Annotated in this window: 49 protein-coding genes and 1 pseudogene (1 of these 50 running past the window's edge); 35 read left to right on the top strand and 15 right to left on the bottom strand. The window is 72.1% G+C overall.

Annotated features, from left to right (window positions below; translation table 11 throughout):
- Positions 1-10: 10 nt before the first annotated feature.
- Positions 11-871: a universal stress protein gene (locus tag ESG85_RS12420; RefSeq protein ID WP_128978470.1), complete on the bottom strand. Its 861-nt coding sequence runs from the start codon at positions 869-871 to the stop codon at positions 11-13.
- A 221-nt stretch (positions 872-1,092) separates the two neighbouring features.
- Between ESG85_RS12420 and ESG85_RS12415 the strand changes: the two genes are divergently transcribed.
- The 8 genes from ESG85_RS12415 to ESG85_RS12380 all read left to right on the top strand — a co-directional run bounded on the left by ESG85_RS12415 (position 1,093) and on the right by ESG85_RS12380 (position 10,731).
- Positions 1,093-1,998, top strand: coding sequence for a universal stress protein (locus ESG85_RS12415; protein ID WP_128978468.1), 906 nt, complete (start codon positions 1,093-1,095; stop codon positions 1,996-1,998).
- Entirely contained in the window at positions 1,995-2,915 is a 921-nt protein-coding gene (locus ESG85_RS12410; protein WP_128978466.1) for a universal stress protein, read from the top strand. Before ESG85_RS12415 ends, ESG85_RS12410 begins: the two co-directional genes overlap by 4 nt.
- 231 nt (positions 2,916-3,146) lie before the next feature.
- A complete protein-coding gene (gene ppsA / locus ESG85_RS12405) occupies positions 3,147-5,537 on the top strand; it encodes a phosphoenolpyruvate synthase (protein ID WP_246094956.1) in 2,391 nt (796 codons plus the stop codon).
- A gap of 240 nt (positions 5,538-5,777) precedes the next feature.
- Positions 5,778-6,191 carry a CBS domain-containing protein gene (locus ESG85_RS12400; protein ID WP_128978462.1) on the top strand — a complete coding sequence of 138 codons (414 nt, stop codon included), beginning with the start codon at positions 5,778-5,780 and terminating at the stop codon, positions 6,189-6,191.
- Positions 6,192-6,395: 204 nt separating this feature from the next.
- The gene (locus ESG85_RS12395; RefSeq protein ID WP_128978460.1) at positions 6,396-6,851 is read left to right on the top strand and encodes an Hsp20/alpha crystallin family protein; all 456 of its coding nucleotides are present in this window, start codon (positions 6,396-6,398) and stop codon (positions 6,849-6,851) included.
- Positions 6,848-7,351, top strand: coding sequence for a flavodoxin domain-containing protein (locus ESG85_RS12390; RefSeq protein ID WP_128978458.1), 504 nt, complete (start codon positions 6,848-6,850; stop codon positions 7,349-7,351). The genes ESG85_RS12395 and ESG85_RS12390 overlap by 4 nt, the downstream gene beginning before the upstream one ends.
- A 49-nt stretch (positions 7,352-7,400) precedes the next feature.
- Positions 7,401-7,991: an Rv1733c family protein gene (locus ESG85_RS12385; protein ID WP_128978456.1), complete on the top strand. Its 591-nt coding sequence runs from the start codon at positions 7,401-7,403 to the stop codon at positions 7,989-7,991.
- Positions 7,984-10,731 (top strand): cation-translocating P-type ATPase, encoded by a 2,748-nt coding sequence (locus tag ESG85_RS12380; RefSeq protein ID WP_128978454.1) that lies wholly within the window; start codon positions 7,984-7,986, stop codon positions 10,729-10,731. The genes ESG85_RS12385 and ESG85_RS12380 overlap by 8 nt, the downstream gene beginning before the upstream one ends.
- Here the strand turns inward: ESG85_RS12380 and ESG85_RS12375 are convergent.
- The 5 genes from ESG85_RS12375 to ESG85_RS12355 all read right to left on the bottom strand — a co-directional run bounded on the left by ESG85_RS12375 (position 10,671) and on the right by ESG85_RS12355 (position 14,744).
- Positions 10,671-11,330 (bottom strand): DUF4389 domain-containing protein, encoded by a 660-nt coding sequence (locus ESG85_RS12375; protein ID WP_128978452.1) that lies wholly within the window; start codon positions 11,328-11,330, stop codon positions 10,671-10,673. The two genes, ESG85_RS12380 and ESG85_RS12375, sit on opposite strands and share 61 nt — an antisense overlap.
- Positions 11,331-11,335: 5 nt before the next feature.
- On the bottom strand, positions 11,336-11,941 hold the full coding sequence (locus ESG85_RS12370; RefSeq protein WP_128978450.1) for a CBS domain-containing protein: 606 nt from the start codon (positions 11,939-11,941) through the stop codon (positions 11,336-11,338).
- A gap of 131 nt (positions 11,942-12,072) precedes the next feature.
- Positions 12,073-12,723 (bottom strand): CBS domain-containing protein, encoded by a 651-nt coding sequence (locus ESG85_RS12365; RefSeq protein ID WP_128978448.1) that lies wholly within the window; start codon positions 12,721-12,723, stop codon positions 12,073-12,075.
- Between the two features lie 10 nt (positions 12,724-12,733).
- On the bottom strand, positions 12,734-13,204 hold the full coding sequence (locus ESG85_RS12360) for a cyclic nucleotide-binding domain-containing protein (RefSeq protein WP_128978446.1): 471 nt from the start codon (positions 13,202-13,204) through the stop codon (positions 12,734-12,736).
- A 94-nt stretch (positions 13,205-13,298) separates the two neighbouring features.
- The gene (locus ESG85_RS12355) at positions 13,299-14,744 is read right to left on the bottom strand and encodes an MBL fold metallo-hydrolase RNA specificity domain-containing protein (protein ID WP_128978444.1); all 1,446 of its coding nucleotides are present in this window, start codon (positions 14,742-14,744) and stop codon (positions 13,299-13,301) included.
- Between the two features lie 175 nt (positions 14,745-14,919).
- Between ESG85_RS12355 and ESG85_RS12350 the strand changes: the two genes are divergently transcribed.
- Genes ESG85_RS12350 through ESG85_RS12340 form a run of 3 tightly spaced genes read left to right on the top strand, consistent with a single transcriptional unit; the run spans position 14,920 to position 19,156 of the window.
- A complete protein-coding gene (locus ESG85_RS12350; RefSeq protein ID WP_128978442.1) occupies positions 14,920-16,002 on the top strand; it encodes an alcohol dehydrogenase catalytic domain-containing protein in 1,083 nt (360 codons plus the stop codon).
- Positions 15,999-16,769 carry an HAD family hydrolase gene (locus ESG85_RS12345; RefSeq protein WP_128978440.1) on the top strand — a complete coding sequence of 257 codons (771 nt, stop codon included), beginning with the start codon at positions 15,999-16,001 and terminating at the stop codon, positions 16,767-16,769. The genes ESG85_RS12350 and ESG85_RS12345 overlap by 4 nt, the downstream gene beginning before the upstream one ends.
- A complete protein-coding gene (locus ESG85_RS12340) occupies positions 16,766-19,156 on the top strand; it encodes a glycoside hydrolase family 65 protein (RefSeq protein ID WP_128978438.1) in 2,391 nt (796 codons plus the stop codon). Before ESG85_RS12345 ends, ESG85_RS12340 begins: the two co-directional genes overlap by 4 nt.
- A gap of 11 nt (positions 19,157-19,167) precedes the next feature.
- Here ESG85_RS12340 and ESG85_RS12335 read toward each other — a convergent pair whose 3' ends face one another.
- Together ESG85_RS12335 and ESG85_RS12330 are read right to left on the bottom strand one after the other, a co-directional pair.
- A complete protein-coding gene (locus ESG85_RS12335) occupies positions 19,168-20,157 on the bottom strand; it encodes an Acg family FMN-binding oxidoreductase (protein WP_246094955.1) in 990 nt (329 codons plus the stop codon).
- 23 nt (positions 20,158-20,180) lie between these two features.
- The gene (locus ESG85_RS12330; protein WP_128978436.1) at positions 20,181-20,804 is read right to left on the bottom strand and encodes a CBS domain-containing protein; all 624 of its coding nucleotides are present in this window, start codon (positions 20,802-20,804) and stop codon (positions 20,181-20,183) included.
- Positions 20,805-21,046: 242 nt separating this feature from the next.
- Here ESG85_RS12330 and ESG85_RS12325 point away from each other — a divergent pair, with 242 nt between their 5' ends.
- The 4 genes from ESG85_RS12325 to ESG85_RS12310 are packed head-to-tail and all read left to right on the top strand — an operon-like array spanning position 21,047 to position 27,216.
- Complete coding sequence (locus tag ESG85_RS12325; RefSeq protein ID WP_128978434.1) at positions 21,047-21,949, top strand: universal stress protein; 903 nt, start codon at positions 21,047-21,049, stop codon at positions 21,947-21,949.
- The gene (locus tag ESG85_RS12320) at positions 21,946-22,806 is read left to right on the top strand and encodes a universal stress protein (RefSeq protein ID WP_128978432.1); all 861 of its coding nucleotides are present in this window, start codon (positions 21,946-21,948) and stop codon (positions 22,804-22,806) included. The genes ESG85_RS12325 and ESG85_RS12320 overlap by 4 nt, the downstream gene beginning before the upstream one ends.
- A gap of 6 nt (positions 22,807-22,812) precedes the next feature.
- Positions 22,813-25,422, top strand: coding sequence for a cation-translocating P-type ATPase (locus ESG85_RS12315; RefSeq protein WP_128978418.1), 2,610 nt, complete (start codon positions 22,813-22,815; stop codon positions 25,420-25,422).
- A 51-nt stretch (positions 25,423-25,473) separates the two neighbouring features.
- Positions 25,474-27,216 (top strand): sensor histidine kinase, encoded by a 1,743-nt coding sequence (locus tag ESG85_RS12310; protein WP_128978416.1) that lies wholly within the window; start codon positions 25,474-25,476, stop codon positions 27,214-27,216.
- 5 nt (positions 27,217-27,221) lie between these two features.
- Here the strand turns inward: ESG85_RS12310 and ESG85_RS12305 are convergent, their stop codons facing one another.
- Both ESG85_RS12305 and ESG85_RS12300 read right to left on the bottom strand, forming a co-directional pair.
- Positions 27,222-27,911 carry a response regulator gene (locus ESG85_RS12305; RefSeq protein ID WP_128978414.1) on the bottom strand — a complete coding sequence of 230 codons (690 nt, stop codon included), beginning with the start codon at positions 27,909-27,911 and terminating at the stop codon, positions 27,222-27,224.
- A 51-nt stretch (positions 27,912-27,962) separates the two neighbouring features.
- Entirely contained in the window at positions 27,963-28,565 is a 603-nt protein-coding gene (locus ESG85_RS12300; protein ID WP_128978412.1) for a CBS domain-containing protein, read from the bottom strand.
- Between the two features lie 220 nt (positions 28,566-28,785).
- Between ESG85_RS12300 and ESG85_RS12295 the strand changes: the two genes are divergently transcribed.
- Together ESG85_RS12295 and ESG85_RS12285 are read left to right on the top strand one after the other, a co-directional pair.
- A complete protein-coding gene (locus ESG85_RS12295) occupies positions 28,786-29,802 on the top strand; it encodes a nucleotidyltransferase (protein ID WP_128978410.1) in 1,017 nt (338 codons plus the stop codon).
- A gap of 468 nt (positions 29,803-30,270) precedes the next feature.
- The gene (locus tag ESG85_RS12285; protein WP_246094954.1) at positions 30,271-30,780 is read left to right on the top strand and encodes a hypothetical protein; all 510 of its coding nucleotides are present in this window, start codon (positions 30,271-30,273) and stop codon (positions 30,778-30,780) included.
- A 283-nt stretch (positions 30,781-31,063) separates the two neighbouring features.
- Here ESG85_RS12285 and ESG85_RS12280 read toward each other — a convergent pair whose 3' ends face one another.
- The gene (locus ESG85_RS12280; RefSeq protein ID WP_246094953.1) at positions 31,064-31,990 is read right to left on the bottom strand and encodes a helix-turn-helix domain-containing protein; all 927 of its coding nucleotides are present in this window, start codon (positions 31,988-31,990) and stop codon (positions 31,064-31,066) included.
- An 87-nt stretch (positions 31,991-32,077) separates the two neighbouring features.
- Complete coding sequence (locus tag ESG85_RS12275; protein WP_128978408.1) at positions 32,078-32,887, bottom strand: alpha/beta fold hydrolase; 810 nt, start codon at positions 32,885-32,887, stop codon at positions 32,078-32,080.
- A 225-nt stretch (positions 32,888-33,112) separates the two neighbouring features.
- Between ESG85_RS12275 and ESG85_RS12270 the strand changes: the two genes are divergently transcribed.
- From ESG85_RS12270 to ESG85_RS12220, 11 genes are all read left to right on the top strand, one after another.
- Positions 33,113-34,384: a phage baseplate protein gene (locus ESG85_RS12270; protein ID WP_128978406.1), complete on the top strand. Its 1,272-nt coding sequence runs from the start codon at positions 33,113-33,115 to the stop codon at positions 34,382-34,384.
- A 132-nt stretch (positions 34,385-34,516) separates the two neighbouring features.
- Entirely contained in the window at positions 34,517-34,972 is a 456-nt protein-coding gene (locus tag ESG85_RS12265; protein ID WP_128978404.1) for a hypothetical protein, read from the top strand.
- Positions 34,973-35,063: 91 nt separating this feature from the next.
- Positions 35,064-35,993, top strand: a complete 930-nt coding sequence (locus ESG85_RS12260; protein WP_128978402.1) for an oxygenase MpaB family protein — start codon at positions 35,064-35,066, stop codon at positions 35,991-35,993.
- The gene (locus tag ESG85_RS12255) at positions 35,969-38,161 is read left to right on the top strand and encodes a serine/threonine-protein kinase (protein WP_128978400.1); all 2,193 of its coding nucleotides are present in this window, start codon (positions 35,969-35,971) and stop codon (positions 38,159-38,161) included. Before ESG85_RS12260 ends, ESG85_RS12255 begins: the two co-directional genes overlap by 25 nt.
- Positions 38,162-38,313: 152 nt before the next feature.
- Positions 38,314-39,966 carry a phytoene desaturase family protein gene (locus tag ESG85_RS12250; RefSeq protein ID WP_128978512.1) on the top strand — a complete coding sequence of 551 codons (1,653 nt, stop codon included), beginning with the start codon at positions 38,314-38,316 and terminating at the stop codon, positions 39,964-39,966.
- 170 nt (positions 39,967-40,136) lie between these two features.
- Positions 40,137-41,165: an L-threonine 3-dehydrogenase gene (tdh, locus tag ESG85_RS12245; protein ID WP_128978510.1), complete on the top strand. Its 1,029-nt coding sequence runs from the start codon at positions 40,137-40,139 to the stop codon at positions 41,163-41,165.
- A 62-nt stretch (positions 41,166-41,227) separates the two neighbouring features.
- On the top strand, positions 41,228-42,439 hold the full coding sequence (locus tag ESG85_RS12240) for a glycine C-acetyltransferase (protein WP_128978398.1): 1,212 nt from the start codon (positions 41,228-41,230) through the stop codon (positions 42,437-42,439).
- Between the two features lie 46 nt (positions 42,440-42,485).
- Positions 42,486-43,406 carry a LysR family transcriptional regulator gene (locus tag ESG85_RS12235; protein ID WP_128978396.1) on the top strand — a complete coding sequence of 307 codons (921 nt, stop codon included), beginning with the start codon at positions 42,486-42,488 and terminating at the stop codon, positions 43,404-43,406.
- Positions 43,407-43,424: 18 nt separating this feature from the next.
- Positions 43,425-43,823: an ASCH domain-containing protein gene (locus ESG85_RS12230; RefSeq protein WP_128978394.1), complete on the top strand. Its 399-nt coding sequence runs from the start codon at positions 43,425-43,427 to the stop codon at positions 43,821-43,823.
- A gap of 63 nt (positions 43,824-43,886) precedes the next feature.
- Positions 43,887-44,471, top strand: coding sequence for a hypothetical protein (locus ESG85_RS12225; RefSeq protein WP_128978392.1), 585 nt, complete (start codon positions 43,887-43,889; stop codon positions 44,469-44,471).
- A 21-nt stretch (positions 44,472-44,492) separates the two neighbouring features.
- Complete coding sequence (locus tag ESG85_RS12220; RefSeq protein WP_128978390.1) at positions 44,493-45,335, top strand: DUF5995 family protein; 843 nt, start codon at positions 44,493-44,495, stop codon at positions 45,333-45,335.
- Positions 45,336-45,396: 61 nt separating this feature from the next.
- Here ESG85_RS12220 and ESG85_RS12215 read toward each other — a convergent pair whose 3' ends face one another.
- Positions 45,397-47,259: a serine hydrolase domain-containing protein gene (locus tag ESG85_RS12215; protein ID WP_128978388.1), complete on the bottom strand. Its 1,863-nt coding sequence runs from the start codon at positions 47,257-47,259 to the stop codon at positions 45,397-45,399.
- A 172-nt stretch (positions 47,260-47,431) separates the two neighbouring features.
- Here ESG85_RS12215 and ESG85_RS12210 point away from each other — a divergent pair, with 172 nt between their 5' ends.
- The 4 genes from ESG85_RS12210 (at position 47,432) to ESG85_RS12195 (ending at position 52,407) form a co-directional block, all read left to right on the top strand.
- Entirely contained in the window at positions 47,432-48,541 is a 1,110-nt protein-coding gene (locus tag ESG85_RS12210) for an NAD(P)H-dependent flavin oxidoreductase (protein WP_128978386.1), read from the top strand.
- Positions 48,538-50,094 (top strand): acyl-CoA synthetase, encoded by a 1,557-nt coding sequence (locus ESG85_RS12205; RefSeq protein WP_128978384.1) that lies wholly within the window; start codon positions 48,538-48,540, stop codon positions 50,092-50,094. Before ESG85_RS12210 ends, ESG85_RS12205 begins: the two co-directional genes overlap by 4 nt.
- A gap of 150 nt (positions 50,095-50,244) precedes the next feature.
- Positions 50,245-51,132, top strand: a complete 888-nt coding sequence (locus ESG85_RS12200; RefSeq protein WP_128978382.1) for a S1 family peptidase — start codon at positions 50,245-50,247, stop codon at positions 51,130-51,132.
- Between the two features lie 165 nt (positions 51,133-51,297).
- Positions 51,298-52,407: a calcium:cation antiporter gene (locus ESG85_RS12195; protein ID WP_128978380.1), complete on the top strand. Its 1,110-nt coding sequence runs from the start codon at positions 51,298-51,300 to the stop codon at positions 52,405-52,407.
- A 25-nt stretch (positions 52,408-52,432) separates the two neighbouring features.
- Here ESG85_RS12195 and ESG85_RS12190 read toward each other — a convergent pair whose 3' ends face one another.
- The gene (locus tag ESG85_RS12190; protein WP_128978378.1) at positions 52,433-52,813 is read right to left on the bottom strand and encodes a VOC family protein; all 381 of its coding nucleotides are present in this window, start codon (positions 52,811-52,813) and stop codon (positions 52,433-52,435) included.
- A 23-nt stretch (positions 52,814-52,836) separates the two neighbouring features.
- On the bottom strand, positions 52,837-54,126 hold the full coding sequence (gene paaK, locus ESG85_RS12185) for a phenylacetate--CoA ligase PaaK (RefSeq protein ID WP_128978376.1): 1,290 nt from the start codon (positions 54,124-54,126) through the stop codon (positions 52,837-52,839).
- Between the two features lie 352 nt (positions 54,127-54,478).
- Between paaK and ESG85_RS12180 the strand changes: the two are divergent.
- From ESG85_RS12180 to ESG85_RS12170, 3 genes and pseudogenes are all read left to right on the top strand, one after another.
- Positions 54,479-54,757: pseudogene (locus ESG85_RS12180) on the top strand (type III polyketide synthase); the annotation flags it as partial.
- 314 nt (positions 54,758-55,071) lie between these two features.
- Complete coding sequence (locus tag ESG85_RS12175; protein ID WP_181019018.1) at positions 55,072-56,295, top strand: cytochrome P450; 1,224 nt, start codon at positions 55,072-55,074, stop codon at positions 56,293-56,295.
- 16 nt (positions 56,296-56,311) lie between these two features.
- On the top strand, positions 56,312-56,649 hold the 5' portion of the coding sequence (locus ESG85_RS12170) for a cupin domain-containing protein (RefSeq protein ID WP_128978374.1). Its footprint extends 220 nt past the window's final position; 338 of the gene's 558 nt are visible here — the first part of the coding sequence; its start codon is at positions 56,312-56,314; the stop codon falls past the right edge of the window.

The following is a 56,649-nucleotide window of genomic DNA, read 5'->3' as shown; positions in this document are numbered from 1 at the left end:
CGTCGACGACCTACGCCAAGGGCACGACGGTTACCGGCGCGGGACTGTGGTGGATGACCGCATGGGCCACGTGGCCGAGGTGCGGGCCCACGGGGACCTTCCGGGTCCGGCGTCCCACGATGACGAGATCGGCGTTCCGAGATGCCTCGACCAACTGGTAGGCGGCAGATCCCATGACTGCCTCGGCCGTCACGTCCACGCCCGCGTAGCGCTTCCGCCACGGCTCCAGCAGATCCTCCAGGCCCCCTTCGAGGCGCTCCCCTAGCTCCTCACCGAGCCCGGGGTCCACCAAGGCCGCGTAGCCGTACGTGGCGGGCAGGGGCCAGCAGTGCAGGAACGAAAGGGGCAGGCCGGTGCGGGCGGCCTCCGTGAACGCGAACCCGAGCAGGGGTTCACACGCGTGGTAGATGTCGACGCCCACCACGATCCCGGTGGGGGAACGCGTCACCTGCTGGCTCTCCGTGCGAACCAGAGCAACCGGCTGTCGGGCCGAGCCGACGACGTGGAGGGACACCGAGCCGACCACGAAGCCCAGAACGCTGCCGAGCCCACGCGAGCCGAGCACCGTCAGATCCGCCTCGTTCGCGGCGGCGGCCAGTACGTCGGCCGCCCGGCCGTGCGCGCGTTCGGTGAACACCTCTAGATCGGGGTGCTCCTTCCGTACCTCTTCCGCCAAGTCCCGGACCAGGCTCTCCGCGCGGTCGGCATGGGTGCGCGCGTACGTGGAGGGGAGTTCCGGTGCGCTCGGCCACTCGTCCACGTGGATGAGCCGGAGCGGCACTTCGCGGAGCACCGCTTCCCTCGCTGCCCAGCGTGCGGCGGCGATGCTCGCTTCCGAGCCGTCGAAACCGACGGTGACCTGGGCTGTCATGACCTGCCTCCTCAGCCGGTCCGGGTCGCGACGTCCGGGCGCCGGGCCGCGTGCGGACTCCAGAGCTCCAGGCTCATGCCCGCACCAAGCTGTGCAGGAGGGGCCGAGCAGGCCTTGATCGGGGCCGAATGGCCCATCCACGGGAGGCCCACCAGGGTGCCACGGTGAGAGATACCGGGTCAGGTCCTCGCCCCAGGCCCGGGTACTCCGCAGGAGGGACCATGACCAGTGAGATCCTCGCCCGGCCGGAGTTCGGCAACGTCGTCGTGGGCGTCGACGGGTCTTCCTCAGCCCGGACCGCCGCGCTCTGGGCCGCTGCCGAGGCGGACCGCAGGGGCCGTTCCCTGCGTCTCGTGCATGCCGCGGACACCGACCGGCGCGCCTACTGGACCGACGCCGAGACGATCCAGGCGGTACGCGAGGCGGGCCGCGACCTGCTGACCGAGACGGCGAGCACTATCCACGAGCTTATTGCGGACCTCGACGTCACCAAAGAGCTCAGTCGTCAGGAGCCGGTCTCCGGACTGAAGGCAGCTGCCGGCAATCACGGAACGATCGTCGTGGGCAGCAGGGGCCTCGGCGGCTTCTCCGCCCTTCTGCTCGGCTCGGTGGGGCTGGGCGTGGCCGCCCGGGCCGAGGTGCCCGTGATCGTCGTACGCGGGGAGGCCGAGCGTCCCGAGACCGGCTCGGTGACCGCCGCCGTACACGACACCACCGACCTGGGCTGTCTGCTCCTCGCCGCCGCCGAGGCCGAGGCCCGCAAGGCATCCCTGCGGATCGTCAGCGTCTGGAACGTACTCACCCACGTCGGCAGCGTCGCCACCATGCTCGACGACCTGGACGGGATCGCCCGGCAGCGGGTGCACGAGGTGAAGGCCCTGGCCGACCGCGTCCGTGGGCTCTACCCCGATCTGGTCGTCGGGCACCACGTGGAGACGGGCACGAGCACTCCCGGAATCCTCATCGAGGCGAGCAGCCGTACGGACCTGATCGTGATGGGCCGCGGCCACAGACCATTGGGCGTCGGACCGGCCCTGGGGCGCGTCGCGCACGCCCTGATCCACCATGCCCACTGCCCGGTGGAGATCGTTCCGTCCGCCGTCGCGACGAGAGGCGAGGAGCCATGAGCGACGTACTGGCCGGCATCGACCCCCGCGAGCTGTCCGTCCCGGCCCTGGTCTGGGCCGCCGACGAGGCCGTACGCAGAGGAGTCCGGCTGCGCCTGGTCGTCGCCGTGCCGCCGGTCCACGACCGGCTCCGGTACGACGTGCTCGCCCACCAGAGCTCCCTGCGCATCCGTGCCGAGTCGGCGCTCGCCAACGCACAGGACCTCGTACGGGCGCTGCACGACGGACTGTGGACCGTGACGGAGCTCGTCGACGGAGTGCCCGCCACCGTGCTGCGCGACAGGACGCAGGGAGTCGCGCTCGCCGTGGTGGGCTCACGCCGCCTCGGAAGGGCCGGCGAGTACCTCAGCGAGGGCTCGGTGGTCGTCCCGCTGGCGGCCCGCGCCGACTGTCCCGTCGTCGTCGTTCGCGAACCGGAGCACACGGCCGTCCACCCGCCGCTGATCGTCGTCGGCGTGGACGGCAGCACGGACTGCCGGGCCGCCGTCGCCTTCGCCGTGGCGGAGGCAAGCCTTCGCGAGGCCCGGCTCATGGCGGTCTGGGTGTGGCCACGCCCCCTGCTGTCTCACGGCGACGAGACCGAGGGCCTGGCAGATCGCCGTCGGCTGCTCGCCGAGTCGGTGGCCGGCTGCGCGGAACGCTACCCGGACGTCGACGTGGAACAGGTGATCCTGCGCGGCCACCCCGTCGAGGAGCTCACCCGCGCTTCTTGGGAGGCCCTCGCGGTGGTCGTCGGCCGGCGCGGCCGTGGCGGCTACTCCGGCATGCGGCTGGGTTCCACGGTCCACGGTCTGTTGCACCACGCGGCCTGCCCTGTGATCACCGTTCCCCTGCCCGAGGCGGGAGGGGCGGACGGTACCTCCGCCGGGGCCGACCGGTCCCGGCCCCGTACGGGCCGACCGGGCCCGACTGGCTGACCCGCTCGGCACTGGGGCACGTCACGCCCCGGGCGGCACCGTGGGAGGACAAGATCGGTCCCGGACCGCCGTCCGGATCCCCGGAGAGGTGAGCACGATGCAGCAGATCCGGATCAGTCGTCGTCCCCAGCAGACTCGCCGCCCCCACCCCCTCGATCTGCGGACGCCCTCCGGCCGCCCGCTCCCGTACTGAGAAACGCGGTGAGAACCGTGGAGGACACCATGGGACCGATGCGACACGTCGTACCGTTCACGGAACTGGGCCGGCGCGATGTCGGACGCGTGGGAGGCAAGAACGCCTCACTCGGCGAGCTGACCAACCGGCTTGGTGTCGCCGGCATCCGGGTCCCGCCGGGGTTCGCCACGACGGCCGGGGCGTACCAGGAACTGCTCGCCGCCGGAGACCTGCGCCGGCAGGTGGAGGCACAGATCGACCAGCTGCACGAAGGGGCCCCGCTCGACGAGGTCGGGGCGGCCATCCGCTCCCTCTTCCTCTCGCAGCCGCTGCCCGCCCCCCTGCGAGACGCCGTGCTCGTCGCATACGAAAAGCTGGCCGAAGAGACCGGACGAGAGACACCCGAAGTGGCCGTGCGTAGCAGCGCGACCGCAGAGGACCTGCCCGAAGCCAGCTTCGCCGGGCAGCAGGAGACGTACCTCAATGTCCGCGGAACCGAGGAACTCTTTCGGGCATGCACGCGCTGCTACGCCTCCCTGTTCACCGACCGGGCCATCGACTACCGCGAACGCATGGGCTACGGCCATCTGGACGTCGCCCTTTCCATCGGGGTCCAGTTGATGGTCCGTTCCGACCTCGCCGGAGCCGGCGTGGCCTTCACCCTCGACCCCGAGTCCGGCTTTCCCGACGTGATCGTGGTCAGCGCCGCCTGGGGGCTGGGGGAGACCGTCGTCAGCGGCCGGGTCGACCCCGACGAGTACACCGTGTTCAAGCCGAGCATGAAAGACCCGGCGCTCGCCCCTGTGATCGACGTACGGACCGGTACGAAGCGACTGAAGACGGTGTACGCGGACACCGGGCTGACCCGTACCGTCGACACCCCCGACAGCGAGCGGAACCAACGGGTGCTCGACGACTCCGAGGTCCGCACGCTCGCCGACTGGGCGGCGGCCGTGGAGGAGCACTACGGCTGCCCCATGGACCTGGAATGGGTCAAGGACGGCCTTACCGGTGAGCTGTGGATCGTCCAGGCCCGCCCCGAGACCGTGCAGTCACGACGGCACACCACGACCCTGAGTCGCTGCAGGCTGACCGTCACACCGGCGGAGCCGATGGTCACGGGCATAGCCGTCGGCGAGGCGATCGGCCGGGGCCCCGTGGTCGCGCTCGACGCTCCCGTCGACCTCGACCGCTTCCCCCGAGGCGGAGTCCTCGTCACAGGCGTCACCGACCCCGACTGGGAGCCGGTCATGAAGCGGGCCGCAGCCATCGTCACCGACCACGGGGGCCGTACCTCGCACGCTGCCATCGTCAGCCGCGAGCTCGGCGTCCCCGCTGTCGTCGGCACCGGTGACGGTACGCGGATCCTGGGCCACGGCCTGGCGGTGACGGTCTCCTGCGCGGAGGGTGAGAACGGACGTGTCTACGAGGGACTGCTCCCGTACGAGGAGACCCTGACCGACCTCGCGGAGCTGCCGGCCACCCGCACCCGGGTGATGCTGAACTTGGCCGACCCTTCGGCCGCCTTCCGCTGGTGGCGGCTGCCCGCCGACGGCGTGGGCCTCGCGCGCCTGGAGTTCATCGTCGCCCACCAGGTGAAGGTCCACCCGATGGCCCTGCTCCACCCGGAGCGGCTCGACGCGCACGACCGGCACGTCATCGAGCGGCTCACGGAGGGCTACCTCGACCGGGGCCGGTACTTCGTCGACCGGCTGGCCCACGGCATCGCCCGGATCGCGGCCTCGCGGTGGCCGGCCCAAGTTGTCGTGAGGACCAGTGACTTCAAGACCAACGAGTACGCCAAACTCCTCGGCGGCCGGCCCTTCGAACCGGAGGAAGCCAACCCGATGATCGGCTGGCGCGGCGCGAGCCGGTACTACAGCGACGGCTACCGCGAGGGCTTCGCCCTCGAATGCCGTGCCCTGAGGCGGGTACGCGACGAGATGGGACTGACGAACGTGGTCGTCATGATCCCCTTCTGTCGCACGCTCGGCGAGGCCGACCAGGTCCTCGCGGTGATGGCGGAAGAAGGGCTGGTGCGCGGTGAGAACGGGCTCCGCGTCTACGCCATGGCCGAGATACCCGCGAACATCATCCTCGCCGAGGAGTTTGCCGCACGCTTCGACGGCTTCTCCATCGGCAGCAACGACCTCACCCAGCTCACTCTCGGCGTCGACCGCGACTCCGAGGCCCTCGCCCATGTCTTCGACGAACGCGACCCCGCCGTCGTCCGCAGCATCGCCCTCCTCGCCGCCCGAGCCCACGCGGCCGGCCGCCCGGTCGGCCTGTGCGGACAACGGCCCAGCGACGACCCCGACTTCACCGCGATCCTGGTCGATGCGGGCCTCGACTCCATCTCGGTGGCACCGGACAGCTTCGCCTCGGTCAAACGGCATGTGGCCCGAGCCGAGGCGAAGCCCGGCAGCAGCCCCGGAGAAGGGGAGTGACCATGCCCCGCAGGACACGACGCCGTCTCGCCCGTGACACCGAGCCGCGATCCCCGTCGCCCGAGCGCCGGCAGTCGGGTGATGTGCTGCCCAAAGGGCCTGGGACCCTCCCAGGAGCCGTGGAGATGAACGCGCGCCCCGGGCGTCCGGTGCGCACCGTCCAGGTGCCCGCTGTCTTTCTCTGACCGCGGCAATCGACCCGACCGCAACCAGGGGGGCTCGAAAAGGAGGAGGTTGGCCATGACGACCGCACGGGAAATCATGCACACCGGAGCAAACTGCGTGCAGGAGAACGAGACCCTGATGGACGCCGCACGGCGCATGAGCGAACTCGACGTCGGCGCGCTGCCCATCTGCGGGCCGGACAACCGGCTGCACGGCATCATCACCGACCGGGACATCGTGGTGAAGTGCCTCGCCAAGGGCAAGGACCCCGCCCACATGACGGCCGGACACCTCGCCCAGGGCAAGCCCATCACGGTCGACGCGGACGCGGACACCGAGCAGGTGCTGCGCACCATGCAGGACCACCGCATCCGCCGCGTGCCCGTGATCGACGACCACCGCCTGATCGGCATGATCAGCGAGGCCGACCTCGCCCGGCACCTGCCGGAGGAACGGGTGGGCCACTTCGTCGAGGAGATCTGCCGCTGACCATGCGAGCAGCGGACACCAAGACCTCATGGGCCGGTCGGTCCCTTCCCGGCACGGCCCACTCGGCCCTCCCGGTCAACCCCCTTGGGCACTGCGCCGCAGGAAGCCCGGGCGGGAGATTGGGACTACAGGAGCCGGACCCGGCTCCCCGACTGATCCGTCGGCCGGGCCCCTTCCCGGGCCCCAAAGACGAGGAGCAGAACGATGACCGCACACCATGTGGAACGCAGGCACAGCCTCTTCCCTGACTTCAACGACTTGTTCAACCGCGAGTTCCCGGGACTGCCCGGATGGCGTCCCGCCACCGCCGCTCACTCCATCCCGGTGGAGGTGTCCAGCGACGCCGACGGGTACGTGCTGCGCGCCGAGCTGCCGGGCATGGACGCGGACGACATCGGCATCACCGTCGACGACAACCTGATCACGGTGAGCGCTGAGCACAGTGAGAGCAAGGAGGGCAAGGAGCACTCGGAGTTCCGCTACGGATCCTTCCGCCGGACCGTACGCCTTCCGGCGACGATCCCCACCGACGATGTCGACGCCTCGTACAAGGACGGCATTCTCACCATCCGTGTCCCGATGCCCGAGGAGAAGGCGGAGACCCGACGGACCATCCCCGTGCGGCGAGCCGGCAGCGGGGGCGAGGGAGCAACGTCATGAATCCCAAGCGAGTCCTGGTCGCCTACGGCAGCAAGCACGGCGCGACCGCAGGCATCGCGGACGAGATCGGCAAGACGCTCCGTGCCGACGGTCTCGATGCGGTCGTCCTGCCCGCCGACACAGTCACCGACGTCAGCGGCTACGACGGAGTCGTCCTAGGTGGGGCCCTCTACGCGGGGCAATGGAACAGCAAGGCGCGCCGGTGTGCCCGGCGCAATGCCGAGCAGCTCCGTCATCGGCCCGTGTGGCTCTTCAGTAGCGGCCCCGTCGACAGCTCCGCCGAGCAGCACGAGATCCCGCCCGTGCCCGGCGTCGCCCGCCGGATGAAGAAGCTCGGCGCACGCGAGCACATCACCTTCGGCGGCGCGGTGACCGCCGAGACGCCGGGCCCGATCGCCCGGTCTCTGGTCAGCCACGGCAAGGGCGGAGACTTCCGCAACCCGGAACGGGTCCAGGCGTGGGCGCACCACATCGGAACCGAACTCGGCGCCATGGGCTGAGCAGCGGCGCCGAGGCTCCCGGAAGGCTGCCACACCCCGGAGGTGCGACATGAGCCACGAGTCGTCGGGGCGCGGGCCCATCGTGGCCGGCAGCGGACCCGCAGGGCGCGCCGCTCTCATCCTGGTCCTGGCGACCGCCCTGATCTGCGGTGCCGTCGCCGCCGGGATTCTGTGGACCGCCGGAGCCAGGGCGGACCGCGAACTCGCCGCCCACCGTCACCAGGTGCAGGCGATCACGACGGGGCGGGCCGAGGATCCGCCCGTCGCGAGCCGACAGGGAGCCAAGCCGCGATCCGTCGCACCGGCGGTCTGGGAGTACCCCGACGACGTCCGCAGGTCCGGGACCGTCGATGTCCCTCCCCGGACGCCGCAGGGGCGCACGCTGACCATCTGGGTGGATGACCGCGGCAGCCCTGCCCGCCCGCCGGGTAGCACCGCTGACCTCGCGCTGACCGCGCTCGTCGGCGGAACGGCTGTCGCAGGAGCGGTCGTGGCGTCGGGCGCGGGCCTCCTCACGCTCGTGCGACGGCGCTGTGAAGGCCGTCGGCTCGCCGCCTGGGAGCGGGAGTGGGAGCAGGTGGAACCCGTCTGGTCCGGCCGGCTCCGGCGGGGCAGCGGCCCTGGGAGCGGCGATGAATGACCGAACGGGTGGCCGTGCGGCCGAGCGACAGGCCAGGGGACGAAATGAGGTGCTGCCCTCCGACCCCAGCGAGCCACTGCCCCGGCTGCGCCGTGAACTGGCGACCGGTCCGGACGGGCTGTCCGCCCGCGAAGCGGCCCGTCGCCTCGCCGTCCATGGGCCGAACGAAGTGCGGCGCAAGGCGCACTCCTCCTTCGCGCGGGAGCTGATCGGTCAACTGGTCCATCCTCTCGCGCTGTTGCTCTGGGCGGCCGCTGCGCTTGCCTTCGTCGCGGACCTGGCCGTCCTCGGCTGGGCGATCCTCGCGGTGATCGCCGTCAACGCGGCCTTCGCCCTGCTCCAGGAACGGCAGGCCGAGCGCGCGGTGGAGACCCTCGCCCGCTATCTGCCCGAGCACGCCCTCGTCGTACGGAACGGCAAGCCACTCACCGTGGAGGCCCGGGACCTGGTGCCGGGCGACGTGATCCTCCTGGAGGAGGGCGACAAGGTCCCGGCCGACGCGCGCGTCACCGAGGGCGGGGTCGAGGTCGACCTGTCGATGCTCACGGGGGAGTCCGTGCCGGCCGAGCGGATGGCCGCCGCCGGGCTCCTCGGCGCCCCGCTCCTGGAGGAACCGAACCTCGTCTTCAGTGGCACGACCTGCGTGGAGGGGCAGGCGCGGGCCGTGGTGTTCGCCACGGGCCACCACACCGAGCTGGGGCGGATCGCCGCGCTCAGCCAGCGCACCCGGCGCGAGGCGAGCCCCTTGGAGCGGCAGGTCAGGAAGGTCGCCTGGCTCATCGCCGGCGTCGCCACCGGCATGGGGGTCGCATTCCTCGTCGTTGGAGTGGCGGTCGGTCTTCCGGTGACCGACTCCCTCATGTTCGCCATTGGCCTGCTCGTCGCCAACGTGCCCGAGGGACTTCTTCCGACCATCACGCTGGCTCTCGCTGTAGGCGTCCGGGTCCTGGCCCGGCGAGGTGCCCTGGTCAAACGCCTGAGCGCCGTGGAGACGCTCGGCTCCACCGGTGTCATCTGCACGGACAAGACCGGCACGCTGACCCGCAACCGGATGCGTCTGCGTGCCCTGTGGACGCCCGAGCATGGCGTGGAACCGGGCCCGTGGGCCCAGGAGTTGGTGCGGACGGCCGCGCTGTGCACCACCGTCACGCAGGATGCCGACGGCGAACCGCACGGCGACCCGACCGAGGCGGCCCTCGTCGCCGGGGCCGACGAATATGGCGCCCCGGTGGACCCCGACCACCGCGATGCGGGACGGCTGGCGCTGTTCCGCTTCGACCCACGGCTTCGGCTGATGTCGGTGGTGCAGCGGGACGAATGGGCACCGGGGCGCGTGCGGATCGTGGTCAAGGGAGCCCCGGAGGCGGTTCTGGCCCGGCTGCGACCGGAAGGAGGCGCGGACCGCGCCCGTGCGGCGGCACAGGAGCTGGCCGAGGGAGGCATGCGCGTCCTCGCCGTGGCCGTACGCGACCTGCCAACGCTCACCGAGCGGCCCTCGCGCCGCCAGGACGCCGAGTCGAACCTGACCCTGCTCGGTCTCGTCGGCCTGTACGACCCGCCGCGCTCCGAGGTGGAGGCGGCCGTCCGCCGCTGCCACGAGGCCGGGGTGAGGGTGCACGTCGTCACGGGGGACAACGGCGCCACGGCGGCGGCCGTCGCCCGCGAGGTCGGCATCGGCCTGCCCCGACTGCAGGTCGTCGCGACCTCTGAGACGCTGGCGGACGACGAGCTGGACCGGCTCCTGACGGACGACGACGCAGAGATCGTTTTCGCCCGTTCCTCGCCCGAGACGAAGCTCAAGGTGGCCGACGCCCTGAGAGCCCACGGCCGGATTGTCGCCATGACCGGTGACGGCGTGAACGACGCCCCGGCCCTGCATCGCGCGCATATCGGCGTGGCCATGGGCCGCTCGGGCACGGACGTGGCCCGCGAAGCCGCCGCCATGGTCCTCACCGACGACGACTTCGCCACGATCGTGACCGCGATCGAGTCCGGGCGCCGCGTCTACGACAACGTCCGCAAGTTCATCGTTTACATCTTCGCCCACGCCACGCCGGAGATCGTGCCCTTCCTCGTCTTCGCGCTCTCCGCCGGGGCGGTCCCGCTGCCCCTCACCGTGCTGCAGATCCTCGCCATCGACCTGGGAACCGAGACCCTGCCCGCGCTCGCCCTCGGCCGGGAACGCTCCGAGCCCGGCATCATGGAACGGCCACCACGGCCGCCGCACCAGGGCGTGATCTCACGCGACATGCTCGTCCGCAGCTGGGGCTACCTGGGGCTGACATCGGCCGCCCTCGTCATGGTCGGCTACTTCTACGTGCTCTGGCGCGCGGGCTGGCAGCCCGGCGACCCGACCGGATCCGGCAGCACCCTGCACCACGCCTACGTGACGGCCACCACCGCCACCTTCGCCGGCATCGTCACCTGCCAGGTCGGCACCGCCTTCGCCGCCCGCACCGACCACGCCGCACTCCGCGACATCGGCGTCCTCTCGAACCCGCTGCTGCTCGCCGGCATCGCCTTCGAACTGGCCTTCACCGCCGCCCTCGTCTACGCACCCCCGCTTCAGCACCTCTTCGGTACTGCCGCCCTCCCCTTGGACGTCGTCCTGCTCGTTGCGACCTTCCCGGTCCTGGTGTGGGGCACGGACGAACTGCGGCGGGTCTGGCGTCGCCGCCGTCAGCGGACGTCGTCCGCCGTCGGTTCCGTGCCGCCCTGGTCGAGGCGGAAGGGCGGGTAGGCGTCAGTCATGAGGCTCGCGTAGGCGGCGACGCGCAGAACCCAGCGGTTCAGGCCGACGATCAGGGCGAACAGGTCGCGCGGATACCGGTCGTTGAAGGCCAGGGCGAAGCCCGCGATGAGGGCGAGCAGGGTGATCAGGCCGCCGCTCCACCAGTCGGCGCGCATGCCGCCGGTGAAGAAGGCGAGCACCAAGTAGTGGGGGATGGCGAGCAGCCACCACTTGACCAGGACCTGCGAGCGCGAGAGCCGCTCCGGATAGGCGATGTCGAGCTTGGCAGGGTAGTTGGGCTCGGGGCCCAGGCTGAAGGGCGGGTAGCGGTCGGTGCCGAGTGCGCCGTACGAGTAGTAGGACACGCGCCAGAACCAGCGGAGAACACCGAGGTTGAAGTCGAAGAAGCCCCGCGGATAGCGCTCGGTGAACAGGACGGCGAAGAACGCGATCACGGTCACGACGAAGAACGCGATCCAGAGGAAGAACAGCACGATCCAGTGGGGGATCACCAGGATCCACTTGACCAGCCACAGCCAGCGCGACAGCGGGACGTCGAGTTCGGCCGTCACCCTGACTGGAGCGTACGGGGCGCGCGATGTGTCCATGGTCGTCACTTCCTCGCGGTGGCGTCGTTTTCGCGTTCGAGTCGGTCGACGACCTCCACGACACCGTCGACGCTGTTGCAGAGCCTGAGAAGCACGGGCACGAGGCCGGGTCGCCGGGCTGTGCCGCTGAGGGTGACGATGCCGTCCTCGACCTCCACCGACACGTCCGACGGGCTCAGCGCCAGGGTGCGGGTGATCACGTCCTCGACGATCTCCTCCTGTATCGCCCGGTCCCGACGCAGGAAGAGCTGGACGAGGTCGCTGCGGCTGAGTACGCCCACGAGCCGTCCATCGACGTCGACGACGGGCAGACGCTTGACCTTGGCCCGGTCCATGACGCGGGCGGCCCGCACAACGCTCCACTCCGGGCGGGCGACGACCGCCGGGCTCGACATGAGCGCGCCCGCTGTTCCGTGACGCTCGCCCGTGGCGCTGTGACGCACCAGATCCGCCTCGGAGACCACGCCCAGCGGCCGGTTCGACTCGTCCACCACAGGCATCGCGGTGATGTCGAATTCGTCCAGCAGCCGTGCGATCTCTTTGAAGGTGGTGCCTGGTACGACGCTGACGGCCGTTGGTGTTATCAGATCGGAGACACTGCGATGTCTCATCGCTCGTCACCTTCTTGTGGGTTGGCCGACTCCCCATGAGTCAGGATCGTCCGCCTCGGTCCGCCAGGAGCCGGGCCGGCTGGTTGCTCAGCGCGGCCCGTCGGTGCCTACTCGTTCGCCGGTTGGCACATCTACGCCTCGGAGGCGGTCAGCTCGCATCGCACGTCCACCACGCCTTCGACGGCCCGGGTCAGCCGTTCCGCAACGGGGACGAGCGCGCTGTCGCGGACCTGCCCAGAGAGGGTCACGACGCCCGCGTCGACCCGTACGTCGACCTGGCGCTGGGAGAGCGGGAACAGGTGCTCGACGACCTCGCGGCGGATCTCGGCGGTAAGCTCCTCGTCCGGGCGGAGGAAGACCTTCAGGAGGTCGGACCGGCTGACGATCCCCTGGATCGTGCCGCTCGTATCGACCACCGGGAGCCGCTTCACTCGGTGGGTGGCCATGAGGCGCGCAGCCTGCGGGAGGGACGACTCGGGAGCGACGGTGACGGCCGGTGAGGTCATCAGGTCCTTGGCCCGCCGGGAGCCGGCCTTGGCGGTCGCGTCGCGCCGGTGCAGCTGTTCAATGAGTCCCAGGCGGTGGTCGTGGAACTCCTCCTTGAGCAGCAGGTCCGCCTCGGACACCACGCCGACGACGCGACCTTCCCCTTCGACGACAGGGACCGCGGTCACCTTCCACCGCTGCATCGTGGCGGCGATCTCTTTGAAGTCCGCGCCGGGCAGAACGGCGACGACCTTCTTGGTCATCACATCGGCGACGGTGAACGGCTGGGATGTCATGACTCTCTCCTCACCGGGCGTAGGCCAGGGGTTCCGCGTCGACGCGCGGCATGAGGTCGTCGAGGAGTCGGCTGCGGGCTGACAGGAGCCGACGGGCCATGGTTGCTGCGACGCAGGCGTATACGGCCTCGCCGACGGAAGGATCCGTCGTGCAGAGTTCCCTTACGGCCTGCGCGTCGAACTCGAGGGCGCGGACTTCTGTGGTCGCTGTGGCACCGAGATGCCATTGGTACGGCGGCATGATCCAGGAGCACCCGAGAAGGGCGCCGCCCACGAGGGTGTCCACGATCGCGTTGCGGCGCCCCGGGACGTGCGTGTCGAGCTCGACCCTGCCGGATTCGATGATCCAGAACCGGTCGGCGTGCTGTCGCTCTCGGAAGATGCGCGTGCCCGCCGGGAAGCGGACCGGGCGGGAGTGTTCCAGCAGCCGGTCGCGTGCTTCAGGGGCGAGTTCGTTCAGCAGCGTCCTCGTGGTGGTCATGGTGTCCTCCAGCCCTTCCCTCACAGGCTCCCGCGGGGCGGGCGTGCCCCGGGAGGGCCGCGCAGGGCACAACCGGGGGACCGAAGGGCCCGGGTCAGCGGACCAGGACGGCCTCACCGGAGCGGGGCACGACGGCCGTCCAGCCCAGTTCGTGGTCGATGCGGTCGCGCAAGGCCTCGGACGCGGCCGGCTCGCCGTGGACGAGATACGTCGTGTGCGGCGGCGGCGCGCCGCGCAGCCAGTCGACGATCTGACCGGCGTCGGCGTGGGCCGAGAAATGAGGCACGTCGGCGACCTCGGCCCGTACGGGCACGTACTCGCCGAACATCTTCAGCACTCGGGCCCCGTCGACCAGGTCCCGGGCCCGGGTGCCGGCCGCGGCGAAGCCGACCACGACCACGGCGTTGCGTGGGTCGGGAAGGAGGCGGTGCAGGTGGTGCAGGACGCGCCCGCCGGTGGCCATGCCGGCCGAGGAGACGATCACGGCGGGTCCGTGGGTCTCGTTGATCTCGATGGACTCCTGGACCGTTCGTGCGGCCTGGAACGGGGCGGGGCTGAGTGCGGCCTCGCCCTGGGCCAGGATTTCGGGCCGCAGCTCGGCGGACCGCTCGCGTACGGCGTCCCGGTAGACGTCGAGCGCGGCCAGCGCCATGGGGCTGTCCACGTAGACCGGCACCGACCGGGGCAGCACGCCCGTCTCGCGCAGCCGGGTCAGCTCGTGCAGGACCACCTCGGTCCGGTCGATCGCGAAGGCGGGGATCACCACGGTGCCGCTCCTGGCGACCGTCCGGGCGATGACGTCGGCGAAGGCCGACCGACCGGTCTCCTGGTCGTGGCGGCGGTCGCCGTACGTCGACTCCATGAGCAGCACGTCGGCGCCCGAGAACGGCTCCGGCGGCAGTAGCAGCGGGTGCCCGGGGCGGCCCAGGTCGCCGGAGACGGCCAGGGCGTGTCCGTCCTCCAGGACGAGGCGGGCCCATGCCGAGCCGAGGATGTGCCCGCCGTGGTGGAGCGTGAGCCGGGTGCCGGCCATGATCTCCACGTCCTCGCCGACCGGGACCGGGTCGAAGAACGCCAGTGTCTTCTCCACGTCGGAGTCGTCGTACAGCGGCTTCGCCGGGCGGTGCTTGGACCAGCCGTGCTCGTTGGCGTGCCGGGCCGCCTCCATCTGCAGCCGGGCGCTGTCGCGCAGCACGATCCCGGCGAGCCGGGCGGTGTGCGCGCTAGTGAGGATCGGCCCGCGGAAGCCCTGCCGCACCAGACGCGGCAGATAGCCGCAGTGGTCCAGGTGCGCGTGGGTGACGACCACGGCGTGGATGTCGGCGGCGTCACGGGCGAACCGCTCCCAGTTGCGCCGGCGCAGGTCCGCGAAACCCTGGAAGAGACCGCAGTCGAGGAGGATCCGCGCATGGTCGCTCTCGACCAGGAACTTGCTGCCGGTGACCGTCCCCACGCCGCCCAGGAAACTCAGCAGGGCCGGTCGCGGGGCGGTAGGACCGGCGGGCGCGGTGGGAGCGGGGCTCGGGGCTGCATCGGACATGACCGCCCTCCTTCGCAGAATGGGCCGGTTTCCACCCTTGCACCTGGACCGGCCTGGGCCGCAGGGCCCGATCGGCCCCTCCTGTGGGGCCGATCGGCACATGCGTCTCCATGGTGTGATCGCCGAGCCTGAACGAGGGGACATCCGCACGCGCGACAGGAAGTGGGTGGGTGCCATGAAGGCAGCCGTCTTCGAAGGGCCGGGCAGGGTCGCGTGGCAGGACGTACCCGATCCGCGTCCCGACGATCCCGGCGACGCGATCGTGCGGGTCGACGTCGTCACGATCTGCGGCACCGATCTGCACATCCTCAAGGGCGACGTGCCGGAGGTGACACCGGGCCGGGTGCTCGGCCACGAGGCCGTGGGGACGGTGGTCGAGACCGGCCGGGACGTGCGTACCGTACGGCCAGGGGACCGCGTCCTGATCTCCTGTATCTCAGCCTGCGGCCGCTGCCGCTTCTGCCGCGAGGGCCGCTACGGCCAATGCCGCGGCGGCGGAGGCTGGGTCCTCGGGCACCTCATCGACGGCACGCAGGCGGAGTACGTCCGGGTGCCGTTCGCGGACCTGTCCGTGCACCCGCTCCCGAGCGCGGTCGACAGCGCCGACGCAGTCCTGCTCGCGGACATCTTCCCCACCTCCTACGAGGTCGGCGTCCTCAACGGCCGCGTCCGGCCCGCCGACACCGTCGTCGTGGTCGGCGCGGGCCCCATAGGCCTCGCCGCCATCGCCACGGCCCGCCTCTACAGCCCCGGTCAGATCATCGTCGTCGACCTCGCCGAGTCCCGGCTCGCCGCCGCGCGCAAGCTCGGCGCCGACGCCACCGCGACCGCCGGTGACGGGCCGGAGCAACTGGTTGAGGACCTGACCGACGGTCTGGGTGCCGATGTCGTCATGGAGGCCGTGGGCATCCCGGCAACCTTCGAGCTGTGCACCCGGATGGTCCGGCCGGGCGGCCGGGTCGCCAACATCGGAGTCCACGGCAAGCCCGCGGAACTCCACCTCGAAGACCTGTGGATCAAGGACGTCACCATCACCACCGGCCTTGTCGACACCTCGTCCACGCCCATGCTGCTGCGCATGATGGCGGCCGGCCGGCTCCCGGCGGCGGAACTGATCACCCACTGCTTCGAACTGGGGCAGATGGAGCAGGCGTACGACGTGTTCGGCCGCGCTGCCGACACCGGCGCCATCAAGGTCGCGCTCGGCGGTCCGCAGCACACCGCCGTAGAGGCTACCGTCGCAACGGACGCCGGATGAACGGTCCGCCTGCGGGCTCGCCGCCGCGAGGTGTCGTCCTCGACACCGACGGTGTGCTCCTCGACTCCGCCGTCGTCCACGCGGCGGCGTGGAAGACCGCGTTCGACGCCTGCCTCGGAGAGCTGGCGCCCGAGCCGGGGGAGCGGTCGCCGTTCGACTCGGACGCCGAGTACCGGCGGTTCGTCGACGGCAGGTCACGGTACGACGGAGCCGAGGCGTTCCTGACGGCCCGTGGTATTCGCCTCCCACCCGGAGGACCGGACGACCCGCCCGGCTGCGACACCGTCTGGGCCGTCGCGGCGCGCAAGGAACAGGCGTTCCAGGACGCCCTCCGGACCAGTCCGGTCGTCGCATACGAGGACGCCGGGCGGGCGCTCACCGCACTGTGCTCCCTGCGCGTGCCGTGCGCCGCGGTGTCGGCCTCCCGGCACGCCCGTGCGCTGCTGGGCGCCGCCGGTCTGGACACGCTTCTCGCCGCCGTCGTGGACGGCGAGGACGCCGCCCGGCTCGGCCTCGCAAGCAAGCCGGACCCCGCGCTCTTCCTGCACGCGGCCGGTCTCCTTGGCACCGGCCCCCGGGACACAGCCGCCGTCGAAGACGCGCTCGCCGGCGTCCGGGCGGCGCGCCGAGGCGGCTTCGGCCTCGTCGTCGGCATCGACCGCACGCCGGACGGCCACGGCACCGCCGCCTTGCGCGAACAGGGCGCGGACCTCGTTGTCCCCGACCTCGCGACCCTGGTCCGGAGCGTGTGGGGTGAGCGCGCATGAAGACCGGCTGGATGTGGAGGTATGACCGCTACGAGCCGGAGCGCGAACGGCTCGTCGAGGCGCTCTGCACGCTCGGCAACGGCCGCTTCGCCACGCGGGGTTCCGCCCCCGAGTGCGGCGCCGGCGCCTCCCACTACCCGGGGACCTACCTGGCGGGCTGCTACGACCGGCGCACGTCGGCCGTCGCCGGTGAGCGGGTCGAGAACGAGGATCTCGTCAACCTTCCGAACTGGACGCTGCTGCGTTACCGCTGTCTGCCGGACGACGGGCCGCCCGGCGACTGGCTGACGCCCGACTCCGAAGATTTGCTGCACTACGACGTACAGCTCGACCTGCGTGCGGGAGTGCTCACCCGAAGCGTGCTCTTCCGGGACGCCCGAGGTCGCGGACTGCGCGTCGGCCACACCCGGATCGTGCACATGGGGGACTCCGGTCTCGCGGCCCAGCTCACCCGATTCCGCGCCTACGGCTGGAGCGGCGCCGTCGAAGTCGAGTCCGCCCTCGACGGAACCGTCACGAACACCGGCGTCGAGCGCTATCGGCACCTGGAGAAGCACCACCTCACACAACACCGGACCGGGTTCGACCCCGGCGGCGTCGCCTGGCTCACCTGCCATACGGTCGATCCAGGCGTCCAGATCGCCTCGGCCGTCCGCACCGTCACCCGCCCCGTACGCCCCGCCCGCCAGGCCGCGCCGAGCGCCGGCACCGTCCAGACGTACCACCTGCCGATCGGCCCCGGCCGCTCGGTCACGGTCGTCAAGACGTTGGCCCTGCACGCCTCGACGGACAGGCCGGCCGCCGATCCCCTCACGGCGGCGCGGGACGACCTGGCCCGGGCCCCCGCTTTCCCCCGGCTGCTCGCCACCCACGGGGCAGCCTGGCAACGACTCTGGGAGCAGGGTGAGTTGAGCGTGCCCGGGGAGGCGGGCCGTGTCCTGCGCCTGCACCTCTTCCACCTGCTGCAAACGCTCTCCCCGCATACGGCCGACCTCGACGTGGGCGTCCCGGCCCGGGGCCTGCACGGTGAGGCGTACCGGGGCCATGTCTTCTGGGACGAGCTCTTCGTCCTGCCGTACTTCAGCCTGCACTTCCCGGAGATAGCGCGGTCCCTCCTCATGTACCGGCACCGCCGGCTCCCCGCCGCCCGCGAGGCGGCGCGCCGCGTCGGGGCGGCTGGGGCCATGTACCCGTGGCAGAGCGCGAGTTCGGGGCGGGAGGAGACGCAGGAGGTCCACCTCAACCCGCGTTCGGGGCGCTGGCTCCCCGACTTCTCACGGCTCCAGCGGCACGTGGGTTCGGCCGTCGCGTACAACGTGTGGCGGTACGCCCGGACCACAGGCGACCTCGGCTTCCTGTACTCCGCCGGGGCCGAGATCCTGTTGGAGATCGCCCGCCATTGGTCCGGGGCCGCTGACTTCGATCCGGGGCTGGGGCGCTACCGGATCCGCGGGGTCGTCGGCCCCGACGAGTACCACGACTCCTATCCCGGCGCCACGACCCCCGGCATCGACGACAACGCCTACACCAACGTGACCGCCGCCTGGGTTCTGGCCCGCGGCCTGGACCTGCTGGCCGAACTGCCCGACTTCCGGCGCACCGAACTGGCCGAGCAGCTGTCGCTCGACGACGGTGAACTCGACCGCTGGGAGGACGTCTCCCGTCGTCTGTACGTACCGTTCCACCAGGGCGTGGTGAGCCAGTTCGAGGGCTATGGGGACCTGGCGGAGCTCGACTGGGACGGGTACCGCGACCGGTACGGTGACATCCGGAGACTGGATCGGATCCTGGAGGCCGAGGGCGACACGGTCAACCGCTACCAGGCGTCGAAGCAGGCCGACACCCTCATGCTCGGCTACTTGTTCAGGCCAGACGAGCTGGCTGCGCTGTTCGCCCGGCTCGGCCACCGCCTGGACGACGAGGTGTGGCGCTCCACCGTCGCCTACCACCTGAGCCGCACCAGCCACGGATCGACCCTCAGCAGCCTCGTCCACGGCTGGGTCCTGGCCCGGCAGAAGGGTGCCGACGCCTGGCGGTACTGCGAGGAGGCGCTGCTCGCCGACGTGGCCGACGTCCAAGGCGGCACCACCGGCGAGGGCATCCACCTCGGTGCGATGGCGGGCACGCTCGACCTCGTCGAACGCGGGTTCACCGGTCTGGAAGCCGGGGTGGACGGACTCCGGGTGGCCCCGGTGCCGCTGGCGGAGATCCCCCGGTTCGCCTTCACGCTCTGCTTTCACGGTCACCGAGGCGTTCGCGTGCGCATGCTTCCCGGGCGGCTGGCCGTCCGCGTCCCGCCCTCGCCACAGAACCCGCTCGTCGTCGTGCTCCCCGGCGAACGGCGGTTCACGGTGCCACCCGGGGAGGAGCGCTGGTTCCGCTTGTGAGGTGAGGCGGATCAGCCGAAGGAGAGCACCTCGGAGACGGGCCGGCGGGGCGTGGCCTGCCCGCGCGGTCCGTAGCCCAGGCGGATCACCATGTGGACGTAGCCCATCGGCGACTCCGGGTCCCGCGCGTGGGAGCGGAGCTCGGGCCACTCCAGGGGCTGGGACATGAGGGAGGTGGACAGACCGTCGAGGGTGGCCTGGAGCAGGATCCGCTGCATGGCCTGGCCGGCCTTGAGCCACTCCTCGGGAGTGTCCTCCACCGTGCCGAGCAGGGCGATCTGGGGCCTCTTCTCGAAGCGTGCCGAGGAGCGGCCTGCGGCACGACGCGGGGCGTCGAAGTCCCGGACGGGAGACGTGACGTCGTACTGCCGCGGGCCGAAGGCAAACGACGGGATTCCCGCCGTCGCCGGGCCCTCCCCGGCCGCGCCGGTGCGGATCCAGGCGGCGATCTCCGCGCGTACGGCCTCGTCCGCGGCCTCGAACAGTTCGGAGGCGTGGACGAGGTCCATGACGGTGTCCGTGTGCCAGGCCCCCGGCACCACCAGGCGGCACCCTTCCAGGAGGGCCGCGGCACGCAGCCCGCCGAGGATCTCGGAGGGGACCTGTTCCTCGCTGAACGGGAAGCGGCTGGTGTGCCGTTCCCGCAGTGCGTCGTGGAGCGCGGCCAGGTCCTCGTCCTCGGCACCGGCCCCTTCGAGGCGCGCGTCGGCGAGATGCCAGGGGTCTTCGCGGTCGGGAAGCAGCCGGGCCTCGGCGTGCCGGCCATCGTGCGCGGCGGCGACGCGCAAGCCGAACAGGGCAGCACCGCAGCCGAGATGGAGGGCGCGGTGGTCGGGATCCTCGCGCGGCATTCCGCGCGAGGGGTCGCCGTACAGCTCGATGGTGTCGGTGCCGGTTCGGTGGACGAATTTCCAAGGCTGGGCGTTGTGCATCGACGGTGCGGTGACGGCGTCTTCGATCAGTGACGTCACGAGTGGTCGGTTCAGAGCGGTGGTGGACACGGTTCGTCCTGTCTGTGCGGGGGTCACCAGTTGATGTCGTGCGCGCTTCGCGCGGGGGATGCGAGGCGCGTGGGGGTCTCGTCGACGGACAGCCGGTCCACGACGGCGACGACACCGTCCACCCGCTCGGAGAGCCCCACGAGCGTTCTGACCTGGGCCTGTCGCCGGACCCGGCCTTCGAGTGTCACCACGCCGTCGAGCACATGGACGTCGACGGCGTCGGGGCTCAGGTCCAAGACACCCTTCAGCACGTCCTCCCGTATACGGCGTCGTATCTCCGGGTCCGGGCGGAGGAAGACGCAGAGCAGGTCGCGGCGGGTCACGATCCCCACCAGTCGTTCCTCCTCGTCGACGACGGGAAGGCGTTCCACTCCACGGCGAACCATGAGCCGTCCCGCGTCCGCGACCGTCTCCTCCGCGTGCACCGTGACGGCCGGCGCGGTCATGAGCTCCCGCGCGGTCAACTGCCGGCGAGCCAGCAGATCGGATTCGGAGACGACTCCGATGACGCGGTCGTCCTCGTCGATGACGGGCACACCGCTGATGTCGTGCTCGGCGAGCAGCTTCGCCACCTCCCTGAACGAGGCCGCGGGGACGGCGGAGACCACGTCGTCGGTCATCAGGCTGCCGACCTTGAGGTGCTTCATCGCCGCGCCTCCTGTTCCAGCGGCTGGGCGGCTGTTCCCTCGCTCCACCACCGTCCGCCCGGGGCCGGCGACCTGCGAGGGCCGAACGGTCCAACCGTCGGGCCCGACCGGACCCGCGAGAACGGGAAGGGACCTTTGGCCCCTCCCTTGCCCCCAGCGGCCCTCCGGCCGACGGGAAACCGGATGTCACGGTGAGAGCAGTCCTACGGACTCGACTTCCGGAGACCGGACGAGGAGGAGTCATGGACGGAACCACGGACCGTCCCGGCCTCGGCAGGGTCGTCGTCGGCGTGGACGGATCACCGTCCGCACATGCGGCGGCGATGTGGGCCGCGAACGAGGCGGTGCTGCGCGGCAGCGGCCTCTGCCTCGTCCATACGACGGGCACCGACGCCGCCCCGCCGATTCTCTCCCCGGTGGAGATCGACCAATACGGGCGAGCCGGCAAGGAGCTGCTCGACCGGACCGCCGCGGCGGTCGCGGCGCGCCACCCCGGTCTCGCGGTCGTCACGGAACTCAGCGGAGGCTCCGCCGCCGACAGCCTGCGCAGAGCCGCCGCGCTGAGCGGCACGATCGTCGTCGGCCACCGGGGCCGCGGCGGCTTCTCCTCGCTTCTGCTCGGCTCGGTCGGTCTCGAGGCCGCAGCTGCCGCGACCACACCGGTGGTCGTGGTGCGCGGGGCGGTGGAGCCCGCCGAGGCCGGTGCCGTTCTGGCGGCGGTCCGGGACGAGAACGATGTGGGCTGCGCCCGGATGGCGGCGCGCGAGGCCCTGCTGCGGAAGGTGACGCTGCGGCTGCTGCACGTGTGGGGCACGGCCCCGTACGCCGGCGTACGGGCCGCACGGCGAAACGGCGCGGAGGACAACGCCCGCGAGCACGTGCGTGCCCTGTCCGAAGTGGCAGACCGTGTCCACGAGGAATTCCCGGAACTGGCCCTGGACGCCGAGGGCGAAAAGGGCCACAGCGTGCCCGGTGGGCTCGTGGAGGCGTCACGCCGCGCCGACCTCCTGGTCGTCGGCGGCCGCCGGGCTCCCGGATACCTCGGGCCGACGATCGGCCGGACCACTCTCACCCTGCTCCAACACGCCTACTGCCCGGTGGAGCTCATCCCCCGGCACGGGCCCGGACACGGGAGCACATCATGACCGCCACCCCGGAGCGCGCCGACATCGTCGTGGGGATCGACCCCGTCAGGAACTGGCACCTCGCGCTCGCCTGGGCTGCCGACGAGGCAGACCGACGCGGCCTCGCCCTCCACCTCGTGGTCGCGGTTCGGCCGCCACACAACACGCAGCACGTCGACGACACCCCTCGGCACCATGCTCAGGCAGTCGCCGGAGAAGACACGTTGCGTACCGCATCGGACTGGGTGCGCGATCGGCAGCCCGGTGTCCGTGTCACCACCGCACTCCTCGATGGTGCCCCGTCCAAGGTCCTGGCCGGCCTGTCGCGCGAGGCCGCCATGGTCGTGCTCGGCTCGCGGCACCTCAGCCGCACCGAGGAGTTCCTGAGCGCCGGCTCCCTCGTCGTCCCCGTCTCGGCACAGGCACGCTGCCCCGTCGTGGTCGTGGGCGACGCCGAGCACAGCACGCAGGACCCGGCGTACCTGGTGGTCGGCATCGATGGCAGCGAGTCCTCACGGGCAGCGCTGGCCCTGGCCTTCGAGGAGGCGGACCTCCGGCGCTGCGCACTGCGGGCCATCGCCGTCTGGCAGCCGCCGGTCTTCACCCTGCATACCGGAGACACCCTCTTCCACGCCGAACGACGGCTGCTCTCCGAGACCACCGCCGGATGGGCGGAGAAGTACCCCGACGTCCGCCTCACCCACGAGGTCCTCATCGGATCGCCCGTCGAGATGCTCGCGAACGCCGCAGAGCACGCCCTGGCCATCGTCGTCGGCCGTCGTGGACACGGCGGATACACCGGGATGCGGATCGGTTCCGTCGTCCACGGTCTGCTGCACCGCGCCCACTGCCCGGTGATCACCGTCCCTGTCGAGTGAGCCACCATGACCACCTCGGCAACCGCGTCGACCGGAGAGGTGACGGGCCTCACCGAGGTGGAGGCCGCCCGCCGACTCGCCCGCACCGGGCCCAACGAGGTGGCAGCGAAGAAGCCCGTACGGCTCCACAGCCGCATCCTCGCGCAGCTGCGCGACCCACTGATCATGGTGCTCCTCGGGGCCGTCGCGCTCACCCTCGCCATCGGTGACCACCCCGACGCGATCGTCATCGCGCTGGTCATCGTCGTGAACACCACCGTCGGCGTCGCCCAGGAGATCCGAGCCGACAACGCCGTCGCCGCCCTCTCGGCTCTGAGCGCCCCGCACGCCCGGGTCCGGCGCGACGGCTCCGTACGTGACCTGCCGGCCGCCGAGATCGTCCCGGGAGACGTCCTGCTCCTGGGAGAGGGCGACATCGTCGCCGCCGACGCCGAACTCGCCGAGGCGTCCGCCCTGCTGCTCGACGAGTCCATGCTCACCGGGGAGTCGGTGCCCGTGGACAAGGACGCCGGGGCCACGCTGAGCGCGGGAACGGTCGTCGTACGGGGCCGGGGCGTGGCCACGGTCACGGCGACGGGGGCCGCCAGCGCCCTCGGCCGCATCGCGGCCCTGCTCGACGACCGCCGTGAACCCACCCCGCTGCAGCGCCGCCTCGCCGCCCTCGGCCGCGTCCTCGCGGCCGTGACGCTCGCCCTGTGCGTCCTGGTCTTCGCGCTCGGCCTGGCACGGGGGCTCCCGCTCGGCACGATGGCAGTCACCGCCATCAGCCTGGCCGTGGCCGCCGTGCCCGAATCCCTCCCCGCCGTCGTCACCCTGGCCCTCGCCCTCGGTGCCCGCCGCATGGTCGCCCGGCACGCCCTCGTGCGGCGGCTGCCCGCGGTGGAGACGCTCGGCTCGGTATCCGTCCTGGCCACCGACAAGACCGGCACCCTCACGGAAGGACGCATGGTCGTCCAGCACATCTGGACGCCACAGGTGAGCGCGGAACTCACGGGCGTGGGATACGAGCCCGAGGGCGAGGCTCTGGTCGACGGGCGACCGGCACGCGAAGCAGAGCTCGCGCCCGTACGGGAATTGCTGACCGTGACCGCCCTCTGCAACGACGCCACCCTGCGCCCACCGGACCCCGCCACGCCCGACACCCGCTGGACTGCCCTGGGCGACCCCATGGAGGCCGCTCTGCTCACCGCAGCCGCCAAGACAGGCTGCCCGGCCCCGGCGGAGCTGTTGGCCACCCGGCCCCGGATCGGGGAAGCACCCTTCGACAGCCTGCGTCGACGCATGACGACGCTGCACGCAGCCGGGCAGGACCGGGTGCTCATCTGCCTCAAGGGCGCCCCCGAAGCCGTACTCGACACCTCTGTTCTCGAAAACGGCCCGGGCCAGCTCGCACAGGCCCGTCAGGAGGCTGCGCACTTGGCCGAGCGCGGCTATCGCGTGCTCGCCGTGGCCTCGGGGGTACGGGACGACGTGCCGGACCGGATCACCGCGGTGGAATCGAAGCTCACGCTGCTCGGCCTCGTCTCCCTCAGCGACCCGCCCAAACCACACGCCGCCGCGACCCTCGCCACCTGCCGCGCGGCAGGCATCACACCCGTACTCATCACCGGCGACCACCCCGCGACCGCGCGAGCGGTGGCGTCCCGTGTGGCACTCCTGGGAGACGACAGTGAGGTGGATGGACAGGTCATCACGGGTGCGGACGTGGCGGCCGGACGGGTCGCCGACCTCACCGCCGTCCGGGTCTTCGCCCGCACGGACCCGCAGCAGAAGCTGGACATAGTGGAGGCGTGGCGCGGCCGGGGCGCGGTGACCGCCATGACTGGCGACGGGGTCAACGACGGACCCGCCCTCCACCGGGCCGACATCGGCGTCGCCATGGGGGAGCGCGGCACCGAGGTGGCGCGGCAGGCGGCCGACCTCGTTCTCACGGACGACGAGCTCTCGACGGTGGTGGCGGCCGTCGAGGAGGGCCGGCGTGTCTACGACAACATCCGCCGCTTCCTCGTCTACGGGATGGCCGGCGGCGCCGCCGAGATCCTGGTCATGCTGATCGGCCCGCTGCTCGGACTTCCGCTACCCCTACGGGCGGGACAGATCCTCTGGATCAACCTCCTCACGCACGGTCTCACCGGCGTCGCCATGGGCGCCGAGCCGGCCGCCCCCGGCGCGATGCGACGACCGCCCCGCCCGCCCGACCAGCACATCCTCGGCGGCGGAGCCTGGCAGCGAATGCTCCTCCTCGCCGCAGTCGTCACGACCGCCACGCTCGGCGCGGGACTCGCCGCCCGGGCACTGGACCTCCCCTGGCAGAGCGTCCTCTTCCTCGCCCTGCTCGCCGCCCAGCTCGGCGTTGTCCTGGGGCTGCGCGCCCGCCTGCTGACCCGGCAGAACCTCTTCCTCCCGCTCGCGGTCCTCGCCTCCGCTCTCCTGGCCGCCGCGGCCCTCTACGTCCCGTTCCTCAGGTCGGTCCTGGAGACCGAACCACTCGACTGGGCGGGCATCGCCATCGCCGCGGCCTGTGCACCGGCCGGATTCATCGCGGCACGTCTGGTCCGGACCGCCTTCCGGCGGACGAGCCCAGCAGGAAGGGCCGAAGCCTCGGGACTACCGTGAGAGCGGGAGCGACGGGCGCCGTCCGCGCGCCTGACGCGACCGGAGGTTTCGATGGGCCGGGAGGACACCGAGTCCGCGGACGCGCGGCTGCCACGGCTGAGGCTCGACGAGCTGCTCGACGAGCTCCAGGCGCGCATCGACGAGGTGAGGGGCACGCGGGACCGGCTCAACGGGCTGCTCGAAGCCGTCATGTCCGTGGGCCGTGAGCTCGACCTGCCACAGGTGCTGCGAGGCATCGTGGAGGCCGCCGTGTCCCTCGTGGACGCGGAGTACGGGGCCCTGGGCGTCATCGGCGACGACCGGAAGCTCTCCGAGTTCCTGCCCATCGGCATCGACGACGACCTGCGCGATCGGATCGGCGCGCTGCCGTCCGGGCACGGCATCCTGGGCGAGCTGATCCGCAACCCCAAGGCCTTGCGCCTGTCCGAGCTGTCCGAGCACCCGGCCTCGTACGGTTTCCCGCCCCACCACCCGCCGATGCACACGTTCCTCGGCGTCCCGATCCGCGTCCGCGATGAGGTGTTCGGCAACCTCTACCTCACCGAGAAACGGGGCGGGGCGGACTTCGACACCGAGGATGAGGCTGTCGTCACGACCCTGGCCGTCGCGGCTGGCATCGCCATCGAGAACGCCCGCCTGTACGAGGAGGGGCGACTGCGGCAGCGCTGGCTGTCCGCGAGTTCCGACTTCACCAGCGCCCTGCTGTCCGGCGCGGAGGAGACGGAGGTCCTGGGCGGGTTGCTGGAGCAGGCCGTGGACATCGCAGGCGCCGACGTCGGGGTCTTCTATCTCGTCGGACCGGGCGGTGAGCTGCGCGGATCCCTGGCCAGCGGCGAGGGTGCCGAGGCCCACAGAGGCGTCGTGCTGCCCAGCAGCGAGGGAACCCTCGCCGCCGCGGCTCTCGAAGGGGACGGCCTGGTCACCGCGGCCGATGTCGAGAACGACGCGCGCATCACGGTGCAGCCCGAGCGCTGGCAGGGATTCGGACCGGCGGTGGCCGTCACGGTGGGCACGAAGGAGCGGCTGAGCGGCGTGATGATCCTCGCGCGGCGCCACGGACGGTCGCCCTTCGCGGGTGTGGAGATCATCGCCTTGCCCGGATTCGCCGGACAGGCCGCGCTCGCCCTCGAACTGGCCGACCGACGCCGCGACGCCGAACAGGTCAGCCTCCTGGAGGACCGCGACCGCATCGCCCGCGACCTGCACGACCTGGCGATCCAACGCCTCTTCGCCACCGGCATGACGCTGCAGAGCGCCCGCCGCTTCGTCGAGCACCCGGAAGCCGCGGACCGGCTGAACCGGGCGATCGACGACCTGGACGCCACCATCAAGATCATCCGGTCGACCATCTTCGGCCTTCGCGACCACGAAACCCCAGGAACCGCGCCGAAACTCAGGAACCGCATCGTCAAAGCGGTGGACCAGGCCGCCGTGTCGCTCGGGTTCGCTCCTGCCCTGCGCATGGAGGGCCTGCTCGACACGGACGTGCCACCCGAGGTGGCCGAGGACGTCGTCGCGGTGATCGGCGAGGCGCTCACGAACGTGGCCCGGCATGCTCAGGCCCGTCATTCGGAGGTGGCGGTCGTCGTCGAGGAAGGCGTCCTCTCGGTAACGGTGAGCGACGACGGCATCGGTGTCCCGCCGGGCGGCGCCCGCAGCGGCCTGCGCAACCTGACCGAGCGGGCCGAACGGCTGGGCGGCGACCTGTCTGTGCACGCCAGAGCGGGGACCCCGGGCGCGGCGGGCGGAACCGTACTCGAATGGCGCATCCCGCCGCCGTCCGACCAGGAGTGAGAGAGCTACTTCGCCTCGGCGTCGTGCTCGTGAACCTGCGCGGCGATGACAGCTGCCTGGACACGGCGCTCCACGCCCAGCTTGCCCAGCAGGCGCGAGATGTGGTTCTTGACCGTCTTCTCCGACAGATACAGCCGCTTCGCGATCTGCCGGTTGGTGAGCCCTTCGCCGATCAGCTCCAGCACGGAACGCTCTCGCTCGGACAGCGCCGCGAGACGTTCGTCCTCCGCTGGCTTCGCCGCCTCGGGATCCCGCAGCGAGTGCATCAGCCGTGCAGTGGTGGCCGGATCGAGCATCGACTGGCCGGTGGCCACGGTCCGCACCGCCGAGATGAGATCGGACCCCTTGATCTGCTTGAGGACGTACCCCGCTGCCCCGGCCATGATCGCGTCAAGGAGCGCGTCCTCGTCGTCGAACGACGTCAGCATCAGACAGGCCAGGTCCGGCATGCGCGAGCGAAGCTCCCGGCACACCGAGATCCCGTCGCCGTCGGGCAGGCGCACGTCGAGCACGGCCACGTCGGGTCGCAGAGCCGGCCCTCTGGCCAGCGCCTGGTCCGCGGTCGACGCCTCCCCGACCACGTCCATGTCGGGCTCATCGTCGATCAGGTCGCGCAGGCCCCGCCGGACGACCTCGTGGTCATCCACGAGGAAGACCCGCGTGGGCGTCGTGTCGGCTGCCGGCAGATCGGTCATGGCGACCCCTGTGGTCGTTAGGTGTCCAACCGCCCCCACAAGGATTGTCCGTCATGCAGCGTCTTCATGGGCACCGAGATCCATGCGGACGTCGACGACCCCCTCCACAGCCCGGATCGCACGGGCGAGCAGGGGAACCAGTGCCCGATCCGGCAGCTCACCACGCAGGGTGGCCACCCCCTCCACGACGGTGACGTCCAGCCTGGTGAGAGCAGACCCACCGAGCACCGAACGGCGGATCTCCGCCTCGATCTCGTCATCGTTCCGCAGGAACACCTTGAGTAGATCGCTCCGGCTGACGACTCCCTCCAGCATCCCGATCTCATTGACGACCGGAAGTCGCTTCACCTTCCGCCGGGCCATGATGCGCGCCGCCTCGGCGAGCGTGGCGTCCGCGTGCACGGTGACGGCCGGACTCGACATGAGCTCACCGGCGCGTACGGCCCTGGCCTTGGCGGCCTCGGCAAAATCCTCCGGGCGTGGTTCTTCGCCCCGGAACTCCTCCTTCGGCAGGAGGTCAGCCTCCGAGACGACCCCGATGACACGGCCCTCCCCTTCCAGGACCGGGAGAGCGCTCACCTTCCACTGGTCCATAAGGGCGACGATCTCCTTGTAGGGCGCGTCCCGGCCGATCGCCACGGCGGTGTGGGTCATGACGTCGCTGACGGTGTAGCTCGAGACAGGCGGAGTGCGCATCGGAGAGCCTCCTCAGGTATCCACTCCTAGTCTCGGTCCGCGCCCCTCGCGGGGCGAGGGCCAGATGGCCCTCGCCCAGACCCGCTCGGCTCATGCGGTGCTGAGTCATGTCATATGCCTCCCGAAGGTGCAAGGGCGTTGCAAGTGGGGATAACGGGGTGAGAAGGAGGAACTACCGGTGAACCAGAAGACTTTGGGGCAACTGCTCGAGTGTGCTCGCCACGCCATCGAGGTGACCGATGACGAACTCGACGAGGCCAAACGACGAAGACGGCTCCTCGCCGGCGCCATGCGCCGAGCCTTCCCGGGCTCGACTATCTACTTCAACGGGAGCGTCGCTCACGGCGACGCCAACACGCCACTTACCGACGTCGACCTCGGTGCGAAGCTGTCCAGCGAGGACGCCGATGGCTACGGGCCTGGTCAGAGTGACGCTTTGCCTCTCATGGAGCGCGCCCGTCAGGCCATCAGGGAGGACCTCTCCGAGGAGTTCAAGAAGCTGACCGTCACGGTCGAAGGCAGACGCCGGGCCGTGCTGGTCCGCTTCGGCGAGCCCGTCACGCTCGGGCAGCCCGACTTCACGGCCGATGTGATGACGGCGATCCCGCACTCTTCGGGCAAGGGTCTGTACATCCCTAACATGGAGATATCCGCCCGGTGGGACCGGGCGGATCCTCTCACGCACACCCGACTCGTGCTGGACGCGCTGGACAAGACCGACCGTGTGTTCGCACGTGCCGTGCGACTGCTCAAACACTGGAACAAGACACACAGCAAGCCGCTCTGCTCGTGGAACATCAAGGCGCTCGCACTCGACTGCATCGACGAGCCGATGCCGCTGATCGACGCTCTCTCGACCTTCTTCACGCACGCGTACGACGCGCTGGGGGACGGGCCGACCCCGGATCCGGCTGGCGTCGCGGGCCCGATCCCGCTCAACATGCCCATGGCCGAGGCCCGTCGGCGCCTTCGCACGGCCAGGGATGACGTGGCCCTCGCCAAAGAGCATGAGTCCGAGGGGAGGCCGCTCAGCGCTCAACACGCCCTCAGCCGTGTTTTGCCCGACATCGTCCCTGATGTGGACGCCACGGACGAAGAACAGGCCCGGCTCCGCCTCTCCGCCATCGGCATGACGGGCTTCGGACCGGGACTCGTCGCCCCCAGTGTGACGCCCACCCGTGCTTGGGCTCCTTGAAATGGGTTTCTGGTACGGCCTGCAGCCCGTTTGGTGGGCTCCGCTCGAGAGGGACGCCAAGCGCAGATTCGGCCATGACCTGACGCACCGATACAAACCCGGCTGTCTGACCTACCGCCTTCAAGGTCTTGACGTCATTGGCGAACCGGAGCCCCTCACGGTGACCATCCGCTTCTTCGCGGAGCCGCCGTACGGCACATACGGCCAGCTCCCGCAGGACTTCCCTCGCGTTCACGCCAAGCCCGGAGCTCCGTCGAAGCACCGCTACGACACGGACGATGCGCTCTGCCTCTGGTACCCGTACGATCCCCAGGAGCGCCGGTGGACCAGCGAGAAGGGCCTCCTCGACCTTATTGAAATCGTGCGCAGGCACCTGTTCCTCGAGCACTACTGGCGTCGCACGGGCGGACACGACAGGGGCGAGTGGATCGTCGAAGACGCACCGCACGGCATACCGGGGGGTGGCTCGTGGGTCCGATCCGGATCGTCTCGGCCGCGGCGCAGGCGAGTGGCTGGTCGTGGGCGCAGACCACTGCTCTGATCGTCCCGGTCGTCGCGCTGGTGGGCGTGTACGCCACCTATGCGCTCAACCAGCGGGCGGCCCGCCGGGAGCGCCGGGCCAAGACCTTCGCCGAAGCGCTGACGGCGGTCGAGGAATACCTTGAGATGCCGTACCGCATTCGACGACGCCACAACTCCCCGGAGGCACGCCGGGACCTCACCGATCAGGTCAGCTCCCTGCTCGCTCGCATGGCCTTCCACCACGCCTGGCTCCAGATCGAGGCCTCCGCGGTCGCCGAACCGTACGCCGCGTTCGTCTCGGCGGCCCGAGCCGAGGCCGGAGTCCACATGAGCGAGGCGTGGCGGCAGGCGCCCATTGAAGCGGACGGCGGCATGAATCTCGGACAGGCATACGCCCGAGACCAGTCGACGGCGGCCCGAGCCGCCTGCATCGACGCCATGCGGGCGAACCTGTGACTCAGCGCGCCGGGACCGGCTGTGCCGTCAAGGGTGCTGTTCGTGCTCTACGCCGAGAGGCATTGGCAGCAGGGCCCGTGGAGCCGCACTGGAGCCGAGCTTGCGCGGGCAACGGATTGCTCGTTGTGGGGCGACACGCCTCGTGACCTGCGCTGCACCAAAGTGCCAACTATCTCTCTGATTCCGCCCCTCCAGTCGCTGACGCTAGTTGGCACGAGTGCAGGTCACGAACGTTGCCCGGTGCCAACTAGCAATCCTGGTCACACGGGTTGCGACGGCGGACTCAGCGCGCCGGACCCCGACGGACCGGCGACGTCGGCGGTGCCGGGGCCGCGAACGGTGCCGGGGCCGCGAACGGTGCCGGGTCCGCGAGCGAACCCGGCCACGCGACGTCGTCGATGGCGAGCCACGGCGCAGCGGCGACGGCGGTGGGCGTCACCCCGGTGAACGCCTTGACCTCGCGGTGGAGGTGGGCCTGGTCCACGTAGCCGCTTTCGGCCGCCACCCGGGCGGCGGCGTTGCCCGCCGCGAGGAGACGGGCGGCGTGATCGAAGCGCACCAGCCGGGCGGCGTGCTTGGGCGTCAGGCCGATCTGGGACCGGAAGCGGGACCACAGGCGCTTGCGGCTCCATCCCACCTCGCTCGCAAGGCTGTCGACGCGCACCCGTCCCCGGCTGGTGCGCATCAGCCACCAGGCGGCGGTGACCTCCGGATCGAGCGACGGGCCGGCGCCCGCCCGCCGGCCGAGGGCATCCGCTGCGATCGTGAACCGCTCGTCCCACGACGCGGCGGCCCGCAGCCTTTCCTCGGTTCTCCCGGCATCGCGGCCCCAGACGTCCTCCCAGGAGACCACCGTCCCGCTGAGGTCGGCCGACGCTCCGAACACCGCGACCGCCAGGACCGGCGACAACCGGATCTGGAGGCACTCGATCCCCCCTGCCGCCCCGCCCCCGAGCCGAAGGCCGCCCGGCGCCAGCCCGACGACCGTGCTCCCGCGTTCGCGTCGGCCGTCGGCGTCGTGGACGAGGCCGTTTCCGTCGCTCAGGTCCACGAACAGAGTCACCGAGGGGTGCGCGACCATGGCGATGCTCAGGTCCGCCGGAGCACCTTGGCGGAACCCGGCCATGCCGACCCCCGGCAGCCGACCCGGCTGCCGGGGCACGACGACCTCCACCGACGCCCGGTCGAGTGGTGATGCGGAAGACCTCACGCCACCAGGCTAGGGCGTGTGCCGCAAGTCCCGCCTGCCCTTCGGGCAGACGACGCTCCTTTCGACACACGCCCGAGGCGATCGGCGTCAGCGGACCGTCGCCGCGAACCCGAGCAGCAACTCGCCGGTCGCCTGCGGCACTTCGAGCATGGGGAAGTGCCCGACGCCGGGCAACCGCTCGACGCGCGCGTTCGGCACCGTGTCGTACTGGTGCGCCGAGGACGGATCCCAGCGGGGGTCCGCAGCGCCGAAGACCACCAGGACCGGGACGTCGAGCGCGGTCAGGCGCGCGGGTACGCTCCGCTCGGCGATGTACGCGGTGTTGTGGCGCAGCACCGTCCTGAACGTGCGGTAACCGATGCCCCGTACGTCGGCGACCAGGTCGTCCGGGACGTCGACCGGGCGGTGGCACACAGCGGTCACGCCTCGGCGGAGCATCGCGTCGGAACGGACTCTCCAGAGCAGCGGGCCGAGCGGCGGACCGATCAGGGCCCGAAGGACGACGGGCTGCGGAAGGAGCGCGTCGGGACTCGGGCCACTGCTGATCAGGGCGAGCGAACCCACCAGGTCCGGGCGCTGCTCGGCGAGGGCGGTGGCGACGTACCCGCCGCTGGAGTGCCCGGCCACGGTCACCGGACGGAGGCCGAGCTCGTCGAGTACCGCGGCCAGCCTGGCAGCCTGCTCGGGCACGTCGTACGACGGCGCGGGCGGGGACTGACCGTGGCCCGGGAGGTCGATCCGGATGACGTGGTACCGGCCGGCCAGGGCCGGCACGACCGGGCCCCAGGAGCCGGCGGAGGCCCCCGACCCGTGGATGAGCACGAGCGGCGGTGCCTCCCGCGGGCCGTCGTGGGTCACGTGCATCCCGTGGACGTGCTTGTTGTCGTGGATAGCCATACCCGGGAGGGTGCCGGGCCCGCCGGCCCTCGGTCTTGTACAAATGTCGTCACCGGGCCGAAGGCTGCCGGGCGCCGCCGACGGGCCCGGCGCGGACCGCACCGCCCGTGCGAGGTCGTCGGCGGCGGCGCGTGAGCGTCCCCGGACCGGGACCCGCGGGCATACGGCAGACTGACGCGGTTCCCTCACGACACCCCTACGCCTCAGTTCCAAGGAGCCGTGCCCTTGAGCGCCGGCATCCCCGGACAGATAGACCTCGCGGGGCCGGTGGGCAAACTGCTCCACCGGCGCCGGCTGCACAACGCGACGGTCATGCAGTCCTTCGCCGTCGACCCCGTCACCGGCGACGTCTACGTGCTCCAGGTCATGGAGGGCGGCATCCGGCTCGGCGACGAGGCCGCCGCCGTCGACTACGCCACCCGCAAGGCACACGGTGACCTGTGCCTCACCCGCCTCGACCGGACCGGAACCCTCCGCGGCCACATGTACCTGCGCGGATTCGGACACGGCGTCAACCTCGGAGTGGAGAACCGCGCCGGCCGGATCTGGCTGTGGACCGAGGCCGCGTCCACGCCCAACAGCAGGAACGAGGGCTACGGCACCGCCGTCGTCAGCTTCACCTACGCCGACGGCGACGTCGTCGACTCCGGCACGGCCCGCCACACCGCCTACACCCCGGACCCCGCGGCCCGCTTCCTCACCCCCACCGTCGACCACGGCGCCAAGGAGCTCGTCCTGCGCTACAGCCTCGGCGGCGTCACCACCTTCGCCCGGTACGACCTGGCCAAGGCGGCCGCCGGCGACTGGCAGGTCATCCAGCGGATCACCCCCGCCGTCCCCGCCGCCGGCACCGACTTCCAGGGCTACGCCTCCCACGCCGGCGTGCTCTACACGCTGAAGGGCCAGAGCCTCGACGCCGCACCCCTCCCCGGCAACACGTACATCACCGCCTTCGCCTGGGCCACCGGAGCGCAGCTCGACCACCGGCACATCACCGCGGGCCCCGGCCTGGTGTGGCGCGAGGCGGAAGGCATGGCCGTCTCCGTCCGCGACGGCGTCCCGCACCTGCACTTCGGCTTCGCCTGCGAGGACCCCGGACCGCGCACCTGCACCGTCCTGTCCCTCTCCGGCGCGCCCGAGACCGACGGCGTCAAGGTCCTCACCGACTGGCAGCCGCTGGCCCTCGCCGCCGGAGTGACGGCCTACCAGCACGCGCCGCAGGGACGGCTCGTCAGCCTGGCCGGCACCACGACCCTCCAGCTCGGCGGCGGCGTCCAGGGGCCCTTCACCACCGACACGGTCATCGGCACCCTGCCCGACTCCCTCGTCCCGAGCGTCACCGCCCGCGCCACCGTGCCGGCCGGCGGCCCGCCCGGCGGCCCCACGGTGGCCCGCGTCGAAGTCGGCACCGACCGCGCCGTCAGGCTCTACGGCGCACGCTCCACCGCGCCCCTCGCCTGGGCCCAGCTCGACAACGTCACCGCCGTCTGGCGTTAGGGCGTGTGGCGAAAGTCCCGTCCGCCCGGCGGCGCCCGGCACGCACGCCAGGCCGCTTCCGTGCTGCCCGGGTCCGCGACGCAGATCCGGAAGAGACGACCCACCCCTCCGGCCCTTCACCCAAGGAGTCCCATGTCGTACGACCGCCGCGGCGTCCTCGGCGCCGCCCTCGCCCTGCCCGCCGCCCTGACCGCCGGCGCCCTGGCCAACGCCGCTCCGGCCGCCGCCGACCCCGGCACCGTCGACGCCGGAGCCTGGACCCCGCTCGTCCTGGAGCCCGGGGTCACCCCGAACGCGGCCGCCGTCCCCGAGGTGCGGCTCGTCACCCTCGCCGGCACCACCTTCCTCCAGGCCCGCGGCCTGATCACCTGCAACCTCGTCGCCGACACCCGGATCGGCCGCCTCCCCGACGGCTTCGCCGCCCCCACGGCGTACGTGCGCACCGCCGCGCCCCGCAACAACAGCCAGGGCATCAACGCCTGTCGCGTCGAGATCAACCCGGCCGGCTCGGTGACGGTCTTCGGCGCCAACTCCGGCAACCCGATCACCTGGGTCCAGTTCGACTCGGTCCAGACGATCTGGCGCTAGGTGTGTGTCGAAAGGAGCGTCGTCTGCCCCCCTCGGGCTCTCGCTCTCCGCCCCGTTCCCGAGCGCGCCCCGCCCGTCCTAGCCTGAAGCCATGCATTCCGGCCCGAGCACGCCGCCCGCGCCCGAGCCGGGGCTCTTCGGTCCCGGGTCCGTCACCTGGCAGCTCCACGGCGACCCCGTCATGTGGATCGGCGGGGTGCGCGCCCTCTACCTCCAGGCGCTGCATCCCGCCGCCGTCCGCGGAGTCATGGCCAACAGCGACTTCCGCAAGGACGCCTGGGGCCGCCTTCTGCGCACCGCGAGCTTCGTCGGCACCCTCAGCTACGACACCACCGCGGCCGCCGAGGCCGCCGGCGCCCGGGTGCGCAAGATCCACCGGCTGCTCGGCGTCGACGACCCCGAGCTCCTCCTCTGGGTGCACTGCGCCGAGATCGACTCGTACCTCCACGTCGTCCGCCGCTCCGGCATCCCGCTGACCGACGCCCAGGCCGACCGCTACGTCGACGAACAGCGCGTCTCCGCCCGGCTCGTCGGCCTCGACCCCGACCGGGTGCCGGCCGGCACCGCCGCCCTCGCCCGCTACTTCCGGGAGATCCGCCCGCGGCTCGCCGCCGGGCAGGACGCCTGCACCGTGGACGACTTCCTGCGCCGGCCGCCCGCCCCGGCGGTCCTGCGACCCGCGCGCGAGGTGATCTGGCGGCGCGTGGCCGCCCTCGCGTACGACTCCCTGCCTCCGTACGCCCATGAGCTGTACGGACGGCCCGCGCCGCCCGCCGAGACCGTCACCCGCCGGCTCACCGCCACCGCCAATCTGCTGCGCTGCGTCCCCGACCGGCTCCGCTGGCGGCTGCCCCCGCGGCACATCCTGCGGGCGACGGAGCGGCTCGGCGCACAGACCCGACCCGCGCCGTACAGTCTGCGCGAGCAGGCAGCCATACTGGACGGGCCGGGGAGGGAGCGGCACCACGACGGGGCAGACGGGGGCGACAGCACGCGATGGCGGACACGGACACCAGGCTGATCCAGGGCCGGTACCGGCTGCACGAGGTGATCGGCCGCGGCGGCATGGGCGAGGTGTGGCGCGCCACCGACGAGTCGCTCGGCCGGCGCGTCGCCGTCAAGTGCCTCCGGCCGCTCGGCCAGCAGCGCAGCCCCGACAACCTGGCCGTACTCCGCGAACGCTTCCGCCGCGAGGCCCGGGTCGCCGCCGCGCTCCAGCACCGCGGCATCACCGTCGTGCACGACTTCGGCGAGTCCGACGGCGTGCTCTTCCTCGTCATGGAACTCCTCGAAGGGCGCAACCTCAGCCAGCTGCTCGGCGACAACCGCAAGCAGCCGCTCCCCGTCGACCAGGTCGTCGACATCGCCGAGCAGGTCGCCGACGCCCTCGCCTACACCCACCGCCAGGGCGTGGTGCACCGCGACCTCAAGCCCGCGAACATCGTGCGGCTCGGCGAGGGCGGCAGCGTGAAGATCTGCGACTTCGGCATAGCGCGGCTCGGCGCCGACATCGGCTTCACGTCACGGCTCACCGGCACGGGCATCGCCATGGGCACCCCGCACTACATGAGTCCCGAGCAGATCGGCGGCGGCGAGGTCGACCACCGCAGCGACCTGTACTCGCTCGGCTGCGTCCTCTACGAGATCGCCACCGGTGTGCCGCCCTTCGACCTCGACGACACCTGGGCCATCCTCATCGGCCACCGCGACACCGTGCCCGCCCCGCTGCGCAGCCACCGCCCCGAACTCCCCGGCTACCTGGACCTCCTGGTCCTCGACCTGCTCGCCAAGACGCCCGACGGCCGGCCGGACGACGCGGCGGAACTGTGCGACCGGCTCGCCGCCGGCCGCACCAGCGGTGCCTGGACCCTGCCGCCGCCGGCGCCGCCCGCGCTGCCGGGCTGGGCCGCCGCCCTGGGCCGGGGCCGCCCGGCCGCCACCACCCTCGCCGGTCGGGCCGCTCCCGTCCACGAGGCGACCGCCGCCCTGACCGAGGCGCTGACCGTCACGTGGACCTCCGCCGTGACGTCCGTTCCCGCCGACCCGGCGGCCGGCGGCCCGCACCCGAACGGGCACCCTTCCGCCGCTGCCGGCGCGGGCCCGCGGGCGGAACTCGTCGCCGTGCTCGCCGGACGGCACCGCGCCGGGCTCGGCCTCGGGCGGCTCGGCCGCTGGCACGAGGCCGTCGACCTGCTCGACACCGTCGTCCGGGACCGCGCCCACGTCCTCGGCGCCGACCACCCCGACACCCTCGCCAGCGGCTACGAGCTCGGCTTCGCCCTCGCCCGGCTCGGCCGCCCGGCCGAGGCCCTGCACCGGTTCGGCGCGGTCGCCGACGGCCGGGCCCGCGCACTGGGCCCCGACCATCCCGACACCCTCGCCGCCCGGCAGGAGACCGCCTACGTCCTCGGCGGCCTCGGCCGGCACGCCGAGGCCTGCCGGGTGTACGAGACGGTGCTCGCCGCCCGGGAACGCACCATGGGCGCCGAGCACCCGGACACCCTCCGCTGCCGCCACAACCTCGCCCACACCCTCGGCCGGGTCGGCCGCGTCCCCGAGGCGTACGCGACCGCCCGCGAGGTCGCCGACGCCCGCGCCCGGCTGCTCGGCGCGCACCACCCGGACACCCTGGCGACCCGCCACGAGGTCGGCCACGCCCTCGGCGGCCTCGGCCGCTGGGCGGACGCGCTCACCGAGTACCGCCAGGTCGCGGAGGCGCGCGCCGGCGTCCTCGGTGCCGACCATCCCGACACCCTCGCCGCCCGCCACGAGGCCGGAATCTGCCTCGGCCGGCTGGGCCGCGCCGAGGAGGCCGCCGCGCTCTACCGCGAGCTCGTCGCCGCCCGCACCCGGACCGCGGGACCCGAGGACCCGGAGACGCTGCGGGCCCGCCACGGCCTGGGCGTCAACCTGGGACGGCTCGGCCGCTGGGACGAGGCCCTTACCGAGGCCCGAGCGGTGTGCGCCGCGCGCCTGCGCGTACTGGGCCCCGACCACCCCGACACGCTCGCCAGCCGCCGCGAGACCGCCATCGCGCTCGGCTGGCTTGGCCGCTGGGCGGAGTCCCTCGCCGAACACCGCGTGGTGACCGAGGCGCGCACCCGCCTCCTCGGCCCCGACCACCCGGACACCCGCGCGGCCCGCACGGACGAGACCCACTGCCGGGACCGCCTGCGCGGCACCTCGTAAGCGCCGGCCCGGCCCGGTCCCCCGAGGGTCCCGGTCACTGCCCCACACCGGTACCCACCGCAACACCGGTACCCACCGCAACGCCCGTACCCACCGCAACGCCCGTACGCACGGCACCTGGTAGGACCGCCCGCGAGGTGTTAGCAAGAGGCATGACCGAACCCGCACCCGCCTCCGCCCCCGCCTCCGCCTCCGCGTCCGGATCCGCTTCGGCACCCGCGCCCGCACCCGCGCCGGTCTCGGCGCGGACCCCCGCGTCCGCCCCGTACGGCTCCTACGACGCCGTCGTCGTCGGCGGCGGGCACAACGGCCTCGTCGCCGCCGCCTACCTCGCCCGGGCCGGGCGCCGGGTCCTCGTCCTCGAGCGGCTCGGGAACACCGGCGGTGCGGCCGTCTCCACCCGGCCGTTCCCCGGGGTCGACGTCCGGCTCTCCCGCTACTCGTACCTCGTGTCGCTGCTCCCCGACAAGATCGTCCGCGACCTCGGACTGCGCTTCGCGGTGCGGAAGCGTTCCGTGTCCTCGTACACCCCGTACGCCGACTCCGGACTCCTCGTCGGCGGCGGCGAGGACCGTACCCGCGCCTCCTTCGCCGCGCTCACCGGCTCCGACCGCGAGTACGAGGCGTGGCAGACCTTCTACGGCCGCACCGCTCGCGCCGCCCGCCGGATCTTCCCCACGCTCACCGAGCCGCTGCCGAGCCGCGAGGGCCTGCGCGCCCTGGTCGACGACGACGAGACCTGGGACATGCTCTTCGAGCAGCCCATCGGCGTGGCCGTGGAGAAGCACTTCGCCGACGACCTGGTGCGCGGCGTCGTCCTCACCGACGCCCTCATCGGCACGTTCGCCGATGCCCACGATCCCTCGCTGCTGCAGAACCGCTGCTTCCTCTACCACGTGATCGGCGGCGGCACCGGCGACTGGGACGTGCCCGTCGGCGGCATGGGCGCCCTCACCGACGCCCTCGCGGACGCGGCCCGCGCCGCCGGAGCCACGGTCCTCACCGGTCACGAGGTCACCCGGATCGAGACCGACGGCACCCGGGCCGAGGTCGCCTACCGCACGGCCGACGGCGAAGGAGTCGTCGGAGCGGGACACGTCCTGGTCAACGCCTCGCCCCAGGCGCTCGCCGGCCTCCTCGGCGAACCGGCCCCGGCACCCGCCGAAGGCGCCCAGCTCAAGGTCAACATGGTGCTCACCCGGCTGCCCAGGCTCCGGGACCGCGCCGTCGACCCGCGCGAGGCCTTCGCCGGCACCTTCCACATCGCCGAGGGATACGGGCAGCTGGCCGCCGCCCACGCCGAGGCCGCGGCCGGACGCCTGCCCTCCGCGCCGCCTTCGGAGATCTACTGCCACACCCTGACCGACCCGAGCATCCTCGGCCCGGAGGCCGCCGCCCGCGGCTACCACACCCTCACCCTGTTCGGACTGCACGCGCCCGCCCGGCTGTTCGCCGCCGACCCCGACGGCGCCCGCGACGCGCTCCTCGAGGCGACGCTCGACCAGCTCGACGCCTGCCTCGACGAGCCCATCGCCGACTGCCTGGCCCGGGACGCCGACGGCAGGCCCTGCGTCGAGGCCAAGTCACCGCTCGACCTCGAACGCGACCTGCGGCTGCCCGGCGGCCACATCTTCCACCGGGACCTCTCCTTCCCGTACGGCGAAGGGCCGGGCGGGAGCTGGGGCGTCGAGACCTCGCGGCCCAACGTCCTGCTGTGCGGCGCGGGCGCCGTACGCGGCGGCGGAGTGAGCGGAGTGCCCGGCCACAACGCGGCCATGGCGGTGCTCGAACGGCTCGCGGGTTGACGCCCGCGGCCTTCCGGCCAGGGGCGTGAAGCTGATCTGCGAGTGCGCTTAAGAAAACCTCGATGGACCATGGGCCTCGACGCACGGAAGACTTCCTTCCAAGGATCTTGGGCCCGTCCGCGCGCCCGGAACCGGTACATCACAGGACGCGCACGTCGGGAGCCGTGACATTGAAGGCACTGGTCAAGCACAAGGCGGAGCCGGGACTCTGGCTGACGGACGTTCCCGAGCCGGAGACCGGTCCCGGTGACGTCCTGATCAAGGTCAAGCGCACCGGCATCTGCGGCACCGACCTGCACATCCGTTCCTGGGACGGCTGGGCGCAGAAGACCATCGCCACCCCGCTGACCCTCGGCCACGAGTTCGTCGGCGAGGTCGTCGAGACCGGCCGTGACGTCGCCGACATCGCGGTCGGCGACCTGGTCAGCGGGGAGGGCCACCTGGTGTGCGGCAAGTGCCGCAACTGCCTGGCCGGCCGCCGTCACCTGTGCCGCGCCACCGTCGGCCTCGGCGTGGGCCGCGACGGCGCCTTCGCCGAGTACGTCGTGCTGCCCGCCTCCAACGTCTGGGTGCACCGGGTCCCGGTCGACCTCGACGTCGCCGCGATCTTCGACCCGTTCGGCAACGCCGTGCACACCGCCCTGTCCTTCCCGCTGGTCGGCGAGGACGTGCTGGTCACCGGCGCGGGCCCGATCGGCATCATGGCCGCCGCCGTCGCCAAGCACGCCGGTGCCCGCCACGTCGTCGTCACCGACGTCAGCGAGGAGCGCCTGGAGCTCGCCCGCAAGATCGGCGTCTCGCTCGCGCTGAACGTCGCGGACGGCACCATCGCCGAAGGCCAGCGGACCCTCGGCCTCAAGGAGGGCTTCGACGTCGGCCTCGAGATGTCCGGCAACCCGCACGCGATGCGCGACATGGTCGCCAACATGACCAACGGCGGCAAGATCGCCATGCTCGGCCTGCCCAGCGAGGACTTCTCCGTCGACTGGGCGAAGATCGTCACCTCGATGATCACCATCAAGGGCATCTACGGCCGCGAGATGTTCGAGACCTGGTACGCCATGTCCGTGCTCCTGGAGGGCGGACTCGACCTGTCGCCCGTGATCACCGGCCGCTACGACTACCGCGACTTCGAGGCCGCCTTCGACGACGCCGCCTCCGGCAAGGGCGGCAAGGTCATCCTCGACTGGACCGCCTGATCCCTCCGGATCGTTCCGAACCGCAGGCCCGACCTCAGGCCGAACCTCAGGAGCTTCCCTTCATGTTCGATTCCGTACGCGACGACATCCGCGCCACCCTCGACGAGATCCGCGAGGCCGGGCTCCACAAGCCCGAGCGCGTCATCGGCACGCCGCAGTCCGCCACCGTCAACGTCACCGCCGGCGGCCGCCCCGGCGAGGTGCTGAACTTCTGCGCCAACAACTACCTCGGCCTCGCCGACCACCCCGAGGTCGTCGCCGCCGCCCACGAGGCGCTCGACCGCTGGGGCTACGGCATGGCCTCGGTCCGCTTCATCTGCGGCACCCAGGAGGTCCACAAGGAGCTCGAGGCGCGCCTCTCGCGCTTCCTCGGCCAGGAGGACACGATCCTCTACTCCTCCTGCTTCGACGCCAACGGCGGCGTGTTCGAGACCCTCCTCGGCGCCGAGGACGCGGTCATCTCCGACGCCCTCAACCACGCCTCCATCATCGACGGCATCCGCCTGTCCAAGGCCCGTCGCTTCCGCTACGCCAACCGCGACATGGCCGACCTGGAGCAGCAGCTCAAGGAGGCCACCGAGGGCGGTGCACGGCGCAAGCTGATCGTCACCGACGGCGTCTTCTCCATGGACGGCTACGTCGCACCGCTCGACGAGGTCTGCGACCTGGCCGAGCGCTACGACGCCATGGTCATGGTCGACGACTCGCACGCCGTCGGATTCGTCGGCCCCGGCGGCCGCGGCACCCCCGAGCTGCACGGTGTCATGGACCGCGTCGACATCGTCACCGGCACCCTCGGCAAGGCCCTCGGCGGCGCCTCCGGCGGCTACGTCGCGGCCCGCGCCGAGATCGTCGCCCTGCTGCGCCAGCGCTCCCGCCCGTACCTCTTCTCGAACACCCTCGCCCCGGTCATCGCCGCCGCCTCCCTCAAGGTCCTCGACCTGCTGGAGTCCGCGGGCGACCTGCGCGAGCACCTCAACGCCAACACGGCGCTGTTCCGCTCCCGCATGACCGAGGCCGGCTTCGACATCCTTCCCGGCGACCACGCGATCGCCCCCGTGATGATCGGCGACGCCGCCGAGGCGGGCCGGATGGCCGAGCTGCTCCTGGAGCGCGGCGTGTACGTGATCGGCTTCTCGTACCCGGTCGTGCCGCAGGGCCAGGCCCGCATCCGCGTGCAGCTGTCCGCCGCCCACTCCACGGAGGACGTCAACCGGGCCGTCGACGCGTTCGTCGACGCGCGCGCCGCCCTGCGGGCCGAGCAGCCCTCCTGAGGGCGCGTAGGCGGAGCAGGCGGGCGGGGCCTGCGACACTAGGGGCATGATCGAGGCGCGGCGGCTGCACATCCTCCGGGCGGTGGCCGACCACCGTACGGTGACGGCGGCTGCCGCCGCGCTCTACCTCACCCCCTCCGCCGTCTCCCAGCAGCTCGCCGCCCTGGAGCAGGAGACCGGTCACCGCCTGGTGGAGCGGAACGCGCGGGGCGCCCGGCTCACCCCGGCCGGCGAGATCCTGCTGAGCCACGCCAACGCCGTCCTGGCGCAGCTGGAGCGGGCCGAGGCCGAGCTCGCCGCGTACGGATCGGGCGAGGCCGGCACCGTCACGGTGGCCTCCTTCGCCACCGGCATCGGCCTGGTCGTCGCCCCGGCCATCGGCTCCCTCGCCCGCACGGCGCCCGGCATCCGCGTCCGCGTCCAGGACGCGGAGGGCGACGAGAGCCTGCTCATGGTCCTGGACCGGCAGGTCGACGTCGCCGTGGCCGTCGAGTACCGCGGCGCCCCCGGCGAGGACGACGCCCGGCTCACCCGGGTCCCGCTGTACGCGGAGCCGTTCGACGCCGTCCTGCCGCCGGACCACGCCCTCGCCGGCCGCGAGCGGATCGCCCTCGCCGACCTCGCCAAGGACCCCTGGACCGGCCAGTCCGCCGGCAACCCGTGCCACGACGTCACCGTCCTCGCCTGCGAGTACGCCGGCTTCGCGCCGCGCATGGAGCACGTCTCCGACGACTTCCGCGCCGTCGTCGCCCTGGCCGGGGCCGGTGCGGGCGTGGCCCTGGTGCCCCGCTCGGCCCTGCGCGGCACCGACCTCACCGGTGTGGTCGTCCGCCCGGTCGACGGGGTCGCCCCCACCCGGCGCGTCTTCGCCGCGGTACGGCGGGGAGCGGAGGACCATCCGCTGATCCGCCCGGTCCTGGACGCCCTGGGCGACGCGGCCCGGCCGGATGCCGGGCACACCTCCTAGGAGAAGGACGGCAGGAGCATGTGGCCACGGGTGGACGGCATGCGCGGGCTGGAGCTGGGCACGCCCGGCGAGCTGCGCGCCTCGCTGAACGCGCTGGTGCTGGACGGACGGAAGACCGCTACCACCGGCCTGCTGGCCGAGTACGTGGAGGAGACCGAGGGCATGGAGTTCCCCGGCGAGCGCCTGGCGCTTCTCGGGGACGACGGGCGCCGGGTCGCCACGATCGAGATCACCGGCGTGGAGACCGTGCCCTTCCGGGACGTCACCTGGGAGCACGCCGCCGCCGAAGGCGAGGGCGACCGCTCGCTGGAGGAATGGCGCGAGGGCCACCGTCGCTTCTGGGAGGACATCGGCACTCCCGTGGACGAGGGCACCCCGCTGGTGTGCCTGCGCTTCCGGGTCGTCGAACGCCCCTGACGCGCCGAGAGCGAAGCCGTCACTACCATCATACTCACTCACTGTGATGTTATGCTACGTACTGTGACCATGGAGCCCGAGGGTATCCCTCGCAACCGCACGGACGCGCCCAACCGCGTCTACTACCTCGACATCGGGGCCGGCACCTGGCAGGGGACGGCCACCTTCCGCGTCACTTCCTGGGCGCGTCTCCGGCACAGTGACATCGGGCTGACGAACAAGCTGCTCGTGACCGCCATGCACGTCATCGGGCGGCTCGTCGGTGCGCCGCGGCAGCACTCGACGATCGTCGCGAAGCCGGACGAGGGCGCGTTCGGTCAGGCCGACAACGTGCTCAAGATCTCCAAGTTCGGGGTGATGCTGTACCTCCTGGACGAGCAGTACGTCCTGGAGAGCAACGGGACCGGCGTCGTCGTGCGCGCCAAGGAACGGCTCGGCCCCGTGCCGGGCCTGTTCACCCGGACCTTCACCTACACCGCGGAGATCCGCGACGAAGGGATGGCCGCGACCTACCGCATGCCGTTGCTCGGAGCGATGTGGACCGCCGACTACCGGGTCGCGCCCGACCGCCGGAGCCTCGCCGCGGAACTGCTGTGCGACTGGGGCAGGGCGACCGAGGACACCCGCCTCATCAGCGCGCCGGCCTAGCGGGCGGCGGGAACACGCCCCATGACCACCGAGTCCCTGCCGCCCGCCGAGAAGGTCACCGTGGTCGCCGGCCTGCTCGCCGACCGGGTCAGGCAGTACGACGCGGCACAGGACCGCCGCGCCGCGTTCGCCTACACCTACTACCGCCTCACGACGACGCTCGCCGCGGCCCTGGACACGGGCGCGCCCGCGTTCAGGGACCCGCCGTGGGTCGCCGAACTGTGCGAGACGCTCGCCTCGGCCTACTTCGACGCGATGGACGGCATCGACGCCTGGCAGGCGGGGCGGTCCGGGACCCCTCCGGGTGAGGTCCGGCCCGACGATCTGCCGGACTCCGTCCCCCGGCCGTGGCGGGACGTCTTCGCGGCTTCGAGCGCCCGGCGGTCCTACACGCTGGAGGACGTGCTGTTCTCCATGATGGCGCACATCTCCTACGACCTGCCGGGCGCCCTGCGGCGCATGACGGCGTCCACGGGCGAACGCGGCCACCTCCGTGGCCACGTCGCGGACTTCCACCGGATGAACGACGTGCTGGGCTCCTGCATCGACCGCGTCCAGGACGACCTCTCGTCCCGGTACATCCACGGACTCGACTCGCTGGACCGGCTGTTCACCCGCAGCGACGAACTGCTGACCAACTACGGCATCCGTGTCGCACGAGGCCTGGCCTGGTTCAACTGCGACCGGCTCCTGGACCCGGACTCGGCCGACGAGGCGGCGCGCTCGATCGCCAGGAGCACCGCCGCGCTCATCTCCGAGATCCGCTCGCCCGGCGACCGGAAGCTGCGCGCGGGCCTGTGGATCCTCCGCAGGCTGATCCCCGAGCGCCGGCAATGGCCCCCGGCCGGCACGCCCGTCGAGTAGACGGTCGAGAAGACAGGGGTGCGGGACCGGGGGACCGACGGCCGGGTGCCGGAGGGGCGGATCAGTCCGCGGACGCCGTCCAGCCGGCCGGTTCGACGCGGGCGCGGTCCGCCGGGCGGGTCTCGTCGAAGACCGGTCTGCCCGAGGCGTCCCGGAGGCGCAGGCCGGAGACGTAGACGCCGCGGCCGACGTAGCGGCGGTCGGTGGTGCAGCGCCAGCGGAGCCGAACGGGCGTCGTCACCGGTGCGGGGAGGGCGGCGGTCAGGGTGTGCCAGGTGCGCCCCGACCAGCCGCCGACCGCGCCCGTCGGGTGCTGCCGCGGGCGCGGCGGTCCCGCCTCGCCGTGCGCGGTCGTGGTGAAGGGCACCGGCGTCCAGTGCGCGCCGCCGTCCACCGAGGCCTCCAGGACGGCGCTGTCCGTGCCGGGCTCGGTGTCCCACCACAGCGCGCACTCCAGACGGGTGGCGCCGGGCACCTCCGGCAGGGTGAGGGTGGAGGTGGTGGCGTTCGCCATGCCGGAGAACCACGCCGTACGGCCCCGGGGCGGGCGCACCGGTACGGCGCGGGCCAGGGCGTCGGCGGCGGCGACGCGCGGCGCGGAGCCGGAACGCCAGGTGCGGACCGGGTGGACGGAGTTGCCGAGCACGATCAGGAACGCGTCGGTGGTCGGGTCGAGCACCAGGCTGGTGCCGGTGAACCCGGTGTGGCCGGCCGTGCGCGGGGTGGCCATCGCGCCCATGTACCAGTGCTGGTAGAGCTCGAAGCCGAGGCCGTGCTCGTCGCCGGGAAAGGCGGTGTTGAAGTCGGTGAACATCAGGTCCACGGAGGCGGGGGAGAGGATGCGGGCGTCGCCGTACGCCCCGCCGTTGAGCAGCGTGCGGGCGAGCACCGCGAGGTCCCAGGCGTCGGCGAAGACGCCGGCGTGACCGGCGACGCCGCCCATGGCGTACGCGTTCTCGTCGTGCACCTCGCCCCACACCATGCCGCGGTCGAGCCCGGACCAGGGGATGCGGGCGTCCTCGGTGGCGGCGACGTTCCGCCGCCACGAGAGCGGGGGATTGAAACGCGTGCGGTGCATCCCGAGCGGAGCGGTGATCTCGGTGCGGAGCAGGTGATCCAGAGAGTGACCGGTGATCTCCTCCAGGATCAGCTGAAGCGTGATCAGGTTCAGGTCGGAGTAGAGGTAGACGGTGCCGGGGGGATGGGCCGGAACCTCGTTCCACAGCAGCCGCAGCCGTCCCTCCCGCGTGGGCTCCTTGTAGAGCGGGATCCACGCCCGGAATCCCGAGGTGTGGGTGAGCAGCTGACGCACCGTGACGTCCTGCTTCCCGCCGCCCCCGAACTCCGGCAGATAGGCCGTGACCTTCTCCTCCAGGACCAGCGCCCCGCGTTCGATCTGCTGCACCGCCAGGATCGAGGTGAACAGCTTGGAGACGGAGGCGAGGTCGAAGACCGTGTCCTCGCGCATCGGGATCCGCTCGTCGGCCGGCAGTTCGACACCGGTGTCGGTCTTCTCGTCGTACGCCGCGTAGCGCACGGCCGCGCCGATCGGCCGGTGCAGCGCCACGGTCCCGCCGCGCCCCGCGAGCAGCACCGCGCCCGCGTACCACGGATGGGTGGGGGAGGGGCGCAGATACGACTCGGCGTCCGCGACCAGCCGGTCCAGGTGCGCGGCCAGCAGCCCCGCCCGTTCGGCGGAGCCGCGGCGCAGCGTCGTCCGCCGCGCCGCACCGAAGCCGGGCGAGGCGCCGCCGCCCGTACCGCCGGAGCCGGTCGCCCCATCCGAGCCGCCGCGCCCCGGTTCGGGCGCCGCCGCGGCCCCCGGCACCGTACCGATCATCAGCGCACCTCCCAGGGCGAGGACTCCGCCGCCGAACGCGCGGCGGCTCGGACCCCGGTTCCCCGTCCTCGACTCGTCCGTCATGCCCACCCTCTCCCACCGCACCCTGAAAGAAAACTTCGGCCGCTCCGGCAAGATCTGAAAGTTTCCTACCGCAGTCGTGCCGGATCGGGGAAGCGCGCGGCACGGCAAAGAATCTGACACTGCATCAGAAAATCTCTTCCCTCGGCGCACCGGCTGCGGCACCATGCCGCCCATGAAGACGGAGCTGAGTCGCACCCTGGGGATCGAGCACGCCATCTTCGGCTTCACGCCCTTCCCCGCGGTGGCCGCGGCCATCACCAGAGCCGGCGGATTCGGCGTCCTCGGCGCGGTCCGCTACACCGCCCCCGACGACCTCGCCCGCGACCTCGACTGGATGCAGGACCACACCGACGGCCTGCCCTACGGTCTCGACGTCGTCATGCCCGCCAAGAAGGTCGACGGCGTCAGCGAGGCCGACGTCGAGGCGATGATCCCGGCCGGGCACCGCGAGTTCGTCCGCGCCACCCTCGCCAAGCACGGCGTCCCCGAACTCGCCGAGGGCGAGGCCTCCGGCTGGCGGATCACCGGCTGGATGGAACAGGTCGCCCGCGGCCAGCTCGACGTCGCCTTCGACTACCCCATCAAGCTGCTCGCCAACGCCCTCGGCTCACCGCCCGCGGACGTCGTCGCCCGCGCCCATGACCACGGCGTGCTCGTCGCGGCCCTCGCGGGCAGCGCCCGGCACGCCCGTCACCACGCCGACGCGGGCATCGACATCGTCGTCGCCCAGGGCTACGAGGCCGGCGGCCACACCGGCGAGATCGCCTCCATGGTGCTCACGCCCGAAGTCGTCGACGCCGTCGCGCCGCTGCCCGTGCTCGCCGCCGGCGGCATCGGCAGCGGCGAGCAGATCGCCGCCGGGCTGGCCCTCGGCGCCCAGGGCGTCTGGCTCGGCTCGCTCTGGCTCACCACGACCGAGGCCGACCTCCACTCCCGCGCGCTCACCGAGAAGCTGCTCGCCGCCGGCTCCGGGGACACCGTCCGCTCCCGTGCCCTCACCGGCAAGCCCGCCCGGCAGCTCCGCACCGAGTGGACCGACGCCTGGGACGACCCGGCGGGCCCCGGCCCCCTGCCGATGCCGCTGCAGGGCCTCCTGGTCGCCGAGGCGGTCTCCCGGATCCAGAAGTACGAGGTCACGCCTCTGCTCGGCACTCCGGTCGGCCAGATCGTGGGCCGCATGACCACCGAGCGCAGCGTCCGGCAGGTCTTCGACGAGCTCACCCGTGGCTTCGAGAAGGCCGTCGACCGCGTCAACCGCATCGCCGGAAGGGGTGGAGCATGACCGCGGGCCAGGGTCCCAACGGCTTCTGGGCGCAGGCCACCGCCGAGCCGGAGCGGACCGTGATCACCGCTCCGGACGGAGAGCAGTGGTCCGCCGGCCGGCTCCACGAGGCGGTCAACCGGCTCGTCCACGGTCTGCGCGCGGCCGGTCTCGAACGCGGCGACGCCTTCGCCGTCGTCCTGCCCAACGGGGTCGAGTTCCTCACCGCCTATCTGGCCGCCACCCAGGCCGGGTTCTACCTCGTCCCCGTCAACCACCACCTCGTCGGCCCCGAGATCGCCTGGATCGTCGCCGACTCCGGCGCGAAGGTCCTGATCGCCCACGAGCGCTTCGCCGCGGCCGCCGACGCCGCCGCGGAGGAGGCGGGCGTCCCGCCCGCCCGGCGCTATGCCGTCGGCGGCATCGCCGGCTTCCGCCCGTACGCCGAACTCCTCGACGGGCAGCCCGGCACCCCGCCCGACGGCCGCACCCTCGGCTGGGTCATGAACTACACCTCGGGCACCACCGGACGGCCCCGCGGCATCCGCCGCCCGCTGCCCGGAAGGACACCCGAGGAGACCTACCTCGGCGGCTTCCTCGGCATCTTCGGCATCAAGCCCTTCGACGGCAACGTCCACCTGGTCTGCTCGCCGCTCTACCACACGGCCGTGCTCCAGTTCGCCGGCGCCGCCCTGCACATCGGCCACCCGCTGGTCCTCATGGACGGGTGGACGCCCGAGGAGATGCTGCGGCTCATCGACGCACACCGCTGCACCCACACCCACATGGTGCCCACCCAGTTCCACCGCCTGCTCGCGCTCCCCGAGGACGTCCGCGCCCGTTACGACGTCTCGTCCATGCGCCACGCCATCCACGGCGCCGCGCCCTGCCCCGACCACGTGAAGCGCGCCATGATCGACTGGTGGGGCCACTGCGTCGAGGAGTACTACGCGGCCAGCGAGGGCGGCGGAGCCTTCGCCACCGCCGAGGACTGGCTGAAGAAGCCCGGCACCGTCGGCCGCGCCTGGCCGATCAGCGAACTCGCCGTCTTCGACGACGACGGCAACCGGCTGCCGCCCGGACGACTCGGCACCGTCTACATGAAGATGAGCACCGGCGGCTTCCGCTACCACAAGGACGAGGCCAAGACCGCGGCCGGCCGGATCGGCGAGTACTTCACCGTCGGCGACCTCGGCGTGCTCGACGAGGACGGCTACCTCTTCCTCCGTGACCGGAAGATCGACATGATCATCTCCGGCGGCGTCAACATCTATCCCGCCGAGGTCGAGGCTGCGCTGCTCGCCCATCCCGCCGTCGCCGACGCCGCCGCCTTCGGCATCCCGCACGCCGACTGGGGCGAGGAGGTCAAGGCCGTCGTCGAACCGGCGGAGGGCCACGAGCCGGGACCTGCGCTGGCCGCCGCGATCCTCGCCCACTGCGAGCGGCGCCTGGCCGGCTACAAGCGTCCCCGGTCCGTGGACTTCCTCGCCCACATGCCCCGCGATCCCAACGGCAAGCTCTACAAGCGCCGGCTGAGGGACCCGTACTGGGAAGGCCACGACCGGCCGTTGTGAGGTGCGCGGCAAGGGCGGACCGGGCGGGGCGGAGGGGTCGCTTCCAGCCAACAAGGCACGCGCCCTTGCCCGTCGGGGCGGAGTGTCTTGAGAATGCGCATGACAACCGAAGGATCTTCGGTTGCCTCGTCATCAGAGGGGAACCCCCACATGAAGAAGCCTCTCGTCGGCGCCGTCCTCGCCCTGCTCCTCACCGGAGCGGCCGCGGCCCCGGCCATGGCGTCCGCACCCCGGGACGCCGCCCCGCAGGCCCAGGCTCCCGCCGTCCGGAGCGCCCAGGGCGCGACGTCCGCGGCCACGCCGGCCGCCGTCGACTTCGCCGGGACCGTCGCGCTCAGCAACTGCTCCGGTTCCCTGGTCCGCATGCCCGCCTCGCAGCCCGGCGACCCCGCACTCGTGCTCTCCAACGGCCACTGTCTGGAGACCGGCTTCCCCGCCGCCGGCGAGGTCGTCCTCAACCAGCGCTCCAGCCGCTCGTTCTCGCTCCTGAACGGCTCCGGCGCGAAGGTCGCCACGCTGCGCGCCGACCGGATCGCGTACGGCACGATGACCGACACCGACGTCGCGCTCTACCGGCTCACCAAGACGTACGCGCAGATCCAGAGCCAGTACGGCATCGGCGCCCTGACCCTGGACGCCGCCCACCCGGCCCAGGGCACGCCCATCACGGTGGTCTCCGGTTACTGGAAGCGCACCTACAGCTGCAGCGTCGACGGGTTCGTCTACCGCCTGAAGGAGGGCGACTGGACCTGGAAGGACTCGGTCCGCTACACCTCCGCCTGCGACACCATCGGCGGCACCTCGGGTTCGCCCGTGATCGACCGGACCACCGGCAAGGTCGTCGCGGTGAACAACACGGGCAACGAGGACGGCCGGAGCTGCACCGTGAACAACCCCTGCGAGGTCGACGAGAACGGCACCGTGACGGTCCGTCAGGGCATCAACTACGCCCAGCAGACCTACACGATCGTCCCGTGCGTCGGCCCCGGCAACGTGATCGACCTCCACCGCGCGGGCTGCACCCTGCCCAAGCCCTGACGCCGCTCCAAGCCCTGACGCCACTCCAAGCCCTGACGTCGCTCCACGCCCACCGCGTCACCGCACGCGCGAAGGCCGCCCGGACCTCCGGGCGGCCTTCCGTCGTGCTCGCGCGCCACGCGGCGCGCCCGAATCGTTTCGTTCCGTTATGGCACGATTCGGGGCATGGGTTCGACGACGGCAGGACTGACACGACAGTGGACCACCTGGGGGCCGGTGGTCGCGGCCGCGGGCCTCGCCGCCGGCTGGGGCCGTGACCTGCCCGGCTTCGCGGTGGGCCTCATCGCGCTCCTCATCTTCGGCGCCGTCCTGGCCGCCGTGCACCACGCCGAGGTGGTCGCCCACCGCGTCGGCGAACCGTACGGCTCGCTCGTGCTCGCGGTCGCCGTCACCGTCATCGAGGTCGGACTCATCGTCACCCTGATGGCCGGAGGAGGCGGCGAGAAGACCGCCACCTACGCCCGCGACACCGTCTTCGCCGCCGTCATGATCACCTGCAACGGCATCGTCGGCCTGTCCCTGCTCGTCGCCGCGCTGCGCACCCGCGTCACCGTCTTCAACGCCGAGGGCTCGGGCGGCGCCCTCGCGACCGTCTGCACCCTCGCGGCGACGACCCTGGTCCTGCCGACGTTCACGACGAGCCACCCCGGTCCCGCGTTCTCCACCGCGCAGCTCGCCTTCGCCGCCGTGGCCTCGCTCGGCCTGTACGCGGTGTTCGTCGGCGTACAGACCATCCGGCACCGTGACTACTTCCTGCCCGTGCCACGGCCGGGCCAGGAGGGCCGCGAGTCGGAGGACGAGCACGCCGAACCGCCGACCCTCCGCCAGACCTGGTCGAGCCTCGGGCTCCTGGTCGTCGCCCTCGTCGCCGTCGTGGGCGACGCCAAGCTGGTCTCGCCCACCATCGAGGACGGCGTCGACTCCGCCGGGCTGCCGAAACCCGTGGTCGGCGTCGTCATCGCCCTGATGGTGCTGCTCCCCGAGACCCTCGCGGCCGTGCGCGCCGCCCGCCGGGACCGGATGCAGACCAGCATGAACCTGGCCTACGGCTCCGCCATCGCCAGCATCGGCCTCACGATCCCGTCGATCGCGCTCGCCTCGATCTGGCTCGAAGGACCCCTGGTCCTCGGCCTCGGCCCGCTCCACCTGGCCCTGCTCGTGCTCACGGCCACGGTCAGCGCCCTCACCGTAGTGCCGGGACGGGCCACACTCCTCCAGGGCGGAGTCCACCTCGCGATCTTCGCCGCCTTCGTCTTCCTGTCGTTCAGCCCCTGAGCGCCGTGACCGGCGTACGGGACCGTCAGCCCGCGCGCTCCTCCGTCATGCAGAGGATGTTGCCCTCGCTGTCCTTGAACCAGGCGCCCCGCATCGTGTCGCTCTCGACCACGCCGTCCACCGTCTTGATGCCGGGGAGGTCATAGTCCTCGAAGGTGACGCCCTTGGAGCGCAGTTCCTTCATCTCGGCGTCGAGGTCGGCGACCTTCCAGCTGGCGAGCGTGTGCTCGGCCTGGCCGCCGTAGGGCGTCTCGTACAGGCCGATGGTCGTGCCACCCGTCTCGAACCGGGTGTCCTCGGGAGACTCCTTCGTGAGCGGGAGACCGAGGGTCTCCGCGTAGAAACGCTTGGCGCGAGCCAGGTCGTTCACGGGAATGATCGCGGCAACGGGGGAGTCCGACAGCATCGCTACCACCTCCTCACTCCAGGCTACGCGCGGTCCCGCAGGTCCACGATCCGCTTGATCTTGCCCACCGAGCGCTCCAGGGTCTCTGGGTCGACGACCTCCACCGCCACCGAGACGCCGATGCCGTCCTTGACCGCCGCCGCGATCACGCGGGCCGCCTCCGCGCGCTGCTCGGGCGTCGCGCCCGGGCGCGCCTCCGCCCGTACGGTGAGCGCGTCGAGACGGCCCTCCCTGGTCAGGCGGAGCTGGAAGTGGGGCGCCACCGCGGGCGTGCGCAGCACGATCTCCTCGATCTGGGTGGGAAAGAGGTTCACCCCGCGCAGGATCACCATGTCGTCGCTGCGGCCGGTGACCTTCTCCATGCGCCGGAAGACCCGTGCCGTGCCGGGCAGCAGCCGGGTCAGGTCGCGGGTGCGGTAGCGCACCACCGGCATGGCCTCCTTGGTCAGGGAGGTGAACACCAGCTCGCCCTCCTCCCCGTCCGGCAGCACCTCGCCCGTGACCGGGTCGACGATCTCCGGCAGGAAGTGGTCCTCCCAGATATGGAGGCCGTCCTTGGTCTCCACGCATTCCTGGGCGACGCCCGGGCCCATGACCTCGGAGAGTCCGTAGATGTCGACGGCGTCGATCGCGAAGCGCTCCTCGATCTCGCGGCGCATCTCCTCGGTCCAGGGCTCCGCGCCGAAGATGCCGACCTTGAGGGAGGTGCCGCGCGGGTCGACGCCCTGGCGCTCGAACTCGTCGAGCAGGGTGAGCATGTACGAGGGCGTCACCATGATGACGTCCGGCTCGAAGTCCTGGATCAGCTGGACCTGGCGGGCCGTCATGCCGCCGGAGGCCGGGATCACCGTGCAGCCGAGCCGCTCCGCGCCGTAGTGCGCGCCGAGACCACCGGTGAACAGCCCGTACCCGTACGCCACGTGGACCCGGTGGCCGGGCCGCCCGCCGGCCGCGCGGATCGAGCGGGCCACGACGTCGGCCCAGGTGTCGAGGTCCCGCTCGGTGTAGCCGACGACGGTGGGGCGTCCCGTCGTGCCGCTGGAGGCGTGGATGCGGCGGATCTCGGACCGGTCGACGGCGAACATGCCGAACGGGTACTGCTCGCGGAGATCGGTCTTGGCGGTGAAGGGGAAGCGGGCCAGGTCGGTGAGCGAGCGGCAGTCCTCGGGCCGTACGCCGGCCTTGTCGAAGGACTCCCGGTAGAACGGCACGTTGTCGTACGCGTGGTGCAGGGTCGCGCGCAGCCGCTCCAGCTGGAGGGCCGCCAGCTCGTCGCGTCCGAGCCGCTCACCGGCGTCCAGCAGGTCACTCATGCGCCACTCCCTCGCCTGGGTCCGCGGGCCGTGCACCGCGTGCCACCGTGCCACCGCGTGTACACGGGCGACCGATCATTCGGTCGTTCCGTTCGGGATCAGTAAAACCGGCCGCACCCCGGACCTGGCAAGGGGGCGGCCCGGATTTTCGGCACTCGCCCGTCCGGAGGCCTGCCCGACCTCGCGCCCCGACGCCTTTCCGCAGGTCACGCCCGTCCGGGGAAGGTCACACATTCGGGTGCGATTGCCACCGGGAGCGCAGGAACGGTGCTGCGCGGGGCACAACGGAACCGAAGATGATGCCCGTCCGGCTTCCCCACACAGCCCCGGACGAAATGGACCAACGACCACCATGCCCGTCCTGTGCCGTCCCGCCGTCGCCGTGCCCGAACACGTGATCACGCAGGAGGAGACCCTCGACCCGGCCCGCACGCTCCACGCGGGCCACCCCTCGCTGCCGCTCGTCCTGCGGCTGATCCGCAGCACGGGTGTGGCCCGACGGCATCTGTTGCGGCCCCTCGGGGAGACCCTCGCCCACCCCGGCTTCGAGGCCCGCAACGCGCGCTACGAAGCCGAGGCCAAGGCCCGGGTCCGCGCCGTCGTCGCCGAGGCCCTCGGCCACGCGGGGCTCGGACCGCGCGGCATGCCGTCCGACGACCCGGCCCGCCCCACCGCCGGTGCCCACCGCGCCCCGGCCACCGGCCCCACCGGTCCCGAAGCCGGCCCGGATTCCGGTACCGGCCCGGATCCGGGTACCGGCCCGGATTCCGGTACCGGCCGCGGCCCGGAAGCACGCCCGGTCGCCCCCGTATCCCCGGTGCCGCCCGTCCCTCCGGCATCCCACCGGCCCCCGGCTTCCTCCTCCTCGGCATCTCCCCTGCTCCCCGCTCCCTCCTTCCCTCCCGACCACGACATCCCTGTCCCCACGACCGCGGCGGTGGCCCGATGACGACGACCACGACCCCCCACACCAGCGACGAGCCCCAGGTGCACTTCTGGGCCGTCCCCGACCTCACCGGACTCGACTTCGACCCGCTCCTCGCCCGGCTGCTCCACGAGGACCCCGTCACCCGGGTGCGCCTCCCGCACGGCGAGGGCCACGCCTGGCTCGTCACCCGCTACGAGGACGTCAAATTCGTCTCCGTGGACCCGCGGTTCAGCCGCCAGGCCGTCTACGGACGCTCCATCACCCGGCTCGCCCCCCACTTCATCCCCATGGAGGGCGCCGTCGGCTTCGCCGACCCGCCGGACCACACCCGGATGCGCCGGGTCGTCGCCCGCGCCTTCAGCGCCCGCGCCCTGCGCTCCCTGCGCGACCACGCCCAGGAGGTGATGGACCGGCTCCTCGACCGGCTCGAACAGGACGGCCCGCCCGCCGACCTGATGGAGGCGGTCAACCGGCCGTTCCCGCTCGCCATGGTCAGCGAGCTCATGGGCGTCCCCGAGGGCGACCAGCCCCTCATGGCCCACTGGTCCGACACCATCATCTCCGCGGGCGCCGGGCGCGAGGCCAGCGAACAGGCCAAGGCCGAGATGGCCCGCTACTTCACCGAACTCGTCGGCCGCAGCCACGGCACCGGCAAGGAGTTCCTCGCCGCCGTCCTCGCCGACGCCATCGACGAGGGCACCCTCGACGAGCAGGAGGCCGTCGGCCTCGCCGTCCTCATCCAGATCGGCGGCGCCCACGCCGTCCGCAACAACAGCGCCAACATGGTCTACGCGCTGCTCACCCACCCCGAGCACCTCGCGCGGCTGCGCGCCGAGCCCGCCCTGCTCCCGCAGGCCGTCGAGGAACTCCTGCGCTACATCCCGCACCGCAACGCCGTCGGCCTCTCCCGGATCGCCCTGGAGGACGTCGAGGTCGGCGGCGTCACCATCCCCGCCGGCGACCCCGTCTACGTCTCCTACCTCACCGCCAACCGCGACCCCGCCGTCTTCCCCGAGCCCGAACGGCTCGACTTCGACCGTGACCACAACCCGCACGTCGCCTTCGGCCACGGTCCCCACTACTGCCCCGGCTCCGCGCTCGCCCGCATCGAGTCCGAGATCCTCCTCGACTCCCTGTGGACCCGCTTCCCCGGCCTCAGGCTCGCCGTACCCGAGGAGCAGATCCGCTGGCAGCGCGGCGCCCTCATCCGCGGCCCCGAGACCCTGCCCGTCACCTGGTGAGAGGAACCGCCCCGCGATGACCCCCAGCGGCCTCGTCGTACCCCCCGGGGAGGGCCGGATCCTGGCCACCCCCGCCCAGCACGTCACGTTCAAAGTCACCGGCGAGCACACCCGCACGGCTTCCACCTTCGAGGTGGTCGTCCCGCCCGGCTTCGACGTGGGCGCCCACACCCACGGGCGTGCCGAGGAGCTCTTCTACCTCCTCGACGGAGAGCTGGACGTGCTCGCCTTCGAACCCGAGGTGCGCACCGCCGACAGCTGGCGCGGCTGGCGCTCCGCCGACGGCCGGCGCCCCGTCCGGGCCACCCCCGGCACCCTCATGCTCGTGCCGCCCGGCTGCCCGCACGCCTTCGC

This window comes from Streptomyces roseicoloratus (genome assembly GCF_004117935.1).
GTDB lineage: Bacteria > Actinomycetota > Actinomycetes > Streptomycetales > Streptomycetaceae > Streptomyces > Streptomyces roseicoloratus.
Note: the sequence above shows the minus strand (reverse complement) of the source record. Positions and strands in the feature narration are given on the sequence as shown.

What these genes read in the sequence shown, in the direction of transcription:
- ESG85_RS12340 (WP_128978438.1), top strand. Translation starts at nt 16,766, where the DNA reads ATGAAGACCGGCTGGATGTGGAGGTATGACCGCTACGAGCCGGAGCGC.
- ESG85_RS12320 (WP_128978432.1), top strand. Translation starts at nt 21,946, where the DNA reads ATGACCGCCACCCCGGAGCGCGCCGACATCGTCGTGGGGATCGACCCC.
- ESG85_RS12360 (WP_128978446.1), bottom strand. Translation starts at nt 13,204, where the DNA reads ATGACCACCACGAGGACGCTGCTGAACGAACTCGCCCCTGAAGCACGC.
- ESG85_RS12420 (WP_128978470.1), bottom strand. Translation starts at nt 871, where the DNA reads ATGACAGCCCAGGTCACCGTCGGTTTCGACGGCTCGGAAGCGAGCATC.
- ESG85_RS12325 (WP_128978434.1), top strand. Translation starts at nt 21,047, where the DNA reads ATGGACGGAACCACGGACCGTCCCGGCCTCGGCAGGGTCGTCGTCGGC.
- ESG85_RS12260 (WP_128978402.1), top strand. Translation starts at nt 35,064, where the DNA reads ATGCATTCCGGCCCGAGCACGCCGCCCGCGCCCGAGCCGGGGCTCTTC.
- ESG85_RS12310 (WP_128978416.1), top strand. Translation starts at nt 25,474, where the DNA reads ATGGGCCGGGAGGACACCGAGTCCGCGGACGCGCGGCTGCCACGGCTG.
- ESG85_RS12200 (WP_128978382.1), top strand. Translation starts at nt 50,245, where the DNA reads ATGAAGAAGCCTCTCGTCGGCGCCGTCCTCGCCCTGCTCCTCACCGGA.
- ESG85_RS12230 (WP_128978394.1), top strand. Translation starts at nt 43,425, where the DNA reads ATGTGGCCACGGGTGGACGGCATGCGCGGGCTGGAGCTGGGCACGCCC.
- ESG85_RS12210 (WP_128978386.1), top strand. Translation starts at nt 47,432, where the DNA reads ATGAAGACGGAGCTGAGTCGCACCCTGGGGATCGAGCACGCCATCTTC.
- ESG85_RS12365 (WP_128978448.1), bottom strand. Translation starts at nt 12,723, where the DNA reads ATGACATCCCAGCCGTTCACCGTCGCCGATGTGATGACCAAGAAGGTC.
- ESG85_RS12390 (WP_128978458.1), top strand. Translation starts at nt 6,848, where the DNA reads ATGAATCCCAAGCGAGTCCTGGTCGCCTACGGCAGCAAGCACGGCGCG.
- ESG85_RS12385 (WP_128978456.1), top strand. Translation starts at nt 7,401, where the DNA reads ATGAGCCACGAGTCGTCGGGGCGCGGGCCCATCGTGGCCGGCAGCGGA.
- ESG85_RS12415 (WP_128978468.1), top strand. Translation starts at nt 1,093, where the DNA reads ATGACCAGTGAGATCCTCGCCCGGCCGGAGTTCGGCAACGTCGTCGTG.
- ESG85_RS12410 (WP_128978466.1), top strand. Translation starts at nt 1,995, where the DNA reads ATGAGCGACGTACTGGCCGGCATCGACCCCCGCGAGCTGTCCGTCCCG.
- ESG85_RS12275 (WP_128978408.1), bottom strand. Translation starts at nt 32,887, where the DNA reads ATGGCTATCCACGACAACAAGCACGTCCACGGGATGCACGTGACCCAC.
- ESG85_RS12330 (WP_128978436.1), bottom strand. Translation starts at nt 20,804, where the DNA reads ATGAAGCACCTCAAGGTCGGCAGCCTGATGACCGACGACGTGGTCTCC.
- ESG85_RS12345 (WP_128978440.1), top strand. Translation starts at nt 15,999, where the DNA reads ATGAACGGTCCGCCTGCGGGCTCGCCGCCGCGAGGTGTCGTCCTCGAC.
- ESG85_RS12400 (WP_128978462.1), top strand. Translation starts at nt 5,778, where the DNA reads ATGACGACCGCACGGGAAATCATGCACACCGGAGCAAACTGCGTGCAG.
- ESG85_RS12190 (WP_128978378.1), bottom strand. Translation starts at nt 52,813, where the DNA reads ATGCTGTCGGACTCCCCCGTTGCCGCGATCATTCCCGTGAACGACCTG.
- ESG85_RS12305 (WP_128978414.1), bottom strand. Translation starts at nt 27,911, where the DNA reads ATGACCGATCTGCCGGCAGCCGACACGACGCCCACGCGGGTCTTCCTC.
- ESG85_RS12235 (WP_128978396.1), top strand. Translation starts at nt 42,486, where the DNA reads ATGATCGAGGCGCGGCGGCTGCACATCCTCCGGGCGGTGGCCGACCAC.
- ESG85_RS12265 (WP_128978404.1), top strand. Translation starts at nt 34,517, where the DNA reads ATGTCGTACGACCGCCGCGGCGTCCTCGGCGCCGCCCTCGCCCTGCCC.
- ESG85_RS12300 (WP_128978412.1), bottom strand. Translation starts at nt 28,565, where the DNA reads ATGACCCACACCGCCGTGGCGATCGGCCGGGACGCGCCCTACAAGGAG.
- ESG85_RS12315 (WP_128978418.1), top strand. Translation starts at nt 22,813, where the DNA reads ATGACCACCTCGGCAACCGCGTCGACCGGAGAGGTGACGGGCCTCACC.
- ppsA (WP_246094956.1), top strand. Translation starts at nt 3,147, where the DNA reads ATGCGACACGTCGTACCGTTCACGGAACTGGGCCGGCGCGATGTCGGA.
- ESG85_RS12205 (WP_128978384.1), top strand. Translation starts at nt 48,538, where the DNA reads ATGACCGCGGGCCAGGGTCCCAACGGCTTCTGGGCGCAGGCCACCGCC.
- ESG85_RS12175 (WP_181019018.1), top strand. Translation starts at nt 55,072, where the DNA reads ATGACGACGACCACGACCCCCCACACCAGCGACGAGCCCCAGGTGCAC.
- ESG85_RS12255 (WP_128978400.1), top strand. Translation starts at nt 35,969, where the DNA reads ATGGCGGACACGGACACCAGGCTGATCCAGGGCCGGTACCGGCTGCAC.
- ESG85_RS12375 (WP_128978452.1), bottom strand. Translation starts at nt 11,330, where the DNA reads ATGGACACATCGCGCGCCCCGTACGCTCCAGTCAGGGTGACGGCCGAA.
- ESG85_RS12220 (WP_128978390.1), top strand. Translation starts at nt 44,493, where the DNA reads ATGACCACCGAGTCCCTGCCGCCCGCCGAGAAGGTCACCGTGGTCGCC.
- ESG85_RS12240 (WP_128978398.1), top strand. Translation starts at nt 41,228, where the DNA reads ATGTTCGATTCCGTACGCGACGACATCCGCGCCACCCTCGACGAGATC.
- ESG85_RS12355 (WP_128978444.1), bottom strand. Translation starts at nt 14,744, where the DNA reads ATGTCCGATGCAGCCCCGAGCCCCGCTCCCACCGCGCCCGCCGGTCCT.
- ESG85_RS12395 (WP_128978460.1), top strand. Translation starts at nt 6,396, where the DNA reads ATGACCGCACACCATGTGGAACGCAGGCACAGCCTCTTCCCTGACTTC.
- ESG85_RS12250 (WP_128978512.1), top strand. Translation starts at nt 38,314, where the DNA reads ATGACCGAACCCGCACCCGCCTCCGCCCCCGCCTCCGCCTCCGCGTCC.
- ESG85_RS12350 (WP_128978442.1), top strand. Translation starts at nt 14,920, where the DNA reads ATGAAGGCAGCCGTCTTCGAAGGGCCGGGCAGGGTCGCGTGGCAGGAC.
- ESG85_RS12370 (WP_128978450.1), bottom strand. Translation starts at nt 11,941, where the DNA reads ATGAGACATCGCAGTGTCTCCGATCTGATAACACCAACGGCCGTCAGC.
- paaK (WP_128978376.1), bottom strand. Translation starts at nt 54,126, where the DNA reads ATGAGTGACCTGCTGGACGCCGGTGAGCGGCTCGGACGCGACGAGCTG.
- ESG85_RS12380 (WP_128978454.1), top strand. Translation starts at nt 7,984, where the DNA reads ATGAATGACCGAACGGGTGGCCGTGCGGCCGAGCGACAGGCCAGGGGA.
- ESG85_RS12195 (WP_128978380.1), top strand. Translation starts at nt 51,298, where the DNA reads ATGGGTTCGACGACGGCAGGACTGACACGACAGTGGACCACCTGGGGG.
- ESG85_RS12215 (WP_128978388.1), bottom strand. Translation starts at nt 47,259, where the DNA reads ATGACGGACGAGTCGAGGACGGGGAACCGGGGTCCGAGCCGCCGCGCG.